Source organism: Polaromonas sp. P1_E3, from assembly GCF_056405935.1.
Genome location: NZ_JBFUBD010000008.1, coordinates 1 through 56,613, shown reverse-complemented (window position 1 = coordinate 56,613; position 56,613 = coordinate 1). Strand labels below are relative to the sequence as shown.

The 56,613-nt window shown below is 61.5% G+C and carries 47 protein-coding genes; 24 read left to right on the top strand and 23 right to left on the bottom strand.

The window, feature by feature from the left end; genetic code table 11:
* The 3 genes from AC1D0Z_RS03285 to AC1D0Z_RS03275 form a co-directional block, all read right to left on the bottom strand.
* Positions 1–1,124, bottom strand: a 1,124-nt coding sequence (locus AC1D0Z_RS03285) for a preprotein translocase subunit SecD (RefSeq protein WP_477656809.1), incomplete at its 3' end; no start/stop codon positions are given.
* Positions 1,125–1,192: 68 nt separating this feature from the next.
* On the bottom strand, positions 1,193–1,534 hold the full coding sequence (gene yajC / locus AC1D0Z_RS03280) for a preprotein translocase subunit YajC (RefSeq protein ID WP_477656808.1): 342 nt from the start codon (positions 1,532–1,534) through the stop codon (positions 1,193–1,195).
* 216 nt (positions 1,535–1,750) lie between these two features.
* The gene (locus AC1D0Z_RS03275) at positions 1,751–5,317 is read right to left on the bottom strand and encodes an indolepyruvate ferredoxin oxidoreductase family protein (RefSeq protein WP_477656807.1); all 3,567 of its coding nucleotides are present in this window, start codon (positions 5,315–5,317) and stop codon (positions 1,751–1,753) included.
* Positions 5,318–5,501: 184 nt separating this feature from the next.
* On the opposite strand from AC1D0Z_RS03275, the gene AC1D0Z_RS03270 reads away from it, so the two are divergent.
* Both AC1D0Z_RS03270 and AC1D0Z_RS03265 read left to right on the top strand, forming a co-directional pair.
* Positions 5,502–5,987 carry an Lrp/AsnC family transcriptional regulator gene (locus AC1D0Z_RS03270; protein WP_477656806.1) on the top strand — a complete coding sequence of 162 codons (486 nt, stop codon included), beginning with the start codon at positions 5,502–5,504 and terminating at the stop codon, positions 5,985–5,987.
* Positions 5,988–6,122: 135 nt separating this feature from the next.
* A complete protein-coding gene (locus tag AC1D0Z_RS03265; protein ID WP_477656805.1) occupies positions 6,123–6,779 on the top strand; it encodes a hypothetical protein in 657 nt (218 codons plus the stop codon).
* Positions 6,780–6,875: 96 nt separating this feature from the next.
* Here AC1D0Z_RS03265 and AC1D0Z_RS03260 read toward each other — a convergent pair whose 3' ends face one another.
* From AC1D0Z_RS03260 to AC1D0Z_RS03235, 6 genes are all read right to left on the bottom strand, one after another.
* Positions 6,876–7,211, bottom strand: coding sequence for a hypothetical protein (locus AC1D0Z_RS03260; protein ID WP_477656804.1), 336 nt, complete (start codon positions 7,209–7,211; stop codon positions 6,876–6,878).
* A 39-nt stretch (positions 7,212–7,250) separates the two neighbouring features.
* A complete protein-coding gene (gene mltA / locus AC1D0Z_RS03255) occupies positions 7,251–8,498 on the bottom strand; it encodes a murein transglycosylase A (RefSeq protein WP_477656803.1) in 1,248 nt (415 codons plus the stop codon).
* Positions 8,499–8,607: 109 nt separating this feature from the next.
* Complete coding sequence (locus tag AC1D0Z_RS03250; protein WP_477656802.1) at positions 8,608–9,234, bottom strand: response regulator transcription factor; 627 nt, start codon at positions 9,232–9,234, stop codon at positions 8,608–8,610.
* Positions 9,235–9,244: 10 nt separating this feature from the next.
* Complete coding sequence (locus AC1D0Z_RS03245; protein WP_477656801.1) at positions 9,245–11,341, bottom strand: two-component system sensor histidine kinase NtrB; 2,097 nt, start codon at positions 11,339–11,341, stop codon at positions 9,245–9,247.
* Between the two features lie 10 nt (positions 11,342–11,351).
* Positions 11,352–12,158, bottom strand: a complete 807-nt coding sequence (locus tag AC1D0Z_RS03240; RefSeq protein ID WP_477656800.1) for a carbon-nitrogen hydrolase family protein — start codon at positions 12,156–12,158, stop codon at positions 11,352–11,354.
* A 2-nt stretch (positions 12,159–12,160) separates the two neighbouring features.
* Positions 12,161–16,363, bottom strand: coding sequence for a YhdP family protein (locus tag AC1D0Z_RS03235; RefSeq protein WP_477656811.1), 4,203 nt, complete (start codon positions 16,361–16,363; stop codon positions 12,161–12,163).
* Between the two features lie 73 nt (positions 16,364–16,436).
* Between AC1D0Z_RS03235 and glnE the strand changes: the two genes are divergently transcribed.
* The 8 genes from glnE to AC1D0Z_RS03195 all read left to right on the top strand — a co-directional run bounded on the left by glnE (position 16,437) and on the right by AC1D0Z_RS03195 (position 28,740).
* A complete protein-coding gene (gene glnE, locus AC1D0Z_RS03230; RefSeq protein ID WP_477656799.1) occupies positions 16,437–19,241 on the top strand; it encodes a bifunctional [glutamate--ammonia ligase]-adenylyl-L-tyrosine phosphorylase/[glutamate--ammonia-ligase] adenylyltransferase in 2,805 nt (934 codons plus the stop codon).
* 45 nt (positions 19,242–19,286) lie between these two features.
* Positions 19,287–20,045, top strand: a complete 759-nt coding sequence (locus AC1D0Z_RS03225; protein WP_477656798.1) for a CerR family C-terminal domain-containing protein — start codon at positions 19,287–19,289, stop codon at positions 20,043–20,045.
* Complete coding sequence (locus AC1D0Z_RS03220) at positions 20,032–21,561, top strand: efflux transporter outer membrane subunit (RefSeq protein WP_477656797.1); 1,530 nt, start codon at positions 20,032–20,034, stop codon at positions 21,559–21,561. Before AC1D0Z_RS03225 ends, AC1D0Z_RS03220 begins: the two co-directional genes overlap by 14 nt.
* A 49-nt stretch (positions 21,562–21,610) precedes the next feature.
* Positions 21,611–22,789, top strand: a complete 1,179-nt coding sequence (locus tag AC1D0Z_RS03215; protein ID WP_477656810.1) for an efflux RND transporter periplasmic adaptor subunit — start codon at positions 21,611–21,613, stop codon at positions 22,787–22,789.
* A gap of 12 nt (positions 22,790–22,801) precedes the next feature.
* Positions 22,802–25,924, top strand: a complete 3,123-nt coding sequence (locus AC1D0Z_RS03210) for an efflux RND transporter permease subunit (RefSeq protein ID WP_477656796.1) — start codon at positions 22,802–22,804, stop codon at positions 25,922–25,924.
* Positions 25,925–26,080: 156 nt separating this feature from the next.
* Positions 26,081–27,127, top strand: a complete 1,047-nt coding sequence (locus AC1D0Z_RS03205; RefSeq protein ID WP_477656795.1) for an SDR family oxidoreductase — start codon at positions 26,081–26,083, stop codon at positions 27,125–27,127.
* A gap of 114 nt (positions 27,128–27,241) precedes the next feature.
* Positions 27,242–27,481, top strand: coding sequence for an acyl carrier protein (locus AC1D0Z_RS03200; protein ID WP_457282434.1), 240 nt, complete (start codon positions 27,242–27,244; stop codon positions 27,479–27,481).
* A 26-nt stretch (positions 27,482–27,507) separates the two neighbouring features.
* On the top strand, positions 27,508–28,740 hold the full coding sequence (locus AC1D0Z_RS03195) for a beta-ketoacyl-[acyl-carrier-protein] synthase family protein (RefSeq protein ID WP_477656794.1): 1,233 nt from the start codon (positions 27,508–27,510) through the stop codon (positions 28,738–28,740).
* 53 nt (positions 28,741–28,793) lie between these two features.
* Here the strand turns inward: AC1D0Z_RS03195 and rfaE2 are convergent, their stop codons facing one another.
* Genes rfaE2 through AC1D0Z_RS03180 form a run of 3 tightly spaced genes read right to left on the bottom strand, consistent with a single transcriptional unit; the run spans position 28,794 to position 30,529 of the window.
* A complete protein-coding gene (gene rfaE2, locus AC1D0Z_RS03190; protein WP_477656793.1) occupies positions 28,794–29,300 on the bottom strand; it encodes a D-glycero-beta-D-manno-heptose 1-phosphate adenylyltransferase in 507 nt (168 codons plus the stop codon).
* Between the two features lie 9 nt (positions 29,301–29,309).
* The gene (locus AC1D0Z_RS03185) at positions 29,310–29,612 is read right to left on the bottom strand and encodes a Rid family hydrolase (RefSeq protein WP_477656792.1); all 303 of its coding nucleotides are present in this window, start codon (positions 29,610–29,612) and stop codon (positions 29,310–29,312) included.
* A 47-nt stretch (positions 29,613–29,659) separates the two neighbouring features.
* Complete coding sequence (locus AC1D0Z_RS03180; RefSeq protein WP_477656791.1) at positions 29,660–30,529, bottom strand: ferritin family protein; 870 nt, start codon at positions 30,527–30,529, stop codon at positions 29,660–29,662.
* 353 nt (positions 30,530–30,882) lie between these two features.
* Between AC1D0Z_RS03180 and AC1D0Z_RS03175 the strand changes: the two genes are divergently transcribed.
* From AC1D0Z_RS03175 to AC1D0Z_RS03135, 9 genes are all read left to right on the top strand, one after another.
* The gene (locus tag AC1D0Z_RS03175; protein ID WP_477656790.1) at positions 30,883–31,527 is read left to right on the top strand and encodes a glutathione peroxidase; all 645 of its coding nucleotides are present in this window, start codon (positions 30,883–30,885) and stop codon (positions 31,525–31,527) included.
* Between the two features lie 510 nt (positions 31,528–32,037).
* On the top strand, positions 32,038–33,354 hold the full coding sequence (locus tag AC1D0Z_RS03170) for an NAD(P)/FAD-dependent oxidoreductase (RefSeq protein ID WP_477656789.1): 1,317 nt from the start codon (positions 32,038–32,040) through the stop codon (positions 33,352–33,354).
* Positions 33,351–34,124: a DUF1365 domain-containing protein gene (locus tag AC1D0Z_RS03165; RefSeq protein ID WP_477656788.1), complete on the top strand. Its 774-nt coding sequence runs from the start codon at positions 33,351–33,353 to the stop codon at positions 34,122–34,124. The genes AC1D0Z_RS03170 and AC1D0Z_RS03165 overlap by 4 nt, the downstream gene beginning before the upstream one ends.
* Positions 34,121–35,407, top strand: coding sequence for a class I SAM-dependent methyltransferase (locus AC1D0Z_RS03160; protein ID WP_477656787.1), 1,287 nt, complete (start codon positions 34,121–34,123; stop codon positions 35,405–35,407). Before AC1D0Z_RS03165 ends, AC1D0Z_RS03160 begins: the two co-directional genes overlap by 4 nt.
* 8 nt (positions 35,408–35,415) lie before the next feature.
* Positions 35,416–36,027, top strand: a complete 612-nt coding sequence (locus AC1D0Z_RS03155) for a chalcone isomerase family protein (protein WP_477656786.1) — start codon at positions 35,416–35,418, stop codon at positions 36,025–36,027.
* 38 nt (positions 36,028–36,065) lie between these two features.
* Positions 36,066–37,337 (top strand): MFS transporter, encoded by a 1,272-nt coding sequence (locus AC1D0Z_RS03150; protein WP_477656785.1) that lies wholly within the window; start codon positions 36,066–36,068, stop codon positions 37,335–37,337.
* The gene (locus AC1D0Z_RS03145; RefSeq protein ID WP_477656784.1) at positions 37,334–37,936 is read left to right on the top strand and encodes a DUF3833 domain-containing protein; all 603 of its coding nucleotides are present in this window, start codon (positions 37,334–37,336) and stop codon (positions 37,934–37,936) included. Before AC1D0Z_RS03150 ends, AC1D0Z_RS03145 begins: the two co-directional genes overlap by 4 nt.
* Positions 37,937–38,033: 97 nt before the next feature.
* On the top strand, positions 38,034–38,804 hold the full coding sequence (locus AC1D0Z_RS03140) for an SDR family NAD(P)-dependent oxidoreductase (protein WP_477656783.1): 771 nt from the start codon (positions 38,034–38,036) through the stop codon (positions 38,802–38,804).
* An 8-nt stretch (positions 38,805–38,812) separates the two neighbouring features.
* The gene (locus AC1D0Z_RS03135; protein WP_477656782.1) at positions 38,813–39,277 is read left to right on the top strand and encodes a nuclear transport factor 2 family protein; all 465 of its coding nucleotides are present in this window, start codon (positions 38,813–38,815) and stop codon (positions 39,275–39,277) included.
* A 263-nt stretch (positions 39,278–39,540) separates the two neighbouring features.
* Here the strand turns inward: AC1D0Z_RS03135 and AC1D0Z_RS03130 are convergent, their stop codons facing one another.
* Entirely contained in the window at positions 39,541–40,158 is a 618-nt protein-coding gene (locus AC1D0Z_RS03130; RefSeq protein WP_477656781.1) for a glutathione S-transferase family protein, read from the bottom strand.
* Between the two features lie 175 nt (positions 40,159–40,333).
* On the opposite strand from AC1D0Z_RS03130, the gene purB reads away from it, so the two are divergent.
* Positions 40,334–41,725, top strand: coding sequence for an adenylosuccinate lyase (gene purB / locus AC1D0Z_RS03125; RefSeq protein ID WP_477656780.1), 1,392 nt, complete (start codon positions 40,334–40,336; stop codon positions 41,723–41,725).
* 265 nt (positions 41,726–41,990) lie between these two features.
* On the opposite strand, the gene AC1D0Z_RS03120 is transcribed toward purB, so the two are convergent.
* Complete coding sequence (locus AC1D0Z_RS03120) at positions 41,991–42,305, bottom strand: DUF2007 domain-containing protein (protein WP_477656779.1); 315 nt, start codon at positions 42,303–42,305, stop codon at positions 41,991–41,993.
* A 76-nt stretch (positions 42,306–42,381) separates the two neighbouring features.
* The gene (locus tag AC1D0Z_RS03115) at positions 42,382–42,849 is read right to left on the bottom strand and encodes a DUF3717 domain-containing protein (protein ID WP_477656778.1); all 468 of its coding nucleotides are present in this window, start codon (positions 42,847–42,849) and stop codon (positions 42,382–42,384) included.
* Between the two features lie 492 nt (positions 42,850–43,341).
* On the opposite strand from AC1D0Z_RS03115, the gene AC1D0Z_RS03110 reads away from it, so the two are divergent.
* The 3 genes from AC1D0Z_RS03110 (at position 43,342) to AC1D0Z_RS03100 (ending at position 45,108) form a co-directional block, all read left to right on the top strand.
* Positions 43,342–44,067, top strand: coding sequence for a TerC family protein (locus AC1D0Z_RS03110; RefSeq protein WP_477656777.1), 726 nt, complete (start codon positions 43,342–43,344; stop codon positions 44,065–44,067).
* A 79-nt stretch (positions 44,068–44,146) separates the two neighbouring features.
* Positions 44,147–44,596 carry a hypothetical protein gene (locus tag AC1D0Z_RS03105; protein ID WP_477656776.1) on the top strand — a complete coding sequence of 150 codons (450 nt, stop codon included), beginning with the start codon at positions 44,147–44,149 and terminating at the stop codon, positions 44,594–44,596.
* Between the two features lie 158 nt (positions 44,597–44,754).
* Positions 44,755–45,108 carry a phage holin family protein gene (locus tag AC1D0Z_RS03100; protein ID WP_477656775.1) on the top strand — a complete coding sequence of 118 codons (354 nt, stop codon included), beginning with the start codon at positions 44,755–44,757 and terminating at the stop codon, positions 45,106–45,108.
* On the opposite strand, the gene AC1D0Z_RS03095 is transcribed toward AC1D0Z_RS03100, so the two are convergent.
* Together AC1D0Z_RS03095 and tfpZ are read right to left on the bottom strand one after the other, a co-directional pair.
* Positions 45,064–46,668: a M48 family metallopeptidase gene (locus AC1D0Z_RS03095; protein WP_477656774.1), complete on the bottom strand. Its 1,605-nt coding sequence runs from the start codon at positions 46,666–46,668 to the stop codon at positions 45,064–45,066. The genes AC1D0Z_RS03100 and AC1D0Z_RS03095 overlap by 45 nt on opposite strands.
* Before the next feature lie 13 nt (positions 46,669–46,681).
* Positions 46,682–47,458 carry a TfpX/TfpZ family type IV pilin accessory protein gene (tfpZ, locus tag AC1D0Z_RS03090; RefSeq protein WP_477656773.1) on the bottom strand — a complete coding sequence of 259 codons (777 nt, stop codon included), beginning with the start codon at positions 47,456–47,458 and terminating at the stop codon, positions 46,682–46,684.
* 41 nt (positions 47,459–47,499) lie between these two features.
* Here tfpZ and moaC point away from each other — a divergent pair, with 41 nt between their 5' ends.
* Positions 47,500–47,985: a cyclic pyranopterin monophosphate synthase MoaC gene (gene moaC, locus AC1D0Z_RS03085; RefSeq protein ID WP_477656772.1), complete on the top strand. Its 486-nt coding sequence runs from the start codon at positions 47,500–47,502 to the stop codon at positions 47,983–47,985.
* Between the two features lie 308 nt (positions 47,986–48,293).
* On the opposite strand, the gene AC1D0Z_RS03080 is transcribed toward moaC, so the two are convergent.
* From AC1D0Z_RS03080 to AC1D0Z_RS03055, 6 genes are all read right to left on the bottom strand, one after another.
* A complete protein-coding gene (locus AC1D0Z_RS03080) occupies positions 48,294–50,024 on the bottom strand; it encodes a PglL family O-oligosaccharyltransferase (protein WP_477656771.1) in 1,731 nt (576 codons plus the stop codon).
* A 70-nt stretch (positions 50,025–50,094) separates the two neighbouring features.
* Positions 50,095–51,909, bottom strand: a complete 1,815-nt coding sequence (locus AC1D0Z_RS03075) for a PglL family O-oligosaccharyltransferase (protein WP_477656770.1) — start codon at positions 51,907–51,909, stop codon at positions 50,095–50,097.
* A gap of 115 nt (positions 51,910–52,024) precedes the next feature.
* Positions 52,025–52,492, bottom strand: coding sequence for a pilin (locus AC1D0Z_RS03070; RefSeq protein WP_477656769.1), 468 nt, complete (start codon positions 52,490–52,492; stop codon positions 52,025–52,027).
* Positions 52,493–52,638: 146 nt separating this feature from the next.
* The gene (locus tag AC1D0Z_RS03065) at positions 52,639–55,044 is read right to left on the bottom strand and encodes a GspE/PulE family protein (protein WP_477656768.1); all 2,406 of its coding nucleotides are present in this window, start codon (positions 55,042–55,044) and stop codon (positions 52,639–52,641) included.
* A complete protein-coding gene (locus AC1D0Z_RS03060) occupies positions 55,041–55,832 on the bottom strand; it encodes a 3',5'-cyclic-nucleotide phosphodiesterase (RefSeq protein ID WP_477656767.1) in 792 nt (263 codons plus the stop codon). Before AC1D0Z_RS03060 ends, AC1D0Z_RS03065 begins: the two co-directional genes overlap by 4 nt.
* Before the next feature lie 35 nt (positions 55,833–55,867).
* Positions 55,868–56,613 (bottom strand): adenylate/guanylate cyclase domain-containing protein (locus AC1D0Z_RS03055; RefSeq protein ID WP_477656766.1); only part of this gene is annotated, 746 nt, incomplete at its 5' end.

Genomic DNA, 56,613 nt, shown 5'->3' with positions numbered 1-56,613 from the left:
GCCATCGGCTTGTCCATATTTTCGCGGCTGACATCGCGCATCACCCGGCCGCCCTTGGCATCCAGCGTCAGGGATACGTTGGGCTCCTGTTTTTGCGAATCAAATCCGGCCTGGGCATCCGTCAGGCTCTCACCGGTGACAAGGACCTGCTTCTTGACGATCACCGGGTTGCCGTTAATATCCGGGAATTTTTCGGAGCCAAATGGCACGATGCCCCCGGTCATGGCGGAACGGGCCTCAGCGCTGTCGTCCACCAGGCGCATTTCCAGCGTGGCGGTGCGGCCGATGATTCTCTGAACTCGCGCGGGATCCTGAATACCCGGCAGTTGCACGACGATGCGGTCTATACCCTGTTGCTGTATCACCGGCTCCGCTACACCGAGTTCGTTGATCCGGTTGTGCAGCGTCACCATGTTCTGCTTGAGAGCCTGGTCCTGGATGCGGCGCGCAGCCTCGGGCTTGATCGTAGCCGTCAGCTTATATTCAGTTCCTTCGGGCACCTCCACCGTCTGCAGGTCGGGAAACTGGTCCTGAACCAGGGCTTTGGCGGATGTCAGTGTGGCGGAATCACGCACCTTGATATCAATCGCCTGGCCGTTGCGGGCGATGCCGCCATGCCGGATGTTTTTCTCACGCAACGACGTCCGGAGGTCGCCAGCGAGTGACTCGGCACGCTTGGTCAGCGCAGCCTGCATGTCCACCTGCAGCATCAAATGCACGCCGCCTCGCAAATCCAGACCCAGGTACATCGGGAAAGCATGAAGCTGAGCTAACCAGGAAGGTGAAAGCGACAGCAAATTGAGCGCAACGACATATGGAGGATCTTCAGCATCCGGCACCAGCGCCTTCTGGATTGCATCCTTGGCCTTGAGCTGTGTGTCGGTGTTGCCAAACCGCGCCTTGACGGAATTGCCGTCCAGGGTGATGACATCCGCCGCAATACCGGCTTCCTTCAATGTTTGCTCTACTTTCGCCATCGTCGTACTGTCGATCTTGACAGTGGACTTGGCGCTGGAAACCTGGACCGCAGGCGCTTCGCCGAAAAAGTTGGGCAGCGTGTACAGGGCTGCGACGATGAGCGCGATCACAATGATGGCGTACTTCCAGGCCGGATAACGATTCATGAGAGGGCTGTTCCTGGTGGACGGATGAACAAAGTCAGGCCTGCCGGCCTCTGAGGTCGGCGCAAGCCTTACTTGGCCGGATTGATGGCGCCCTTGGGCAACACCTGGATGATCGCGCTGCGCTGCAGCTGGACCTCAACACCGGGAGCCAGTTCGAGGGTCAGGTATACGTCGCCCAGCTTGGTCACTTTACCCAGCAAGCCACCTGCGGTCGCGACTTCATCACCCTTGGCCAGCGCTTCAATCATGGCGCGGTGCTCTTTCTGCTTTTTCATCTGCGGGCGGATCATGACGAAGTAAAGCACCACGAACATCAGCACCAGAGGCAGCATGCCCGTCAGCGAGGACATCATGTCACCGCCGGCAGCGGCAGCGGGAGCGGTTTGGGCAAAGGCGGAAGAAATGAACACGGCTAACTCCACAACGATTTAAAAGACACACTGGCGCGCGCCGTCCAGCACGGACAGCGCACAGAGTTCACGATTGTATGCGGCGGGGCATCCGCAGAAAGATGTAACTGGCGCGCGCCAGGGGCTTTTCAAGCCGGGCCGCGCGCAAAGCGCCGCCGCAGGCTTCGCGGGCAGGGCGTCCCATGAAGAAAAGGCCGGACCAACGCCGGCCGGGCTTCAGGCTGCTTTCCGCCGGGCGGTAGATCCGGAGGCGTGAAAGGCCTGCATCAACGCGACCCACTGGGGGCGCGCTGCGGCCAGGTGGCGCGCCTTGACGTGGCCGTAGCCCTTGATCATTTCCGGAATACGGGCGATTTCTACCGCCGCGGCGTGGTTTTCGGCGCTCAGGCCCGCCAGAACCTCTTCGATACTGACCCGATATTCCTCAATCAGCGCCCGCTCCGTACGGCGCTCTTCGGTGCGGCCAAAAACGTCCAGCGGCGTGCCGCGCAGGCCTTTGAGGCGCGCCAGCACCTTGAACGCACCCAGCATCCAGGGGCCGAATTGCTGCTTCTGCAGCTCGCCCTTGTCGTTTTTGGACGCAATCATGGGCGGCGCCAGGTGGTAATTGAGCTTGAAGTCGCCTTCAAACATGCCGTTGACCTTTTCCAGGAAGCCGGTATCTGTGTGCAGGCGCGCCACTTCGTACTCGTCTTTGTAAGCCATCAGTTTGAACAGGTAACGGGCCACCGCTTCGGTCAGCAGCGTCTTGCCCAGCGGTGCTTCCGCCGCACGCACCTTCTCGACAAAAGCCTGGTAGGTCTGCGCATAAGCCGCGTTCTGGTAAGCCGTCAGGAAGTCAACCCGCTTGGCCAGCATGTCGGCCAGCGAGGGCCTCTTGACGAACTCGATCACCTGGGCCGCTTTGAACAAAGCCTGCACCGCAGCCAGGTCGTGCGCGCAGCGCCGGCCCCATTCGAAAGCCGCCTTGTTGTTATCGACCTGCACCCCATTGAGCTCAATCGCACGCATGAGCGCCGCATGCGACAACGGAACGCGCCCCTTTTGCCAGGCAAAGCCCAGCATCAACGGATTGGTGTAGATCGAGTCACCCACCAGCTGCACCGCCACCTGCTCGGCATCAAAGCTGCCGAGCAAGTCAGCGCCCACTGCAGAAGTCACAGCCGTCTCGCAATTGCCGCCGGGAAACTGCCAGGCAGGATTGGTCACAAAAGCCGCCGTCGGCGTACCGTGCGAGTTCATCGCCACATACGTGCGGCCGGGCTGCATGACTGTCAGCGTGTATTTGCTGGCCGCCACGATCGGGTCGCAACCAATGACCAGGTCGGCCTTGGCGGTGTCAACCTTGGTGGTGTAGATGGCTTCCGGCCGGTTCGCGATCTGGATGTGGCTCCAGGTCGCGCCGCCTTTTTGCGCCAGGCCACCCGCATCTTGCGTGACCACGCCCTTGCCTTCAATGTGGGCTGCCATGCCCAGCAGCTGCCCGATGGTGATGACGCCGGTGCCGCCGACACCGCCCACCACAATGCCCCAGGCGTTTTCAGCCACAGGCAGCACGGGCTCGGGAACCGGAAACAGGCTATTGGGGGCGCCTTTCTTGTCTTTTTTGGGCTTCTTCAGCTGCCCGCCTTCGACCGTGACAAAGCTGGGGCAAAAGCCCTTCACGCAGGAGTAATCCTTGTTGCAGGTGTTCTGGTTGATCTTGCGCTTGCGGCCGAATTCGGTTTCCAGCGGCTCCACCGACAGGCAGTTCGACTGCACCGAGCAGTCGCCGCAGCCTTCGCAGACCAGCTCGTTGATGACGACGCGCTTTTCCGGGTCGGCCAGGGTGCCGCGTTTGCGGCGCCGGCGCTTTTCCGTCGCGCAGGTCTGGTCGTAAATGATGGCGGTGGTGCCTTTGAGCTCGCGGAACTCGCGCTGGATGCGGTCCAGCTCGTCGCGGTGGTGCACCGTCACGCCGTCCAGCAAGGGCGCGCCGTCGTATTTTTTCGGCTCGTCGGTCACGATGACCAGCTTGGCCACGCCTTCGGCGCGCAGGCTTTGCATGATCTGCAGCACCGAATGGCCTTCAGGCCGCTCGCCGACCTGCTGGCCGCCCGTCATGGCGACCGCGTCGTTGTAAAGGATTTTGTAGGTGATGTTCACACCCGAAGCGATGGCCTGGCGGATCGCCAGCAAGCCGCTGTGGAAGTAAGTGCCGTCGCCCAGGTTGGCAAAGATGTGCTCGTCGGTGGTGAAGGCCGCCTGGCCCACCCAGGTCACGCCTTCGCCGCCCATCTGGGTGAAGGTGGAGGTGGAGCGGTCCATCCAGGTTGCCATGTAGTGGCAGCCGATGCCGGCCACGGCGCGCGAGCCTTCGGGCACGCGCGTGCTGGTGTTGTGCGGGCAACCGCTGCAAAACCAGGGGGCGCGCTCGCCGGTGTCGGCCTTGCCTGCGGCCAGGGCGCGCTCGCGCCCTTCAATGATGGCCAGGCGCTCGTCCATGCGGGAAATGATGTCGGCGGGCACGCCCAGCTTCTTCAGGCGTTTGGCAATTGCCTTGGCGATGATGGCCGGCGTGAGGTCGGCCTTGGCGCGCAGCAGCCAGTTGTCGCTCGGGTTGGAGCGCCCCCATTCACCGCCCGACTGGTCGCCTTCGGGTTCGTCGAACTTGCCCAGCACATTGGGACGCACGTCGGCGCGCCAGTTGTAGAGCTCTTCCTTGATCTGGTATTCGATGACCTGGCGTTTTTCTTCGACCACCAGAATCTCTTGCAGGCCTTCGGCGAAGTCGCGCGTGATGGTAGCCTCCAGCGGCCAGACCACGTTGACCTTGTGCAGGCGGATGCCCAGCTGGTGGCAGGTGTCTTCGTCCAGGCCGAGGTCGGCCAGCGCCTGGCGCGTGTCGTTGAAGGCCTTGCCGCTGGCGATCAGGCCGAAGCGGTCTTTGGGGCCGGCGATGACGTTGTAGTTGAGCTTGTTGGCACGGATGTACGCGAGCGCCGCATACCACTTGTAGTCCATCAGCCGGGCTTCCTGCTCCAGCGGGGCATCCGGCCAGCGGATGTGCAGGCCACCGGGCGGCATTTCAAAATCTTCCGGGATGATGATCTTCACGCGGTCCGGGTCGACCAGGATGGAGCTGGACGACTCGACAACTTCCTGGATGGTTTTCATGCCCGACCAGACACCGGAAAAACGGCTCATGGCAAACGCGTGCAGCCCCATGTCCAGGATGTCCTGCACGTTTGACGGAAAGAACACCGGCAGGCCGCAGGCCTTGAAGATGTGGTCGCTCTGGTGGGCGGCAGTGGAGCTCTTGGACACATGGTCGTCGCCGGCAATGGCGATCACGCCGCCGTGTTTGGCGGTGCCGGCCATGTTGGCGTGCTTGAAGACATCGGAGCAGCGGTCCACGCCCGGGCCCTTGCCGTACCAGATGCCGAACACGCCGTCGAATTTTTTGCTTTGCGGGTACAGGTCGAGTTGCTGCGTGCCCCAGACGGCGGTCGCGCCCAGCTCTTCATTGACGCCAGGCTGGAACACGATGTTTTGCGCGGCCAGATGCTTTTTGGCGGCCCACAGGGCCTGGTCATAACCGCCCAGCGGCGAACCGCGGTAGCCGCTGACAAAACCAGCGGTATTCAGGCCCTCGATGGCATCGCGCGTGCGCTGCAACATGGGCAGGCGGACCAGCGCCTGGACACCGCTCATGAAGGCGCGGCCGTGCTCAAGGCTGTATTTGTCGTCCAGCGTGACGGTTTCTAAAGCCTTGCGGATGTGTTCGGGTAGGGGCGCGTTCATGTTCGTGGGTCTCCAGGACTGTTTTTAGTACCGCCTTGTGGGCAGGCTGGCAGAAGGGTCAAACCCGGGTAGGGGCAGCCCTCTAGTTGCATGCAAAGTGTATGCCGCCGGCCCTGATATGTCTTTGCTTTGTTTGCCTGATTTAGGCCACTTCCAGAAAGAATCTTGCTGTAAAGTGGCAATTATGGAAACATTAGACAAGTTTGACATCGCAATCCTGAATGAGTTGCAACTGGACGCCCGGTTGACGAACACGGAACTCGCCTCGCGTGTGGGGCTGTCGGCCGCACCGTGCTGGCGGCGTGTGCGGGCGCTGGAAGAATCGGGCTTTATCACCGGCTACCGGGCCGAAATCAACCGCCACAAGATCGGGCTGGGCGTGCTGGCCTTTGTACGGCTGGACGCCGACCGCAACAGCGGCGACGCCACGCGCCAGCTGGAAGAGGCCATCAAAAAGCTGCCTGAGATCGTCTCCTGCCATTACATCAGCGGCACCGGCACCTTCGAGCTGCAGGTGGTGGCGCAAGACCTGGAGGCCTTCAGCAAGTTTGCGCTGCAAAACCTGATCAACCTGCCCAACGTGAAAGACCTGCACACCAGCTTTTCGCTGGGTGAGGTCAAGGCGAGCAGCGCCCTGCCGCTCGGGCACCTGAGCCGGGCCGCAGTCTAAAATTCCAATAAATAATAGCCACAGCCCTTTGCTGGCAAGCGCAACCAGCTATTGATTTGATAGCATCTTCACTCTCTCAGTGCGTACGGCCAACGGCGCATAAACACGGCAGGACAACACCTCCAGGAGTTCCGCATGAAACCTTTTTCCATTCCCGCTGCTTTGGCTTTGATGCTCTTTATGGCCCTGGCGCCCGCCCTGCAAGCGCAACCAGCTATCAATTCAGGAGCAAGCCCGGAATCATTGCCGATGCGTAACCTGCAGATAGAAGTGCGGCAGGCCGGCAGCAGCCTGCGCTCCCAAAGCGCCCTGGGCGCGCAGGGCGGTGTCGTGCTGCAACCGGGCCGCTCAGGCCTCAATGCCCAGGTCACAGGCCAGGACAGCCAGCGCAGCGATTCACGCGACCTGGTGCAGCGCGTGCTGGTGCTCAACGGGCGCAACGCCAACATCAACCTGGGCAACAGCCAGCCGCTGCGGCTGGTGCAGGCGCGCCAGGCGGGCACGGTGTTCATCGAGGCCAACAGCGGCTTTTCAGCCAGACCCACCTGGTACGGCGGCGACAGCGTGGAGCTGGAACTGGCCGCGGGGCAGGCCAGCCGCACAGGCTCGTCGCCGCAGGCCCCCCTGTCCTCATCGTCCACCAGCACCTCGCTGACCGTTCGCCTCGGTGAATGGGTCACCGTGGCCGAGTCGGACGATGCGAGCGCCAGCAACAGCAGCGGCATCGCCGACAGCCGGCAATCGACCCGTCGGGACGGTATGAGGGTGGAAGTCCGCCTTTCCGTGCGCTAGATTTCCGGTGCGCTAGAAGAAGCCGCCCACCAATCCCGGTGAAGCGTCCGGGCGCGGCAGCCCCGTGCAACCAGGCAATGAAGTTTTTTCAGGAAATCAGTCGCGCACGCAGCGTGCCGTCAGCGGCAGCAGCGGGTAACGCAGCACGGCCTCACGGCCACTGGCGCCCAGGCCAAACTCGGCACGCATCCGCGGATTGCTGTACACCGCCTGCTGCGGCCCCTGCCCTCCGGCGTCGCGAAGCAGGAGGTCAGAGCCGCCAGGGCCCTCCAGCACGGCGGTGTCATCCACAAACTTCACCTTGAATTCAATGCCGTGTTCGCAGCGGTACTGCGCGGCAGATGAAGGCCCACCCGCCGCGCAGGCTCCCAATACCAACGCCCCGGCCATCGCCAGCAGGACCGTCCCCATTCTGGCCGGCAGTTGTTTCATGGTTCTCCTTCAGCTTGCTCAAGGTTGTCGGTACTTGTTTCACTTCGGCCAGAGCACCCAGAGCCGAAGCGGCTGGTTGACACGCGCCGCCAGCAGGCCTGCTTCCGGGCCGGTCCCGGCAAAATAATCAGCCCTGACCGCCCCCACGATGGCACTGCCGGTGTCCTGCGCCAGTACCAGTTTCTGCAGGTTGGCCGCGCCGCCCCGGGACGCAAGCCACACCGGCGTGCCGTAGGGAATGCTGGCCGGGTCAACCGCGATGGAGCGGCCCGGCGTCAATGCCACACCCTGCGCGCCCTTGGGCCCGAAGGCGGTGTCCAGGTCGCTCAACGGCTGCTCCTGAAAAAAAGTGTAGCGCGGGTTGCTCCAGAGCATTTGCTGCGCGCGCTGCGGATTTTTCGCGACCCAGGCCTTGGTGGATTCCACCCAGGGCGCCGTCATGCGGCCTTCGCCTTGCTCCAGCAGCCACTGGGTCACGCTGCGAAACGGCTGCTCGTTCGAGCCGGCGTACGCGACACGCACAACACGCTGCGAGCCGTCGGCTTCCGTGATGTTCAACCGGCCCGAGCCCTGTATGTGCAGCGACATCGCCTCAACCGGGTCGGCCAGCCAGGCGATTTCACGGCCGCGCAGCGCCGCCCTGGCTTCGGCCAGCGTGTCGATTTCCTGCCGCGAGAACCACGGCCTGCGGCTRCCCAGCGATGCGGGAGGGCGGTACAGCGGCACCTCGTAACCCGCGACGGGTTGGCGGCTGGCCTTGAGCACAGGTTCGTAGTAACTGGTCAGCAGCCCCTCGGCTACGCCTTGCAGGCTTTCCACCCGGTAGGGCTGCAAGCGCTTGACCATCCAGTTGCGCTGCTCATCGGCAGAAGCAATGCTGAGGCGACGGATCTCGCCGCACAGCGGCGCAAAACCCGGGCCGGGACGCTCGCAGCTCTTGAGCCAAGCATTCCAGGCCTCAAACAGCGCGTCTTCTTCAAAGCCGGGCAGCTCGGCCCAGCGGACCGCGACCCAGCGGCTTTTCCCCTGCACCATGGGCGCGGGCAACGAACCTGTATCGCCGGCGCGCACGCCCGGGGCTGTGGGCTCACCCGCCGGGACGGTCGAAGGTGGCAAGGGCGGGCTTGCGCAGGAAGCAAGCAGCGCCACCGTGGCGATAATTGGGGCAAGCCGCATGGAGCGCATTGACCGCAGCACAGGCATCGAAGCCTTTTTTGAAATCCAAGGAAATATCATGGCCCTACTTTTGCTCGAAGCCCTGGGGGCATTGCTGCTGCTGGTGTTCATTGTGTGGTGGACGATGTTTTCGGGCCGCAAAAATGGCGAGTTGAAGGAGCCAGTCCATCCGGAGACGCCTGCAGAGCCCGGAAAAAAATAAGCAGGCGCTGCGCCGAAGCTACAGGTTGCGCAGCAGATTGGCCAGCTCCACGGCCGACTTGACACCCATTTTGTCAAAAACCCGGGCACGGTGGACCTCCACTGTGCGCACGCTGATGTCAAGCTGGTCAGCCACCAGCTTGTTGGGCAGCCCGCCCACCACCAGTTTCATCACATCGCGCTCCCGGTCCGTCAAGCCGTCAAGCCGGGCCTGCAGGCCCGTCGACTCGCTGTGCTGCGCCAGTGCCCCGGCGGAGTGGTTCAGTGCCTGTTCAATGCGGTCTACCAGCGCGTTGTCTGAAAAGGGCTTCTCGCAAAAATCAAAGGCGCCGCGCTTGACCGCATCGACCGCGGTGGGAACATCCGCGTGGCCCGTCAGAAAAATCACCGGCAGCGTCGGCAGCAAGCCGTAGGCAATCAGCTTCTCGAACATGGCCAGTCCGCTCAGGCCCGCCATGCGCACATCCAACAGCACACAGGAAGGCGACTTGACCGAGAATTGCTGCGATACCCGGGCATCAAACGCCTCGGCGCTGTCAAAGGTCTCACTCAGCAGGCGGCGCGAGCGCAGCAACCAGGCCAGCGCGTCACGCACGCTGGCGTCGTCGTCGACGATATACACCGTGGCATTTTGAATGGGTTCCATGCTGTGTCTTTCAGGCTGTGTGAGCCCCTGCATCATGCAGCAGCGCCGCCGGCAGGGTGAAACTGAAAACCGTGCCGCGCGGCTGGGCCGGCTCAAACCCCAGGAAGCCGCCGTGCTGCTCAATCACGGTGCGGCACAGGCTCAGGCCCAGTCCCATGCCCTCTTCCTTGGTGGTGAAAAACGGCGTGAAAAGCTGCTCAGCCACCTGGCTGGAAATGCCCTCACCGCAATCCGTTACCGAAAATTCCACCCAGCGGCTTTGCGCGTTTGAGGCGGCCGGGCGGATACGCAGTGTCAGGACTTTCTCCCGTGGGGCCGGTCCTGCCACCCCATCCTCATGGGCTGTGCCCTGCATGGCCTGCATGCCGTTGCGTGAGAGGTTCAAAAGCACCTGTTCGACCATGGTGCGGTCACACAGCACGGGTGCACAGGTTTCATCGACCTCGATGACTACACGAACGCCGAGCTTGCGTGCCTGGAGGGTGACCAGCGGCATGATGGCCTCCAGCAAGGCACGAGGCTGCACGGCTTCCCGCACCTGGTCCCGGCGCCTCACGAAATCATGCACGCTCTTGATGACCTTTCCTGCGCGCTCAGCCTGCTCGGCAATGCGGCGCATGGCCAGCTGCAGGTCCTCCGACAATGGTCCCGCCGCCGCCGCGCCCATCGTCGCAGCCAGCGGCTTGTCACTGCCCATGCCATCCTGCAGGAGGTTGAGCGAGCCCGTGGCATAGCTTGAAATGGYGGCCAGGGGCTGGTTGAGTTCGTGGCTGAGCAACGAGGCCATCTCGCCGACCATCGCCAGTCGCGCGGTAGCCTGCAGGCGGTCCTGGCTGGCACGGGAAAGCTCTTCCACCCGGCGCTGTTCACTGACATCCAGAATTGCGCTCATCCAGCCGGTGTGCTTGCCCACCGCATTGATCAGCGGAGCCTCCATGATCAGCACGGGGAACCGCGTACCGTCGCGCCGCATGAACACCGATTCGTGGCCCTCACGGGGCAGGCTGTTGCCCGCCAGCCGGATTTCCTGGCGCTGCTGGTAGACGCCGGCCAGTTCGGGCGGCCAATAGGGCGAAGGAAAGCTCTGGTTGAGCAAATCTTTGGCGTCCACCCCGACCATTTTGCAAAACGCCGGGTTCACATAAGTGATGCGCCCCTGCAGGTCGCGCGCACGCAGCCCGGTCAGCACGGAGTCCTCCATGGCCTTGCGAAAAGCCAGGGCTTCACCGAGGTCATGCTCGACCTTCAGCCTGCGGCGCATGTCCCTTGCAAGAAGGTAAAGCACGGCAAGCAGGGCAAGGGACATGGCCGTCACCAGTGCGGTGAGTACATTGGGAAAAAGGGCCGGCGTTCCCAGCCTGCTTTCCATCCTGACGACCAGTGTGTTGCCGGGCAGGTCCAGCAACTGTTGCGCAATATAAATCCGGCTGCCGCGCGAGGGCACGCCTTGCAGCGCCAGGCGCGTGCCGTCCGCCTCAGTGAAGGACAGGCCGATGCCCCGGGCCAGCTGCCGGCCGACCAGCTCTCCCAGCATGTCCTGAAGCGAATAGGTGACCACGCTATACCCGGTGAGGCGCCCCGACACCATGACAGGCAGGCACATGTCGAGCACTTCCAGGCCCAGGCCATCGCGCTGCGGCATGAAATAACTGGTGGAGTAGGCCGCACCGCTCAGGCGCCTGGCCGTGGTGCAGGTCAGGCCTACGTCGGCTTGCAAACTGCCTCGCCCGAGCCGCTCAAACACTGAAGTGCGATAAGGCGTCTCCACAAACCCGAGCACATCAAGCGCTTCGTTGCGCCATTCAATCCGCATGATTTCACGGCGTTCGCGAAGCAGCTCGGCGGCGGATGAATGCCAGGATTCCGTCGTGCGGTCGCTGGACTGCAATGCCTGCAAGGTCTGGATATTGCGCGTCAGTCCCGAACGGATGTCGGTCACGGCTTCCGCTGCGTCGTGTTCCAGCCGGCTTTGCACCATGCTGGACTCATACCGCCCCGCCAGCCACACCAGAATTCCCAGCAAGGCCACCAGCAGCGCCACCAGCAATGCCCACAGCGACCAGCGCTTGCTGGCACGGCTGACGCCGTTGGCAAATGGAAACCTCACGCAGCCGGCCTCATAGGAAGCGGTGATTCAATGCAGGCAAGCGCTTGCGCACGCCTTCCGTGTGGGTGCCGGAGACTTCACCCAGGACGACACCCGGGCCTTCCGCTTGCTGGGCCACCACCTCACCCCAGGGGTCCACCAGCATGCTGTGGCCCCAGGTGCGGCGGCCGTTCTCATGGGTACCTCCCTGCGCTGCCGCGATGACATAAGCCTGGTTTTCAATGGCGCGTGCACGCAGCAGCACTTCCCAATGCGCCTGCCCCGTGGTGTACGTAAACGCGCTGGGCACCAGCAACACATCGGCTTTCAGGGCACGGTAAAGCTCCGGGAAACGCAGGTCATAACAAACGCTCATGCCGACAGCGTAGACATGGCCATCACGGGAAGCCAGGTCAAACCGGACGGGCTCTGCGCCGGGCTCCAGAACGCGCCTTTCGTCGTAGTCTTCCTGTCCCTGCGCAAAGCGGAAAAGATGGATCTTGTCGTAGCGTGCGACGCATTCACCCGTCGGCGCATAGGCCAGCGAGCAATTGCGCGCGCGCGCCGGATCAGCTGTGGCCACGGGCAACGTGCCGCCGACAATCCACAAGCCGAGTTCACGCGCAGACTGGCTCAGGAAGTCCTGGATCAAGCCCGTCCCGATGCGCTCCTGGGCGTTGAGCTTGTCGGTGTCCTTGAAGCCCATGATGCAGAAATATTCCGGCAGCACGGCCAGTTCAGCGCCCTGGGCCGCGGCCTGTTCAAGCAGGCTGCGCGCCGCAGCCAGGTTGTCCTGCACGCGCGCACCTGAGACCATCTGGATGGCGGCTATCTTCATGGTTAACGGGCCTCCTGAACAGGCGCTGCTGCAGCCTGAGCCTTGCGATCGACCTTGATGATTCTCGGGTCGGACCAGGTCCCGTCAATATGGAATTCCTGGGTAGCCGCCTGCATCAAGGGCCGCCGCAAAAACATCTGGGCCAGAAAACTGCCCAGGCCGATGGCCGGGTTGATGACCGTTGCAATCAGCGAAGCCGTGCCGGCATTGATTTCCGGCACCACGACCGCCTTGATGCTTTGAGTCTCCTTGGCGATATCAGCGCTGCCTTCCATCAGAACGGCCGCATTCACACCCTTCATCTGCAGATTGTTGGTGTGGGCAACGCCCTGGTTGATATTGATATCGCCGCGCACAAAGTCAAAGGCAAAACCTTCGGAAAACACATCGCGGAAATCCAGCGTCAGCCGCCTGGGCAGGGATTGCAAACTGAGCACGCCAAGCAGTTTTGCGATGCCTGGATCAGCCTTGACGAACTGTCCGGACTCGACATTGACATTGAACTGCCCGCTCATGGTGGGGTAGTCCAGACTAAGGGGTGATCCTATCCAGGCGACCTGTCCCTCGAGTTTTCCCTTGCCGCGGCGAATGACCTCACCCATGCCAAAGCGCTTGAGCAGTTCGCCCGAATCGGCGATGTCCAGCTTGAAGTTCATCACGGTGCGGCGACGCTCGGCAACCGGGCGACCGGTACGCGGCACGCTGGCCGCCAGGCTCTGGGCATTGATCGCCACCCAGTTGCCGGTAGCCGTCAGCACCGCTTCCGGAAGGATGACATTGAACTTGTTCAGGCGCCATTCACGCACGCCTTCACGCGCCGCAGCAGATGCGCCGCGGTTGACGGCGTCGATCTCGACTCGCCCGAGCTTTTTCCCGCGCAGCTCCAGGTCTTCCACGACGATATCCAGGGCGGGGATGCTGGCGGGTTGCTCGTTCAGGATGGCTTCAACATCGGTGGCCGTTCCTGGCGCCAGGCTGAGGCGGGAAAGCCGCGCATAAACACGCCCGGCGCCAATGCCGCCGGGCTGCCGGAATTCGACATACCCGTTGAGCTCCGACGCATCGATGTTCGCCCGCCATGTCAGGCCTTCGCGAGAGCCGCCCACCACCACGTTGTTCAGTTTGCGTCCTTCGACCACCAGCTCCCTTGCGCGGATGGCCATGGAGGTTGGCAGGTAGGTCAGGGAGGCGTTTGCGGCGGCGCGGTTGGTTGCCGCGGTGGCTGCCACCGGTGGCGGGGGCTGCAGCGCACTGCCGGAGGGGGAATCAGCGAGTATTTTTTGCCAGGCATCAAGGTCCACATGGGCCAGATTGATGTTGGCTGCCACGCCGGTTTCCTGCAAGGGAACCGTCTCCCCAGGCTCAAGCCCGACGCCAATTCCGCCCCGTATCACCCGGGGCTCACCGCCACTGACGTCGCGTACATACACAATGGAAGCCATGCGGCCCAAGGTCACCGACAGCTGGTCTTCCAGTTTTTGCCCGGGGCCCATGGATGCCGGCACCAGGGCGTTCTCGAATCGCAGCGGCAACGCGGCCTCCGCTGTCTTGCCCAGGGGCGCGGGAAGGTTGAGCGCCATGCCTTGCAGGTTGCTGGCGACAATCAGCTCAGGCAGGCCACGCCGAAACCCCAGCGAAGCGGTGTAAGCCGTGGCACCCGTGGCGTTTTGGGCCATGCGTGACAGCGTGCCGAGTTCCCTGGCCTGGCGCAGCCCCTCAGCGGTGGCAACCCCCTGGGCCTTGAACGCCACCATGCTTTCCGGTTCGGTATTGCCGGCCGATCGCGCCTGCACCCGGGTGCCGCCTTCAAAACGAACGTCGCCGCCGAGCAGCCGCGCCTGGGCTCCTGCCACGGTGAAACCGCGCTCGTTCACGGTGACCACGCCCTTGAGTTTGGTCAGCGCCGGGGTATCCGTGCCGAACTGCACGTCATTACCGGGCAGCGTGACGGTTCCATCCACCCGGGATTTATCAATGGTGTGGATGGGCAGGTTCAGCCGGAACCTGTAGTCACCTGCTCCGGCAGCCACCGCCTTGGCCAGCACATGGTTGGTCATGCCTGCCACCGGGGACTGGTTAACGAATCCCAGTGCATCTGCGAGAGGCCCCTTGAGGTGTGTGTCCACCTCGACGGTCGCATCGTGGGTAAGGTCCGGTATGCGTGCATTGCCTTTGACCAGTTGTAAACCCTGCAGGCCACCGACCTTGCCAGTCACGTCGTTGACCTCAAGCGTCGCACGGCTGAACACGAGTTCGCCATTGAGTTCAGTCAGTGCGGGCCAACCCGTCGCTCCGGGCGGCTGTATGGATTTGGGGACATAGGCCAGGTGCCCGTTCCGGACCCTGGCAGTCACCTTGAAATCACCTTGCGCCGGGTTGGCGAAAGGCAACTGCGCCAGCGGCCCCTTGACCTTGAACTTCACATCGCTGACCTGCCCCTGCACGACCGCATCGCGCACATAGTGGCGCACCCGATCCGGCAGTACCAGCGGCAAATAGCGGTGTACCCGCTCCCCATCACCGCGGCTCAAAACGCCCTGCAAGTCCAGCACGCCCGGGAATCTGGGGTCCACTGAACCGCTGGCGGAACTGCCGGGTGCCGCGTCGTCAGTGCGCCATGCAGCTTGCGCTTCTCCCTGCGCGTCAGCATTGGAAAATCGCAGGTTGTTCAGCTGGGCTTCGATCTTTCGGCCCGCAAATTTCCATTGCGCATCGACGGCAAGCTGCTCAAACGGCACAAGAGAATCCTCAAACACGCCCGGCAGGTCGAGCGAACCGTTGAGTATTTTGACCCCGGCCCGTCCGCCCGCTTGCGTCAGGTCAAACTCAATGGTGGCCCCGTTCACCCCCGGCCTGCCGGGCCTGGGATGCACAGATGCGGGAACTGCCGGCGCGGGCAGTGCAGCAATACTCAGCCCGGCGACGCGCCCTTTTGCCGCATAGCCGGTGGGGGCATCGAGCGGCCCTTGCCAGCGGGCCTCAACGGTCTCGACCAGCCCCTTTGGGGCGAAAGAAGTAATGAGCCCATGAACGGAAGCATCGAGCGGCAAGCGGTTGGCAATTTGCGCCAGCGCAGCCAAATCCAGCTTGTCGGCTTTAAGTTCAGTGTGCTGCGCAACACCTGCTTCGTCCCCTGTGTGCACCAGTGCCACATTGCCGCCCGGCCACTGCAGGCCATCCCGGGTTCGAAAGCGCAGGCCTTCGGTATTGAAATCAAAACCGTTGGCACGCTGGGCCCCACCCACGCGTCCCGCGACCGAATCAAAAGCCAAAGGCTGAAGTTTGGCGCCCAGGCGGGCGTCTACGTCCTGCAATGCCACATCGGCAGTGCCGCCGGTCAACCGGCCCTGGGAAACATCAGCCCAGGCACGAAGCGCGCCATTCCCGCGAGACAGCTCTACACCCAATGCGTCAAGATGAAGATATGGCCTGATGCGGGAGGCGTCCACCCGGCCAAACTCCGCAAACAGCTGGCCTGTCCAGGCATCAAAATCACCGGCATTGCTGGAAAGCAGGGATTGGCGGAACACGCCCCTCAAGGTGAAACGGTCGCCCCATTCAGCCGGCGGGGTGGCATCAAGGCGCATCATGTGGCGCCGCCGCGTATTGCGCATGACCCAGTCAACTTGCGTCAACGCCAGAGGCGGCGCCGGATGCATCTCGTCCGTCCAGCGCAAGGTGCCTCCCCTCATGACAAATTCAGTCTGGGAGAAAAACCAGTCGGCAGCGGCGCTCTCTCCAGCGGCCCTGTTCTGCGAAATATCGAGGCCTCCGACATAAATTTTTCCGTCAGCAGCCCGCCGGATATCCAGCTCGGGCTTGTCGATATAAAGCTGCTCGAAGCCCAGGCCCCAGATCGATGAAGCGGACAGGGCGCCAAGAATGACCGGCAGCCGCAGGGCCTCCCGACCCGCTGCGTCGAGCAGGGTCACGTCGCGCAACTCAAAAGAGGGAATCATCCCCTGGGAATGCGCGGTGATTCGGCCAATGCGGACGGGCACCCCCAGTGCCTTGCTGGCCTCTATTTCCAGGCGCGGACGGAACTCCCCGATTCGCGGCACAATCCAGCCATGCAACACGATCCAGGTCAGGCCAAAGAGCACCCAGGCCGTGGCAACAAGCCACAGCAACACGCGCATGGTGAGAGCAAGCCATCGCAGTTGTCGCGGCGGCAGGGTAGGCAGGCTGGGGATCATTGGCTCCATTGACATGAGAATTATGACCGCCGGGGCCAGCGTTCGCCCGGCGGCGAACCATGAAGTTTTGTGAAGTAGTGTGATGACCGTCGCCTCAACTGCCCGACCTGATACCCCATTTGCCGCCGGGCCGGCCGCATCGGGTTATTCACGGTTCGTCCAGCGCATCCGCCGCCGTTACGCCGACCAGCTCTTTCTGCTGCCTCCCGGCGCCCCCGTGCGAGCCGGCATGCGGGCCGCACTGGATGCGCTGCTGGCGCAAGGCATGGCAACAGGTGCGGCGCTTCGTGTGCTTCGCCAGCTGGTGATCGAAAGACTTGTGGTGCTCGACTGTGACGGCGCCCTCGAAAGCCAGGCCCCGCTTGCCGTGGTGACCTGCGCCATGACCGAGCTGGCCGAGCTGGCCCTGGATGTCGCCATGCGTGAATCCGGCGCCGAACTGGACGGATTACACGGCGCACCGCAAGGCCCCGACGGGGAACGCGCCCGCATGTGGGTTGTAGGCATGGGCAAACTGGGCGCGCGCGAACTGAACGTTTCCAGCGACATTGACCTGATCTATGTCTACGACCATGACGGCGAAACCCGGGGACGCAGCGATGGCCGCGGGCAAATCTCAAACCACGAGTACTTCGGGCACCAGGTCAAGGCCGTCTTCAGCCTGATTGGCGACACCACGGAGCACGGCTTTGTGTTTCGGGTGGACCTGGCGCTGCGGCCCAATGGAAATTCCGGGCCTGCCGCCATTTCCCTCAGTGCACTTGAAGAGTATTTTCAGGCGCAGGGACGTGAATGGGAGCGCTTTGCCTGGCTCAAGAGCCGGGTGGTGGCACCGATCGAATGCGTGCAGGACGGCTCGGCGCAAGCCCTGCGCGGCTCCGTGCTGCCCTTCGTGTTCAGGCGCTACCTTGACTACAACGTCTTTGATGCGTTGCGTACCTTGCACCGGCAGATTCGGGAGCATGCCGCCAAGCGCTGCGCCGGCCACCCGGAGCGGGCCAACGATGTCAAGATGTCGCGCGGCGGCATTCGGGAGATTGAATTTACCGTGCAATTGCTTCAGGTCGTGCGGGGTGGGCAATTCCCCGAGCTGCGCACCCGTCCCACGGTCGATGCGCTGCAGCGTGTGGCACGCGCAGGCCTGATGCCGCAGGAAACCGCTGATGCGCTGGTGCGAGCTTATGATTTTCTTCGCCGGGTGGAGCACCGCATCCAGTACCTTGATGACCAGCAGACCCACGTCCTGCCGACGCGTGATGACGACCTGGGATGGATTGCACAGACGCTGGGCTACAGCAACTGCTGCCCCTTCCTTGGCGAGCTGGATACGCACCGGGAGCTGGTCGCCGGGGAGTTCGACAAACTGCTGGGAGGCAAGCCCGACTGCAAGGGCTGCGGCAAGACGGTCAAGGCGCCGCCGCAGCAGCTTGAAGACCTGCTGGAGCAATTGTCGGAACAATGGCCGGAGCAGTTTCGCGCCCGGCTGGCACTGTGGCGCCAGCATCCCCGGGTCCTGGCCTTGCGCGAAGACTCCCGGACGAGGTTGACGCGGCTGGTGCAGCGCACCGCCGCCTGGCTGGCAGAAGGCACGGTCACCGAAGAAGCCGCTGTGCGCATCATCGACTGGATAGAGCCACTCCTGAGGCGGGAGAGTTATCTGGCGCTGCTGCTGGAGCGCCCCGCGGTACACGAGCGCCTGCTGCGCCTGCTGGGGGCGGCAAAATGGCCCGCCCGCTACCTGCTGCAGCACCCCGGCGTGATCGATGAACTGGCCAGTGACGAACTGCTCAAGGAGCGTTTTGACGGCAGGGCTTTCGCACGGGATTTGCAGCAGCGGCTGGCCGCGCTCAGGAGCACAGGTGAAGACGACGAGGAAACCTGCCTGAATCTGCTGCGCCGCGCCCACCATGCTGAAGTGTTTCGCACCCTCGCACGCGACCTGGAGGGCGTGCTCACGGTTGAGCAGGTGGCCGATGATTTGAGCGCTCTCGCCGAAGCCGTCCTGAGCATTACCACCGACTGGTGCTGGCAGCGCCTCAGGAACCGGCACCGCGAAACGCCGCAGTTTGCCATCATTGCCTACGGCAAACTGGGCGGCAAGGAGCTGGGTTATGGCAGCGATCTGGACATCGTGTTTGTCTACGAGGACGAGGATGAGCGGGCACCTGAGGTTTACGCAGCGTTTGTGCGAAAGCTGATCAACTGGCTGACCATCAAGACCGGCGAAGGCGACCTGTTTGAAATCGATACCGCCTTGCGCCCCAACGGCAATTCGGGTTTGCTGGTCACCAGTTTTGAAGCCTATACCCGCTACCAGCAGCAACGCGGCAGCAACACCGCCTGGACCTGGGAGCACCAGGCCATGACACGTGCGCGCTTTGTGCTGGGTGATGAGTCGCTGCGCCTGCGGTTCGACCAGGTCCGGCAAACCGTCATCACCGCGCCGCGCGACATCGTTGCGCTGCGCAATGAAATTGTGGCCATGCGCGAGAAAGTGCGCGATGCCCATCCGGTCAAGAGCGTTCACACACCGTCTTCCGGCAGTCAGCCGCCGCTCAAGGCAGAAAAATTTGACGTCAAACACAGTGCGGGCGGCATGGTGGACGCCGAGTTCGCCGTACAGTTTCTGGTGCTTTCCCAGTCTGACCGACACCCGGAGTTGAGGGACAACGTCGGCAACATTTCCTTGCTGCAACGCGCGGAAACAGCGGGCCTGCTGCCGGCCGGCGTGGGCCAAAGGGCGGCAAGCGCGTACCGCGAACTGCGGCGGGTACAGCATCACGCACGCCTTAACGAGGAGCCCACGCAGGTCAATCCGCCAGCGCTGGAAGCAGAGCGCAGCGCGATCCAGCAATTGTGGGTTGCCACCTTCAAATCAAACGATTGATTTAATTCAATCAATTGTTTGATTAATGTGCTTTAATGCGGGCACATGACTTCCGACCTGCCTTCCCAGCCACCTTTGCGTTTTGGCAAACCTGAAGGCGAAAGCCGAAAACAGCGCTCCGATGGCGCCCACGCCAGGGCGCACCTGCTACTTGTGGCGCTCAGGCTGTTTTCCGAAAAAGGGTTTGCCAAAACCTCCATTCGCGATATCGCCCATGCAGCAGGCGCCAACGTGGCGGCGATCAGCTATTACTTTGGCGACAAGGCCGGCTTGTACCGGGCCGTTTTCACAGAGCCGCTAGGTAGCGCGCGCGATGACATCGCGCTGTACAACCAGCCCCACTTCACTTTGCGTCAATCACTTGACGGTTTTTTCTCAAGTTTCCTCGAACCTTTGCATCAGGGCGAGCTGGTGCAGCTGTCCACCAGGCTGCACTTTCGTGAAATGCTGGAACCCACGGGCTTGTGGGCGGAAGAAATCGACAAGGGCATCAGGCCGGCACACACCGCGCTGGTGACCGTACTTTGCCGTCACCTGGGCATCACCAAAGCCGATGACGAAGTGCACAGGCTGGCTTTTTCCATCACCGGGCTGGCACTTCAGATGTTTGTCAGCCGCGAGGTCGTGGAGGTCATCCGGCCTCAACTGTTCGGCACATCAGAGGCACTGGAGCAGTGGGCTGTCAGTCTCGTGGCGTATGCCGAAGCCATGGTGGGCGTCGAAATGGGACGCAGAAGCCATCTTTCCAGTCATTCAGGGGCTGACAAGCCACGATTGAAAACAGCACATCATGAAAAAAACTGATTCCGCAGGCGCCCAATTCCACTGGCGGGCAGCGGTGCCTTTGTTCGGGGCATGCGTATTGCTGCTGGGCGGCTGCGCTTCCGACAATCCCCACATACCGCCCACCGCCTCAATCCCCGCGCAGTGGCAAACACCCCTGCCTGCGGCGCCGCGCACTACCGCAGCATTGCCCCACGGCGGCAGTCTGAGCGGACTGTCCCAATGGTGGCAGCAGCAAAATGATCCGTTACTGGTGGAGCTGATCATGGCGGCGGAGTCCGTCAGCCCGACCATTTCCACCGCGCGTTCCAACATCGAACAGGCGCGAGCCTCGCGTGTGGCCTCCGGCGCAGCCATGCTGCCCACGCTCGATGGCACGGCCAGTGTCAGCCGTGGGCGCTCGGCCCCCGTGAACCGGACAGCGCCGCCCATTTCCACAACGGCCCAGGCAGGGTTGCAGACCTCGTGGGAAATTGATCTCTTCGGCCAGTACGCCGCCAGCCGGGATGCCGACCAGCAGCGTCTGGAGGGTTCCCAGGCAATGTGGCATTCAGCACGCGTGTCGGTGGCCGCCGAGGTCGCCACCCAGTACTACAGTCTGCGTGCCTGCGAAAAACTGCTTGAGGTGGCGCGCTCCGACGCTGCGTCCCGCGCCGAAACGGCGCGGCTGTCGGAGCTCAGCGCCAAGGCGGGATTCCAGGCACCCGCCACTGCGGCACTGGCCAGAGCCAGTGCCGCGGAAGGCAACAGCAACGCCATTCAACAACGCGCCCTGTGCGATCTGGACGTCAAGGCGCTGGTGGCCCTGACCGCCATTGATGAGCCCGGACTGCGGCAAAAACTCGCCAGCACCCCGGTCGACCTGGCGCAGGAATCGGCAGCGCCTGTCATCAGCGTACCGGCGCAAGTGCTGGCCCAGCGGCCCGATATCTTCAACGCGGCACGCGAGGTGGACGCCGCCCACCTCGAGGTCGGCAGCGCACGCGCGCAACGCTTTCCAAGGCTCAGCCTGAGCGGCTCGATTGCGGCCAACAGGTCCTACACGGCCAGCACCACGCAGCGTTTTGACACCTGGACCGTCGGGCCACTGCAGCTGACCATCCCGATCTTTGACGGCGGCGCCAGCGAAGCTAATGTAGAAGCCGCCAAGGCACGCTACGAGGACGCCGCCGCCCAATACCGCGGCAGCGTGCGCAAAGCCGTACGGGAAGTCGAGGAAGCGCTGGTCAACCTGCAAAGCACCGCCGAACGGAGCCAGGATGCCCTGGTCGCCACACAGGGCTACCGCGCGTCATTCGTCGGCACTGAAGCCCGCTACAAAAGCGGGCTGGCGAGCCTGGTTGAACTTGAAGACGCCCGCCGCACCCTGCTGGCCGCCCAAAGTGCACTGGTCACGTTGCAGCGTGACCGGCGCAGCGCCTGGGTCGCGCTGTACCGGGCGCTCGGCGGCGGCTGGACCACCGCCGAACCCCCTGTGCCGCCGCTGGTCTCTGATGTGCCGGCACCTTTTACCCCCGCTGCGCTCACCGCCCCCTGAGGCCCGGTTTGCCGACCTTGCCACACCTACGACAGATCCATTGAACACCATGCCAAACTTCAAACTCAAACCCGTCGCGCTCGCTGTGATCGCTGGTGCCGTGCTCGTTGCCGGGGCTGCGGCCTTTTTTCTTCTGAAGGCCGATGCAAAGGAAGACAAGGCAGTCACCGCAAAGCCGGCACTGACAGTTGCCACCGCGTTGCCGTCCCAAATGACCTTGCCGGTGAAACTCAGCGCCAACGGCAATATCACCGCGTGGCAGGAGGCCGTGATCGGCTCTGAATCAAACGGCTTGCGGCTGGTGCAGGTGCACGCCAATGTGGGCGACCAGGTCAAGGCCGGGCAGGTGCTGGCGGTGTTCTCCGGCGACAGCGTACAGGCCGACACCGCCCAGGCCAAAGCCAGCCTGGTCGAGGCCCAGGCCAATGCGGCGGATGCGGCAGACAACGCGGCGCGTGCGCGCACGTTGGCCAGCTCGGGCGCTTTAAGCGAGCAGCAGATCAACCAGTACAACACCGCCGAGCAAACCGCCAAGGCGCGTGTCGAGGCGGCCAGGGCGCTCCTTGAGGTTCAGCAGGTGCGCGGTAAAAACACCCAGGTGCTGGCGCCTGACAACGGCGTTATCTCCGCCCGCACGGCAACGGTAGGGTCGGTGGTGCCGGCAGGCACTGAACTGTTCCGCCTGATCCGCGGCGGCCGCCTCGAGTGGCGGGCTGAAGTCACGTCAGCCGAGCTGGGCCGGATCAAGGCCGGCACAATCGCCAGTGTGGTGGCGGCCAGCGGTGCAGAACTCAAGGGCCGGGTGCGCATGATCGCCCCGAGCGTTGATCCCCAGACGCGTGCGGCACTGGTCTATGTGGATCTTCCGGTTTCGGCCGGCATGGCCTCCCCGGCCAAGGCCGGCATGTTTGCCCGCGGCGAATTCGATCTGGGCAGCACGCCTGCGCTGACCGTCCCCCAACCGGCGCTGGTCGTACGCGACGGGTTTAACTATGTCTTTCGCCTCAACCCGGACAACCGTATCAGCCAGCTCAAGGTGCAGACCGGCCGGCTGGCGGGCGACCGCATAGAGATCGTCTCGGGTCTTGCCCCCGACATGCGCGTTATCGTCAGCGGGGCAGGATTCCTCAATGACGGCGACCTGGTCCGGGTCAGCGACGGCGCCCCCGGCGCCGCAGCAAATCCGGCTGCAGCGCCCGCCAGCCGTGCGCAAGCAGCTATCAAATAAGGAGCGCTCACAATGAACGTCTCCTCCTGGTCGATCAAAAACCCCATCCCCGCCGTCATGCTGTTCGTGCTGCTGACGTTTGCCGGCATGCTGTCGTTCAAGGCCATGAAGGTGCAAAACTTCCCCGATATCGACCTGCCGACCGTAACGGTTGCGGCGTCGCTGCCGGGCGCCGCGCCCGCCCAGCTCGAGACCGAAGTGGCCCGCAAGCTTGAAAACTCCATCGCCACCGTGCAGGGGCTCAAGCACATCTACACCAAGGTGCAGGACGGCGGCGTGACCGTGACCGCCGAATTCCGGCTTGAGAAGCCGGTGCAGGAAGCCGTTGACGACGTGCGGGCTGCCGTTTCCAAGGTGCGCAGCGAATTGCCCGGCGACGTACGCGATCCGGTCGTCAGCAAGATGGACCTGGCCAGCCAGCCGGTGCTGGCCTTCACCATCCGCTCGCCGCGCATGGACGAAGAGGCACTGTCCTGGTTTGTTGACAACGACATCTCGCGCAAGCTGCTCGCGGTGCGTGGCGTCGGTGCGGTCAACCGCGTGGGGGGTGTCTCGCGCGAAGTGCGCATTGCGCTGGATCCCTCGAAGCTGCAAGCCCTGGGCGCGACGGCATCGGATATTTCCCGCCAGTTGCGGCAGGTGCAGACTGAAAGTGCGGGTGGGCGAGCCGACCTCGGCGGCAGTGAACAACCCATGCGGACGCTGGCGACGGTGAAGTCCGCGCAGGAGCTGGCGCAGCTTGAGCTGGCACTCAGCGACGGGCGGCGCATCCGCCTCAGCGAGGTCGCCACCGTGAGCGACACCACCGCAGAACCGCGCGCCGCCGCGCTGCTCGACGGAAAACCTGTGGTGGGTTTTGAAGTGTCCCGCAGCCGGGGCGAAAGCGAAGTGGCCGTCGGCGCCGCGGTGCAGGCCGCGCTGGCCGAGCTGAAGAAGCAATACCCTGAAGTGGAAGTCCACGAAGCCTTCAACTTTGTCACACCGGTGCAGGAGGAATATGACGGCTCCATGCACCTGCTGTACGAAGGCGGCATCCTGGCGGTGCTGGTGGTGTGGCTGTTCCTGCGCGACTGGCGTGCCACGTTTGTATCGGCCGTTGCGCTGCCGTTGTCGGTGATCCCGGCTTTCATCGGCATGCACCTGCTCGGCTTTTCGATCAATGTCATCACGCTGCTCGCGCTGTCGCTGGTGATCGGTATCCTGGTCGACGATGCAATCGTCGAGGTCGAAAACATCGTGCGCCACCTGCGCATGGGCAAGTCGCCGTATGAAGCCGCCATGGAGGCGGCCGACGAAATCGGCCTGGCCGTGGTGGCCACCACGTTCACGCTGATCGCGGTGTTCCTGCCCACCGCCTTCATGAGCGGCGTGGCCGGAAAATTCTTCAAGCAATTCGGCTGGACGGCCTCGCTGGCGGTGTTTGCCTCGCTGGTGGTGGCCCGGGTGCTGACCCCCATGATGGCGGCCTACATCCTCAAGCCGGTGGTGGGAGCCCATTCCGACCCGAAGTGGATGAACACCTATATGCGCGCAGCGGCCTGGTGCATGAAACACCGCGTGGCCACCATGGCAGCCGCCACGGTGTTTTTTTTCGGTTCGGTGATGCTGATTCCGCTGCTGCCGACCGGTTTCATTCCGCCCGATGACAATTCGCAAACCCAGGTTTACCTTGAGCTCCCTCCGGGCGCGTCACTGGCGCAGACCAAGGCCTCTGCCGAACACGCGCGCCTGCTGATCAGCAAAGTTGAGCACGTCAGGAGCGTCTACACCACCATCGGCGGCGGGTCAGCCGGAACCGACCCGTTTGCCATGCAGGGCGCGGCAGAGACCCGCAAGGCCACGCTGACAGTATTGCTGGACGAGCGCAGCGAACGGCCGCGCAAGCAGGGCATCGAAAGCAAGATGCGCACGGCCCTGGAAACCCTTCCGGGCGTGCGCAGCAAGGTGGGGCTGGGCGGCTCGGGAGAGGCCTACATCCTCATGCTGACCGCCGAAGACTCCAATGCGCTGCAAACCGCGGCGCTGGCGATTGAAAAAGACCTGCGGACCATTCCCGGCCTGGGCAATATTTCGTCCAGTGCCAGCCTGGTACGCCCCGAGATTGCCATCAAGCCGGATTTCGCCCGGGCAGCAGACCTTGGCGTGACCAGCTCGGCCATGGGCGAAACCCTGCGCATTGCCACGGTCGGAGACTACGAAGAGTCTTTGCCCAAGCTCAATCTTTCGCAGCGGCAGGTGCCCATCGTCGTCAAACTCGATGAGGCAGCGCGCAAGGACCTCAGCGTGCTGGAGCGCCTTGCGGTTCCCAGCGTCAAGCCGGGCGTCGGGCCCGTCATGCTGGGGCAGGTGGCGAGCCTGGAAATCACGGCCGGCCCGGCCGTGATTGACCGCTATGACCGCTCCCGCAATGTCAAGTTCGAGATAGAGCTTTCGGGTCGGGCGCTGGGTGACATCACCGAAGCCGTGAAATTGCTGCCGTCGGTCAAGAGCCTGCCCGCCGGCGTCAAGGTGGTGGAGGTGGGCGACGCAGAGGTCATGGGCGAGCTGTTCGCCAGTTTTGGCCTGGCCATGCTGACCGGTGTGCTTTGCATCTACATTGTGCTGGTGCTGCTGTTCAAGGATTTCCTCCATCCGGTCACCATTCTTGCGGCGCTGCCGCTGTCACTGGGCGGCGCTTTTGTCGGCCTGCTGATCGCGCAGAAGAGCTTTTCCATGCCTTCCCTGATCGGGCTGATCATGCTGATGGGAATCGCCACCAAAAACTCCATCCTGCTGGTGGAATACGCCATCGTCGCCCGGCGTGACCACAACCTGTCGCGCTGGGACGCGTTGCTGGACGCCTGCCACAAGCGGGCACGGCCCATCATCATGACCACGCTGGCCATGGGCGCCGGCATGATGCCGATTGCGCTGGGCCTGGGCGCTGCCGACTCCAGCTTTCGCTCGCCGATGTCGATTGCGGTGATCGGCGGCCTGATCACCTCTACCGTGCTCAGCCTGCTGGTCGTGCCTGCCGTGTTTACCTATATCGATGACCTGGAACGGATGATCAAGCGCACGGCGGCAAGGTTGCGCGGCCGCGGCAAAGAAAAACCTGGAAACGGTCAACCCGCAGCTGAATCAGGCGCCCCATAAGCTGCGAAATAATGCACACGCCGCTGCGTACCGCTTTGTAAAAGGCGGATCAGACGTGTAATTTTGCTGGTTTGGACAGGCCAGCTCCCCTGAATTAGGGCTGGCCGTCCAATACCCCTCGCTTATACTTGCGGGTTCAGCTTTACATTTCTTAACATGTCAAAACGCGTACTGCTTTCGGGCGCAACAGGCCTGATTGGCGGCGAATTAATGCTTCTTTTGGCTGCGCGCGGCGTCTACAGCACTGCTGTGGTGCGCGCTGCCGATACGAACCAGGCCCGTGACCGTCTGCTGGATCGCCTGAAAAAAAGCGTCCTCTGGAAACCCGAATTTGCCGACATGGTGTCTGCCGAAGCCGGCGATGTGGTCGAGCCCGGTTTTGGCCTCAGCGCGGCAGTTCTCCAATCGGCCGATGTCATCCTGCATTCGGCGGCCAGTACCTCGTTCAAGCCCGGTGCCGGGGTTTATCCCATCAATCTCAAGGCCGCCGAGCATTTCTCCGGCATCCTGAAAGACCTGCGGCCCTCACAACGCGGTTTTTTTGTCGGAACGGCGGCCGTCACCACCGAGCCGCGCGGCGTGATCACCGAAGACATGCCGTTTGCCGGCTATGCCAACGATTACATCCGCTCCAAACGCGACGCCGAAACCCTGCTGCGCGGCAAAGGTCATCCCTTCGTGAGCTTGCGCCCGGGCATTGTGCTGTCGCGCGGCATTGACGACGCCAAGCTGGCCCGCAACATGTTGTGGTCCATCCCGGTCATGGCCGAACTCGGTGATGTGCCGCTGGATCCTTTGGGCAAACTCGATTTCGCACCGGTGGACTTCATCGCGGGCGCCTTTGCCGAAATGCTGCTCAAGGACGAGCTCCGGCACGATTGCTACCACGTGTCTACGGGCGAAGACTCCATGACGTTCGCGGCGCTGGCCGAAGAACTGAAAGCCAGCATGCCCGGCATCGGCAAGATGGTCATGCGCGGCAGGGACTTCGTGCCCACGCCGAAGTTTGCCCGCCAACGCTGGATGTTTGAAGCATTGCAGCCGTATTTACCTTTCCTGACCGCCGACGCGGTGTTCAGCAATGCGCGCCTGCGCACAGAAATTGGTGCGGCCGCTGTCGCGCCGGCGCCCATTAGCTATCTGGGTGAATTATTGGGGACTTTCAGCCTGTCGGACGCCGTCAGGCAGATGTACACGCCCTGAGGTACGAAAACAACGCGGCCGCTTTTGTAAAATGCCCCTACAGGCCCGAAGAGGCCGGCCGTCATATCGATGGTGGGACAATGGCGGTTCGCATTACATATTTACTGGTTCGTGATGAATTCTGACTTGATTAATCTTTTTGCCGAGACATTTGGCATCAGCGAAGAAAAACTGCTGCCGGATGCCACGCTGGAGAGCCTGGGCCTTGACTCCCTCGCGGTCATTGAATTCCTGTTCCAGATTGAAGACCAGTTTGGCATCCAGATTCCCGACCAGGCCAGCCCACCGCGCACCCTGGCCGAAATGGTCCAGCTGATCGAGCCATTGCTGCCATCGGGCAAGCCAGCCGCCTGAGCCCTGCGGGGGTCCGTCAGACTGCCATGCGTCGCGTAGCCATCACGGGTCTTGGCGTTGTTTCCGCCATTGGAACCGGTACTCCCGCATTCTTTGAGTCCCTGCTTGGCGCCCGCTCAGGCATCCGGGGCGTTGACATCGGCTTTCCCACCGGCACTGAAAGTGTGCTGRCGGGCGCCATCCAGTTCGACCCCGACCAGCATTTCCCCCGCGCCCGCCTCCTGACCATGGACCGTGTCAGCCAGTTCGCGGTAGTGGCCGGCCGCGAAGCCATGGCCCAGGCGGGATGGGGCGCAGCGGGTGATTTCGCACCCGAGCGTTTTGGCGTCTCGCTGGGCACGGGCAGCGGCGGCGCAGGATCCACGGATGTGGCCTACACGGCATTGCTCGAGCAAAAGGTGGCGCGCCTGCGCCCCATGACCGTTGTGCTGGCCATGAACAACGCCATTGCCGCTCACGTGTCGATGGAGTTCGGGCTGAAAGGCCCCAGCAGCACCGTTTCCAACGCCTGCGCATCTTCGGCCACCTCCATTGGCGAAGCCTTCCGGCAGATCCGCCACGGTTATGCCGACGCCATGCTGGCCGGAGGTTCCGAGGCGTTGCTGAACCGCGGCACCATCAAGGCCTGGCAAGCCATGCATACCCTGGCCAAGCCGCATGCCGACGGCGCCGAAACCTCGTGCCGTCCATTTTCGGCTGACCGCTCCGGCCTTGTGCTGGCCGAAGGCGCCGCCATGCTGGTCCTCGAGGAATGGGAAAGCGCCAAACGGCGCGGTGCCAATATCCTGGCCGAACTTTGCGGCTACGCGTCCACCACCGACGCGCATCACCTGACGCAGCCCGACGCTCAGGGGCAATCACTCGCCATGACACTGGCGCTGAAAGACGCGGGACTGCAGGCCGCCGATATCGGCTACCTCAACGCCCACGGAACCGCCACCGATGTCGGCGATGTCGTCGAAACCAGTGCGATCAAGCTGGCCTTCAGGGAACTGGCCCCCCGTCTCCCCGTCAGCTCCAGCAAAGGAGTTCATGGGCACGCCATGGGCGCAGCCGGTGCGATGGAATTTATTGCGAGCGTGATGGCCCTGCGCGCGGGACAACTGCCGCCAACGGCTTTTCTGGTAACCCCCGACCCGCGCTGTGACCTGGACTACATACCGCTGACCGCACGCGATGCCAAAGGCCTTCGCGCGGTGATGTCCAACTCGTTTGCTTTTGGCGGCTCCAACGCCGTGCTGGTCGCGAAATCAGCCTGAGGACGTGTAGCTTCTTCTGGAACCGGCCCCGCCCTCCGGACGATCCCATCGGATCAGCGCGTAGTGCGGATCTTTTTCACCAGGGCCGTCGTTGAATAGCCATCTACAAACGGAATCGCCCGCGCACTGCCGCCGTAGGCTTTGACCGCCGCCGTTTCCGCCAGCTTGTCCATGTCGTAGTCGCCCCCCTTCACCAACAGGTCGGGCTGGAGCTCCCGGATCAGTTCAAGCGGCGTGTCTTCCTCAAACCAGGTGACCAGACTTACTGATTCCAGCGCAGCCATCATGGCCGCGCGGTCGTGTTCGTTGTTAAGCGGCCTCTCCGGGCCTTTACCCAGCCGCCGTGCGGACGCGTCGGTGTTGAGCGCCACGACCAGGCTGGCGCCCAGAGCGCGCGCTTCGGCCAGGTAAGTAACGTGCCCGCGGTGCAGCACGTCAAACACCCCGTTGGTAAAAACAACTGGACGCGGCATGGACGCCAGCCGCTTGCGGGCGTCTTCGCGTGGGACGATTTTTTGCAGAAACGCGGCGGGGGACGGAGTGGGAGTCTCGGTGGGCATCACGGCACTTTAACGGAAGGCCTGGGCGACGACTTCAACCAGCAAGCCGCCATCGAGCTGCGCACCGATGACTGCGCGTTGCGGCCAGGCGCTGCTGTCTTCGCCAATCCAGTCGAGCCAGGCAGAGTCCAGCTGCTTTTTGTGCTGCATGTCCGAAAGGTATATCTGCACGCTGAGCAGCGAGGCACGTGAGGCGCCTGCATGCAAAAGGTGGACATCCAGCATGTCCAGGGTCTGCAAGAGCTGCCCGGCAAAGTCCAGGGAGGGGTCGCCGGCGTTGGCCACTGCAAACACCTGCGCGCCGCGCGCCACAACCCGGCTCCGCCCGCCTGACGCACTCGGCCAGCGGAGGTCCTGCATCAGGTGCCGGCGGGTGCCGGCTTGGCGGCAATCGAATCCGCCAGTTCCTTGGCGACTTCCTTGCGGTAACGATTGAGTTCCTGCACGGTCTTGAAGCTCTGGTTCAGCAGCAGGCTCAGGTTGTGCAGGATGCGCTCGACCACCTTGCCCTCCCACACTGCGTCAAACTTGATCTGCGTGTCGAGCCAGTGTTCCAGCCATTCGGGATTGGGCAGGCGGCTCTGAATGGTGTCGCGCGGAAACAGGCTCTTGTTCACATGCAGGTTGGTGGGGTGCAGCGCCTGGGCAGTGCGGCGTGCGCTGGCCATCAACACGCCTACCTTGGTGAAAGCGGACTTGGCTTCATTGCCGAAGTTGTTGATGGCACGCTTCATGTAGCGCAGGTAAGCCCCGCCGTGGCGGGCCTCGTCCTGGCTCAGCTGGGTATAAATCTGCTTGATGACGGGCTCGGTATGCCATTCGCTGGCGCGGCGGTACCAGTGGTTCAGCCGGATCTCGCCGCAGAAATGCAGCATCAGTGTTTCCAGCGCAGGCGCCGGCTCAAACTCGAAACGCACTTCGTGCAGCTCTTTTTCCGTGGGGGCCAGGTCCGGGCGAAAGCGCTTGAGGTATTCCATCAGCACCAGCGAGTGTTTTTGCTCTTCAAAAAACCAGATCGACATGAAAGCGGAGAAATCGCTGTCATCCTTGTTGTCGCGCAAAAACATTTCCGTCGCGGGCAGCGCAGACCACTCCGTGATGGCATTCATCTTGATGGTCTGGGCCTGCTCATCGGTCAGCTTGGAGGCGTCAAAGCTCGCCCATGGAATGTCCTTGTCCATGTCCCAGCGGACGGATTCAAGTTGTTTGAACAGTTCGGGATAAAGCATGAGAACTCCTTCGCAAGGGATACGCAGATAGATCTGCCTTGGATGCCCTCACAGGAGCACCCTGGGTTACTTGTAACGATTTTAGGCGGCTAATGTGACAACGGGCGACTTACAGGCCATTGACCGTCAAATCAGGTTAATTCGCCCCTCATTCCGGCGCGTTGGCCCACAAGAAGGCGCTTTTTTCACGCTATTGCCCCGTCAGAAGCCCCGCAAATTGGGCGAGAGGGTCAGAATTCGTGTTGAATCCACCACCGCGGAAGGGGCGTACCCTCAACACTGTTATGCCGCATTCACGGCAGCGCCAGAATGAATCCTTGAACGGCCCGATCACCAGCCAGCGAGTTTAGCCAATGACTGCCTCTGTCCTTTTCGCTCCTCTTCCCCGTCCGGCAGCACAACTCCTGGTGCTGGCCACGCTAACGGCCCATGCGTTGCTGGGCTCGCCGGGCGCGCTCTCTGCAACGCCACACGGCCCGCCATCTGCCGTAGCGCCTGCCAGCCCCACACCGGCTGCATGCCCCGCGCTGCTGCAGCAGACGTTTTTACGTCTGCAGGATGAAAAGCCCCAGCCACTCTGCCAATACAGCGGAAAAGTGGTGGTTGTGGTCAACACCGCCAGCTTTTGCGGCTTTACCCCGCAGTACCAGGGGCTTGAAGCGCTCTACGCCAAATACAAGGACCGGGGCCTGGTGGTGCTGGGTTTCCCGTCCAACGATTTTTCGCAGGAAACAGGCAGCAACAAGGAAATCGCGGACTTCTGCGAAAACACCTTCGGCGTGAAATTTCCCATGTTCACCAAGACCAGCGTGACCGGAAAGGACGCCAACCCCCTGTTCCAGAAACTGGCAGCCCAGACAGGCACCACCCCACGCTGGAATTTTTACAAATACGTCATCGCGCGCGATGGCCTCACCGTCACCAGCTTCAACTCCATGGCCGATCCGGCTGGTGGACCGTTTCTCAAGGAAATCGAGAAGCAGCTGGCCGCGAAATAACGGCCAACCAGCTGCGAAAGTGTGCATTTATGCAAAATTACCAATCAGTCACTATTTGACTAACAAGTAATTTTCCTTTTATGATGAGGGCATGCGCACTTCGCGGCCCTCGGGTCCACTTTTACCTTCCAGCCCCGGGCCACAGGCGCGGCCTGAAAATTTCAGGCAACAGCCCCTGCACTTTTTACGGTGCCTGCCCGCTGCGACGGGTCGCGCCAGGGGCGACAGCGCCAACAACATCCTTAACAAAAATTTACCTGCCAGCGGCTACCCATCCCGGGAACTCCATGGGAGCATGCAGACTCACACCCTGGCTGGCGCAATTTGCATTTGTTTGAGCAAGCTGCGCCGGCAAAAGAACAGTTTCATTGTTGCGAAGCCTTCTGAGCCGTCCAGGTTCAGCTGCAATCCCGGGGCGCTCCTCCTCCTCCCTCCCTCCCTCGTTCGCGCCGGGGCGCTTCGCAGCATTTTTATATTTCCGCCCCCTGCCGGGCTGGCCAGGACCGCGGCATGAGCCGCCCCGTCCGCGTTGCCATCGTCGGCTCGGGTATTTCGGGGCTCGCTACCGCGCACGCGCTTCAGGGACTCGCAGACGTCACCCTGTTTGAAGCCGGCGCCTATTTCGGCGGCCATACCCACACGGTCGACATCACGCTGCCCACGCCGGATGGGCCCGTGACACATGGTGTGGACACCGGGTTCCTGGTGTTCAACGAACGCACCTATCCCCACCTGATCAATCTGTTTGCAGAGCTCGGTGTGGAGACGGCACGTTCGGACATGTCGTTCTCGGTAAAAGTACCCGGCGCCCTGAAAGGGCGGGGCCTTGAATGGAGCGGCACCAGCCTGGGCAGCGTTTTTGCCCAGCGCGGCAACCTCGTGAACTGGAAATTCTGGCGGATGCTGGGCGACATCGTCCGCTTCAACCGCCTTACGACCCGCCTCGCGATGTCCGGCGCGGACGCCGAGATGCTGCAGCCGCTCGGCGACTTCCTGCGGAGCCAGAAGTTTTCCGGCGAATTCCGCGACTGGTATTTCCTGCCAATGATGGGTTGCATCTGGTCTTGCCCGACCGACCAGATGCTTCAATTCCCCGTGGCCACCATGATCCGGTTTTGCCACAACCACGGCCTGCTCCAGATCACAGACCGGCCCCAGTGGTGGACCGTTTCCGGGGGAGCACGCCGCTACGTCGACAAAATCATTGAAAAGATCGGCGACAAGCGGCTGAACACCCCGGTTCGCCTGATCGAGCGCGACACCCAGGGCGTGCGCATCGTCACCGATGGCCGCACCGAACAGTTTGACAAGGTCGTATTGGCCGCGCACTCCGACGAATCACTGGCGCTGCTGCGGGACCCTAGCAACGCCGAGCAGGAAGCACTTGGCGCCATCCGCTACCAGCCCAACCGCGCGGTGCTGCACACCGACGCCTCGGTGCTGCCGAAAAAAAAATCGGCATGGGCCGCCTGGAATTACGAGCGCGCACAGGAAGGCATTGCGGGAAGCGGTGGCGAATCCGCCCGCGTGTGTCTGCATTACCTGCTCAACATGCTGCAGCCCCTGCCGTTTGCCCAGCCTGTGCTGGTGTCGCTGAATCCGGTTCACGACATTGCGCGTAAACACATCATGGGCGAATTTGACTATGCACATCCGGTGTTCGACCTCGCAGCCATCCGCGCACAGAAAAGCGTGGCCGGGCTGCAAGGCCGGCAGCACACCTATTTCTGCGGCGCGTGGACAGGTTACGGATTTCACGAAGACGGGCTGAAGTCGGGCCTGCAGGCGGCCCGCCTGCTGCTGCAGGACACCTGGGCGGCTGCATGAAGGCCGGTATTTCACCAGCGCAGCCGCTGATCGGTTTTGGCGAGGTGCGCCATACGCGTCTTCGCCCGGCGCGCAATGCCTTCAACTATCCCACCTATTTCCTCATGCTGCCGATGCGCAGCCTGCAGCTGTACGGCAGCGGCGCCTTGCCGCGCAACCGCTGGGGCGCGCTGAGTTTCTTTGACAGGGACCACGGCGACGGCGGCGGCGACGCCCTGGCATGGCTCGACGCGTTGCTGCTGCGCGAAGGCGTGGAAGACGCCACCGGTGAAGTCTGGCTGCACGCCTACCCGCGCGTGCTGGGCCATACCTTTAAGCCGGTGAGCTTTTGGTATTGCCACCGTCCCGACGGAACACTGCGCGCCATCCTGGTCGAGGTGAACAACACCTTCGGCGAGCGCCACTGCTACCTGCTGGACGCGCCGCAGTACGGGCAAGAACTCAGGGCCGGCAAGGTGTTCCATGTCTCGCCGTTTTGCACGCTCGAGGGCGGCTACCGTTTTCGTTTCCTGCACATCGACAACGACGGCCTGAAAAAAACCACCGCGCGCATCGACTATGACGACAACGACGGGCCGCTTCTGGAAACCAGCGTCAGCGGAACGCTGGAGCCCGTCACCCGCGCCAGCCTGCGCAAGGCCCTGTGGCGCCATCCCGCCATGACGCTGGGCGTGGTCGCACGCATCCATTGGCAGGCCGCCAGGCTCTGGCTCAAGCGCGTGCCTTTTGTCCGAAAACCCAAGCCTCCCGAAACCTTTGTGACGCGATGAACATACTCCACACTTCCCCTGCCTCACAGGCATTCGGTATTCCGGGTGACGCCCCTGCGGCCGCGCGTACTGCACTCAACCTGTTGCGCCGCCTGAAGCACGGTTCACTGACGGTGTGCCTGCCCGACGGCTCGCTGCAGCGTTTTGGCTCCGGCGGCGCACCCACGGCCAGCCTGCACCTGCACAACTGGAACCCCTGCAGCGCCGCCTTGCGCTCAGGGGATATTGGTTTTGCCGAAAGCTACATCGCCGGCGACTGGACGACGCCGCACCTGACTGAGCTGATGCAGGTGTTCATCGCCAACCGCAAGGAAGTGGAAGATGTGATTTACGGCAGCTGGCTGGGCCGCCTGGTTTACCGCATCCGGCATTTGCTCAACCGGAACACCAAGGCCAACAGCCAGAAAAACATCCACGCCCACTACGACCTGGGCAATGCTTTTTATGCGCTCTGGCTGGACAGCACGATGAACTACTCGTCGGCCATTTTCGAGTCGCCTGAAACGCCCATGAAGGAAGCCCAGCACGCCAAGGTCCGCCGCGCGCTGAACATGGCCCAGGTCAAGCCCGGTGACCGTGTACTCGAAATCGGCTGCGGCTGGGGTGCGCTGGCAGAAATGGCCGCCACGGAATTCAACGCGGCTATCGTCGGCGTGACCCTCAGCACAGAACAACTCGCCTGGGCGCAAAAACGCCTGGATGGCCTGAAGGTACGCCGCGCAGAGCCGCCTTCAAGACGCGCGGCATACGCACAGGACAACGGGGCCAGCCATGACCTGCGCCTGCAGGACTACCGCGACATCGGCAAGACCACTCCTGATGCGCCCTTCGACGCCATCTGCTCGATCGAGATGGTCGAGGCGGTGGGCCGCGAATACTGGCCCGAGTATTTCCGGACCATTCACCGGCTGCTCAAACCCGGCGGCCACGCCTGCATCCAGAGCATCGTGATGGCCGACGGATTGTGGGAGCGTTACATCGCCTCCACCGACTTCATCCAGCAGTACATCTTTCCCGGCGGTTGCCTGCCCTGCCCGCGCGAGTTTCGTGCGCAGGCTGAAGCGGCCGGCTTCGACGTGGTCGACGAATTCGCGTTCGGCCAGGATTACGCGCGCACGCTCAGGCTCTGGCGCGACGACTTCATGGCCCAGGAGTCACGGGTGCTCCAGCTCGGTTTCGACAAAAAATTCATCCGCATCTGGGAGTTCTACCTGAGCTATTGCGAAGCTGCTTTTGCCGAAGCCAACACCAGCGTGGTGCAGTTCACGCTGCGCAGGCGCTGAGGCCGGCAGTGGCTAAAAACACCCTGGCTGCGGCAGCCGTACTGGTCACCCTGTGCACGGGCGCCCTGGCACAGCCGGCGGGCGATGCCAACCGCGCTGCGGCGTCGCCGGACAGCGCCGTCACCGGCCCGGCCGTTCCCACAGGCTCCCGGCCAGAGCTGGCAGAAGCGCTGCCCCAGGGCCGCCTGATCGGCAAAGGCCGCCTCACCGTGTGGGGCTTTGAGGTGTATGACGCGCGCCTTTGGGCACCGCCCGGTTTTGGCCCCGGCAGCTACGCGGGCCAGCCCCTGGCCCTGGAGCTTGCCTACCTGCGCGCTTTTGACGCGGCCGACATCGCGAGCCGTTCCCTGAAGGAAATGCGCCGCAGCGGGACTTTCAGTGATGCCCAGGCCGACCAGTGGAAACGCGACCTGCTGCGCGTGATTCCCGATGTCAAAAAAGGCGACCGCATCCTCGGGGTGCACCGGCCCGGCACGGGCGCGGCTTTCTGGATCAATGGCAAAGCCGGCGGGGAAATTCGCGACCCGGAATTTGCCAGGCTTTTTTTCGGCATCTGGCTGTCGCCCCGGACGTCTGAACCGTCTCTGCGCGACGCCCTGCTGGCCGGAGCGGCGAAGTGACTGGGCAGCGGCCTGGCGCAGCCGCAGGCGCCTTCAGCATGCGCAATGGCCTGGCGTATGGCCTGCTGGGCCTGCCGCTGGCGTTTGTGGCGCTGCCGCTGTATGTGATTTTGCCCAACCACTACGCGCGTGCGTTCGGCGTGCCGCTGGCCACCCTGGGCGCGATTTTGCTGGGCGCGCGCTTGTTTGACGCCCTGATCGACCCGCTTCTGGGCCGCCTCAGTGACCGGCTGTTTGCCCGCTCGGCGCGGGCGGTGCTGGCGCTCGGTGCCATTGCCGCCGTGGTGCTGGCACTGGGTTTTTCACTGCTGTTTTTCCCGCCCGTGCGTGCACCGGCCGCGCTCATTGCCTGGGCCACCGTGATGCTGGTGCTGACCTATGCGGCCTACAGCGCCCTGAGTGTGTCGCACCAGTCATGGGGTGCCATGCTGGGCGGCAATGAAGCGCAGCGAAGCCGCATCGTGGCGTGGCGCGAGGGCCTGGGCCTGGTCGGCGTCGTGACAGCTTCGATCACACCTGTCACGCTGGGGCTGCCTGCAACCACCGTAATCTTTTTTGTGGCGCTGGCAGCAGGCTGGCTGGCCTGGGCGCGTTCGCTCAGGCCCAGCACACGCCCCGCAGCAGCCAGACCTCACGGCCATCCTGCGCAATCGGCGGCTTTCGGGCTCTGGCTGCCGTTTGGGTCGGCGGCATTTCGCCGCCTGCTGGCCGTGTTCATGCTCAACGGTATTGCCAGCGCGGTGCCCGCCACGCTGGTGCTGTTTTTCATCCAGGACCGCCTGCAGGCGCCGCCGCACCTGGAGCCGCTCTTCCTGGGCAGCTATTTCCTGTGCGCAGCGCTGTCCATCCCGCTCTGGCTGGCCGTCGTCAGGCGGGTGGGCCTGGCACGCACTTGGCTGCTGGGCATGCTGCTGGCCATTGCCGTGTTTGCCTGGGCCGCGCAGCTGGGTGCCGGCCAGACGCTGGCTTTTGCCCTGGTCTGCGCGCTCTCTGGCGCAGCGCTGGGCACTGACCTGACGCTGCCCGGTGCGATGCTGGCCGGCGTGATCCAGGCCAGCGGCCAGTCGGGCCGGGCCGAAGGCGCCTATTTTGGTTGGTGGAACTTTGCCACCAAGCTCAACCTGGCATTGGCCGCCGGGCTGGCGTTGCCGCTGCTGGGCCTGTTCGGCTATGCGCCCGGTGTCCGTGACGCGGGCGCACTCAACGCGCTGGTCATGGCCTATTGCGTGCTGCCCTGCGCGCTCAAGCTGCTGGCCGCGGGCAGTCTCTACCTCTTCATCATCCGGCACCCTGAAAGCACCCCACCATGAATCACCCTGTTCCCCGAAACGGCTTTCGCCTTGCCCGGCTGGCGCCGGCTGTCGCACTGGCTGCCGCCATGCTGGCCGGCTGTGCCGGCCCCGAGATCACCGACTACGCCGCTGAAAAGCCCGTGCTCGACCTACGCCAGTATTTCAGCGGCACGCTGGACGCTTACGGCGTCTTCACCGACCGCTCGGGCAAGGTTGTCAAGCGCTTCACCGTGGTGATGAAGTGCAGCTGGCAGGGGCCGCCCGGCGCCGAAACCGGTGTGCTCGATGAAGACTTCACCTATTCAGACGGCACCAAAGACCGCCGCATCTGGACGCTCAGGCGCGGCGCCGACGGGCGCTACACCGGCACCGCAGCGGACGTTGTGGGGCAAGCCGCCGGCGAAGAAAAAGGCAATGCTTTCCGCTGGGGCTACACGCTCAAGCTGCCGCTGGACGGGCCAGGTGAAGCGGCAGGCGCGGGAGCCCAAAAGACGGTTGAGGTGCAGTTCGACGACTGGATGTACCTGATGAACGACAAGGTGATGCTGAACAAGGCCGAAATGCGCAAGTACGGCATTCGCCTGGGCGAGGTCACGCTCTCATTCGTCAAGCGCTGAACTGGTGACCTAAGTTAAGAAACAGGCTGTAACCCAATACTGACGCGCGCAAGCAGCTATTGATTTTATAGCAAAACAACCACAAATTATCCCCGCCATGCCCCTCAATCTTCCCATCACCGACTGGCGAGGCCGCTCCGTCTGGCTGGTCGGTGCCTCCAGTGGCATCGGCGAGGCCACAGCCCACGCGCTGCACGCCGAGGGCGCCAGGGTGTTTGTATCGGCGCGCAATGCCGAAGCGCTGGCGGCATTTGTGCGACGCCACCCGGGCGCAGTAGCCTTGCCGCTGGACGTCGGCAAGCGCGCAGCGGTACATGCGGCCGCGCTGACCGTCAAAAGCGCGGGCCCGCTGGACCTGGTGCTTTACTGCGCCGGCTACTACAAGGAACAGCGCGCCACCGGCTACAGCCTGGACGAGATGCTGCGGCATGACGACATCAACTACCGCGGCGCCCTGCATGTGCTGGACGCGGTGCTGCCCGGCTTTCTGGCGCGCAAGGCGGGCCACATCAGCCTCGTCGGCAGCGTGGCCGGCTACCGCGGCCTGCCCAAAAGCCTGGCCTATGGCCCGACCAAGGCTGCGCTCATCAATCTGGCTGAAACGCTGTACCTGGACCTCAAGGACAGCGGCGTCGGCGTGAGCCTGGTTTGCCCGGGTTTTGTGGAGACACCGCTGACCGCGCAGAACCAGTTCGCCATGCCCGGCCTCATCAAGCCGCCCGAAGCGGCCCAGGCCATGCTCAGCGGCTGGGCCGCCGGCCGCTTTGAGATCCACTTTCCGAAACGTTTCACCCTCTGGATGAAGCTGCTGGGCCTGCTGCCGCGCACGCTGTATTTCCCCTTGATCCGCAAATTCACCGGGCTTTAAGATTGGCCATGACCGAACCTGCCTATCCTGCACCACCCAGCCGGCTCGACGCCCAGGTCGCGCGCGTGGTGGCGTATTTTGAACACCTGTCGCCGGCCGCGCTGGAGCTGCTCGACCAGATTTACACCCCGGGTGTTTACTTCAAGGACCCGTTCAACGAGGTGCGCGGGCTGGCCGAAATGCGCGGCATTTTCAGCCACATGTACGAAGCGCTCGACCAGCCGCGTTTTGTGGTCACCGACACCGTCGCGCAGGGCGACCAGTGCTTCCTGGTATGGAACTTCGAGTTCCACTTCAAGAACTTCGACCGCGCGACCCTGCAGACCGTGCGCGGCAGCTCCCACCTGAAGTTCACCGGCAACGGCCTGGTGGACTTTCACCGCGACTACTGGGATGCGGCGGAGGAGTTGTACGAAAAGCTGCCGGTGGTGGGCGGGTTGATGCGCTGGCTGAAAAAGCGCGCCGGCCAGTGAGCGCCTGCGCCGTTGCTGCTATGGTTTTAATAGCTGCTTGCGCGCACCCTGATTGGGCTTAAGGCCATTTTTATGGCTGAAATGGATCTGTTTCGGGCCTCAAACGGCCCGTGATGCCCCTTGGCACCGCCAACAGAGCCCCAAGATCGCTGGAGGGCCTTTTTTTAGGCGCCAATTGTGCCTTTTAGCCAATAACAGCGCGCGCTGCCAGCTATTAAATACATAGCAAAATCGCAGCGGATGCGGAGAAAATGCCCGCGACCTCAGCCCGGCGGAATGCTTTCCGCGAAGCTCGCCCGCTGCATCAGCTTGTCCTGCAGCTTGGCCAGGTTGGGGTACATCTCGCGCCAGTTGATCTGCGTGAAACGCAGGTCGAGGTACCCCAGCGCGCAGCCGACTGCGACGTCGGACAGGCTGAAGTGAATGCCGCTGCAGAAGGCTTTGTCGCCCAGACCGGTGCTCATGGCCTTGAGGGTGGCTTCGATCTTGCCCATCTGGCGGTCTATCCAGGCGTCGCTACGCTGTTTGGTGCTGCGGCCGCCCCAGGTGGCTTCGAGGCGGGCCAGGATGGCGGCGTCGATCAGGCCGTCGGCCAGCGCTTCCCAGGTTTTGACTTCGGCACGCTCGCGGCCCTGGCCGGGGATGAGCTTGCCGACGGGTGAGAGGGTGTCGAGGTATTCGACGATCACGCGGGAATCAAAGACGGCTTCGCCGCCTTCCATGACCAGGCAGGGCACCTTGCCGAGCGGGTTGGAGGCCTGGATGGTGGTGTTGGCTGCCCAGACATCTTCCAGGACAAACTGGTAGTCGAGCTTTTTTTCGGCCATCACTATGCGCACCTTGCGCACATAGGGGCTGGTAGCGGATCCGATGAGTTTCATGATGATGTGAGATCGTGGTCCGGGGGAAGAGCATTCTATCGAGTAAGCCTATGGCCGGGCTGACGCGGGTGTAACGGGCAGGGCAAGAAGATTCTCAAATATGCACAACTTTTGAGCCCGCCGCACCTGCCTGCGCCCCGGCGGGCGCGGCAGGCGCCAAGCCTACAATTGGGGGATGAGCTCTTCCCCCCCTTTCTCCACGATCAATGCCCTGTCCCCGCTGGACGGCCGCTACGCCAGCAAACTGAACCAGTTACGCCCCCTGATGTCCGAACAGGGCTATATGCACCGCCGGGTCCAGGTGGAAGTGGCGTGGTTCATCGCGCTTTCCGATGCCAAATTTGCCGAATTCAAGCCGCTGAGCCCCGGTGCCCGCACGTATCTGCTGGGCCTGGTGAAAAACTTCTCGGAAGCTGATGCATCGGCCATCAAAGAGATCGAAAAGACCACCAACCACGACGTGAAAGCCGTCGAATACTGGATCAAATCGAAATTCGAAGCCCGGCCGGAGCTGCAGGGCGCCAGCGAATTTGTGCACTTTGCCTGCACCAGCGAGGACATCAACAACACCAGCCACGCGCTGCAGCTTAAAAGCAGCCGCGACCTGGTGGTACTGCCGGCGCTGGACAAGGTCATCGCGCAGCTGCGCGAAATGGCCCACGTGTATGCCGAAGAACCCATGCTGAGCCGCACGCACGGCCAGACGGCCAGCCCGACCACGGTGGGCAAGGAAATCGCCAACGTGGTGGTGCGCCTGGCCAATGCGCGTGACAAGATCGCAGGCGTCAAGCTGATGGCCAAGATGAACGGCGCAGTGGGCAATTACAACGCCCACCTCTCGGCCTGGCCCGACTTCGACTGGGAAGCCTTCAGCCGCAATGTGATCGAAACGCCTGAGCCGCTGGGCCTGGGCCTGACTTTCCAGCCCTACAGCATCCAGATCGAGCCGCACGACTACATGGCCGAGCTGTTTGACGCGGTGGCCCGTACCAACACCATCCTGATCGACCTGGCCCGTGACATCTGGGGCTATGTGAGCGTGGGTTACTTCAAGCAACGCCTGAAGGACGGCGAAATCGGTTCCTCGACCATGCCGCACAAGGTCAACCCGATTGACTTTGAAAACGCCGAGGGCAACCTGGGCCTGGCCAACGCGCTGCTGCGCCACCTGAGCGAAAAGCTGCCGATTTCCCGCTGGCAGCGCGACCTGACCGACTCGACCGTGCTGCGCAACATGGGCGTGGCGCTCGGCTACGCCGTGCTGGCCTATAACTCGATGGGCGTGGGCCTGAACAAGCTCGAACTCAACCGCGAAGCGCTGGGTGATGACCTGAACGCCTCATGGGAAGTGCTGGCCGAACCGATCCAGACGGTGATGCGCCGTTACGGCGTGCAGGGCGCTTACGAAAAGCTGAAGGAAGTCACGCGCGGCAAAACCGTCAAGGCCGAAGACCTGCACGCCCTGATCCGTTCGCTGGAAATTCCTGCAGCAGAAAAAGAGCGCCTGCTGAAAATGACGCCCGGCAGCTATGTCGGCATGGCGGCCGAACTGGCTAAAAGGGTCTAACCCCCGTCCAGGCTCACTGCGTGTAGCCTGTTCCCCCCTGCAAGGGGGCGGCGCCTGGGGCCGGCAAAGCCGGACCCGCGGCCCCCACTGGTGGAATACCCCGTTAGTTACGCCCATCGGACTCTTCAATGGGTGCCGCGGAACCGGCTTTGCCGGGCCGCAGGCACCGTCCCCTGCAAGGGGAAAAGGGCTACACGCAGTGAGCCCGATAGGGGTGTGTCAGTTTTCAGGCCGCAGGCGGGCGGCCCCCTCGGGACGCAGGAAACTACACGAAGTGAGCGACCGTGGGGGCTAGTCCACAATTCCAGCACTGCTCAAACCCGCCCTCGACGACTTCACCACAGGCGCACAGCCAGCGCCGCTGCGGCATGTTCTGCAGGTTGTGGAGCAGCTCGCGGGCGCGGGATTCCTGTTCGTGATGGGTGAGCCAGACTTCGGGCTGGCACTGGTCCGGCGGCAGCTCTCCGGCGACGCTGCCCAGAAAATAACGCTGCACGCTGGCAGCAATACCTGCTTGTTGCAGCACATCGACCCACAGCGCGGCAATGGCGATATTCGGGGCGCGTGTCAGTCTGAGCATGGAGTCAGTGTAGCGGCATCACTATCAAATTCATAGCTGCTTGCGCCCGTCGTGCATGGGCTGCGAGCCTAAATTGCTACATTTTTGGCGTGGCTTCGGGGGCGACAGGCGACGCGTCTTTCTGCGCATCCTTGTCCCTGTTCTCAAGCGCGCGGTCCGCGTAGCGGCCAAACCGCCAGGCCGTGGCCTCCTGCGTAATGCGCCGCCAGGTGCCGCGCTTCTCGGCAGGTGTCATCTCGGGCCAGTGCTGCACTTCGTCAAATGTGCGGCCGCAACCCTTGCACAGGGCGTCCCCCTGGCTGGTCGAGCAAATGGCGATGCAGGGCGTGTCGGCGGTTGTGTCGTACCAGACCCGCCACGCCGCCAGCGCCTTGGGCGGAAAACTTTTTTCGTCGGCCTCGTCCTCATGGTAGAAAACCATGAGCGCATAGACCTCGGCCAGCGCACGCAACTCGGGCGCCAGCGTCACGCCATCGGGTGAAGGTTTTTTGTCACGCCAGTAGTTGATGGCGGCTTCTATGTCGGTAATGTGGATGCCGGGCATGGAACGATGGGTCTAAGTGGGGCTGCCGCTGAGCGGATGAAGCGAGCGTGAGGTGCAGCGCCGGGCCGTTCATTATCGGGCAGACGGGTTGGTCCGCCCGCCATTGGGGAAATTGGCCACATTTCCGCATCAGGCCGGCATGCGGCAAAACCGGGTTGCAAAAAATCTTTTTTTATTGTCAAATAGCCAGACGAAGGGGAGTAACTCCCTCGTTTTGCTGCAATATACGAAAACAGACACCACAGCAAAATCGCTAACAACAAGTCGTCATTACGAAGTTGAATGAAACTTCCGGCTTGTTGGGCATGCAGCGACACTGCATGTCGAGCCAGACCTTCGATTGAAACCTGAACGGGTTTGATCGAGGCATTCCCGGCGTCCATCTACGCCGCTCCAAGGCCACTATCACACCCGCTCCGGTTTCACGAAGCCGGAAATCCGTCGTGCGCCGTCGCGCGGGTTTCCAAGTCGAAACTTGACATGGAGTGTGACGTGGAACTATTTACTGCCCCCTGGTGGTCCGCCCTGCTGGCGATCATCCTCATTGACCTGGTGCTCGCCGGCGACAACGCCATCGTGATTGCCCTGGCTGCCCGCAACCTCCCACCCCAACTGCAGAAAAAAGCCATCGTCTGGGGCACGGTCGGCGCCATTGTGGTCCGCTCGGCCATGACGGTTGGCGTGGTGTGGCTGCTGAAAATCCCCGGCTTGATGCTGSTGGGCGGCCTGGGCCTGCTGTGGATTGCCTACAAGCTGCTGGCAGACCAAGGCAACAAGGAACACGACGGCCCAATTGCCCACACTTTCTGGGGCGCGATGAAAACCATCGTGGTGGCCGACGCACTGATGGGTATCGACAACGTGCTGGGCGTGGCTGGTGCTGCGCACGGCTCGTTTGACCTGGTGGTCATCGGCCTGCTGGTCAGCATCCCTATCGTGGTGTTCGGCAGCACCATGGTGCTCAAGCTGGTGGAACGTTTTCCCGTCATCATCAATATCGGCGCCGCCGTTCTGGCCTTTACCGCCGCCAAGATGATTGTGAGCGAGCAGTTGCTCGACCCTATTTACGGCGGCCCGGGCACCATGCCTTCCGCTGAAACCCTGCACCTTGCCGCGCAGTGGGCGACCTACGCCCTTGCGGTGGCCGGCGTCCTGGGCGCCGGATGGTGGGCCACACGGCGCTCACGGTCACAGGATGCCGACCTGATTCCCCATTGAACCCAGCAACCCGTGGGGGGCGTATGCCCCTCTTTCAGCCAGCAAGCTTCTAAAACGACGACAACTCAAGGAGAACTTTATGGACAACATCATTGTGTACATTGACGATGCCGCATATGCACTGCAGATGCTGCAACCCATGCTGCCGGCCGGCGAGGCCCACAGCCCCACCCGCTGGATCGTGGTCGGCTGCGCGCCCCGCGTGACGCACCGCGTCAGCAAATGGGTGACACACAGTGCGCGCGAAAGCTGGCGCGGCAAGTGGGCCGAGAAGGTATTCGCGCAACTGACACCCCTTCTTCAGAAAGAGGGCAATACCGTGTTGACCCAGCTGGCCCAGACCACCCTGATCACCCAGACCGAGGGTCTGATCAAACAGTATGGCGTCGCACGCGTGCTGGATGCCCGGCGGCCGAAATTCGGCCAGGACATGCAGCCTGTTACGGCAACGCAGGCCCAGGAGAGCCACGGCATTCTGGGTTATGCCACCGCGCTGGCAGGTGCCGGGCTGCTGGTCGCCAGCGACTGACGGCATTACATGAAGTGCTGAGTCCGGGAAAGGGTTTCCCGGGCTTGAACGCTGCCCGGATTGCGCGGCCCTGAGGAAGCCAAAGTCGCAGCGTAGTCCGCGTGTGTTCGTCAAAACACTGGAGGCCGGGCTGGGCAAGGCGGTGGTATTCTTTGCCCATGAAACTCATCCTCAAATGGTTGTTAAGCGCAGCGGCCTTGTTGGCCGTTGCCTATCTCTACCCCGGAGTCATGGTGACCAGCTTCACCGGGGCATTGATTGCAGCAGCGGTACTCGGTGCTCTGAACACTGTGGTGCGGCCTATCCTGGTTTTGCTGACATTGCCCGTGACGCTGGTGACGTTGGGTTTGTTCCTGTTCGTCATCAACGCACTGATGTTCTGGGCTGCGGCTGGTCTGATCGACAGCCTGAAGGTCACGGGCTTTACCGCCGCGCTGATCGGCTCACTGATTTATTCCGTGCTGCAGCTAGCGATCGACTTTGTCCTGGAGCGCCTGCTCTTTAACAAGTAGTTCCGTTTGGCGGGTCCGCGTGTCGATGATCGACCCCTCGACATAGTCGGCACTGCCGGGATTGCTACGCATCATTCCCTGCGCCGCCTTGAAACGGTCCAGTGCTGCTGGATAGTCCATCTGGGCGGCGCGGCTTTCAGCGTCGGCGCGAATTGCCTGAACCTGCTTGTTTTGCTTGCCATACGCGACCGCAAGCAGTTGCCAGGCCATCGCATCCTTGGGGTGCACCGTCACCCAGCCTTGCAGGCGGCTTGAAACTTCCGGCGCACGGTTCGCGGCCATCAGGGACTGGGACTGTAACAACACCTCCGCGCGAGATGTCGCCCTGGAAATATCGGCAGCTGCCGCCGTCGGTGGCACCACGCCGGCCATCAAATCAAGTTCAACAGCCAGCAAATCCGCCGCATTGGCGGCTTGCGGTGCCCCCCCTGCAAGCGGCCTCAATCGCTCCAGCAGGCTTTTGGCCGTAGCGAAATCACGCAATCGGGCCGCTGCAAAAGCGCCACCATAGAGGACACCGGCATCTCGCACGTTATCGGCAGTGGGAAGCGGCTGCAATACGGCAACAGGACCGGCGTGGCGTTGGGCTTCCGCCACCATGGAGCGCAGCACATCAACGCCGGGGGCGGCCAGGATGCGTGCCCTCGATGCCATCATGGCGTGCAGCAAACGGGCCTTGCCGGCCTCGACTTCTTTTTCGCGCGTGGGCTTTGCCGCTTCCGTGGAAGACAGTTGTACGCGCGCGCGCGCTTCGGCGATCCGCTCGGTCGTCAACGGATGCGACCTCAGGTAAGGAAAGGCGCCATTGTCATTGAGGCGCGAGGCCTGCTGCAGCTTCTCGAACATGGCCGACACACCGCGGCTTTCAAAACCTGCGTCGGTCATGACCCCGAAACCCACACGATCAGCTTCACGCTCCATGTCCCTGGAGAAATTGAGCTGGTTCTGCATCGCCACCGCTTGCCCGCCCACCACGGCGGCGCTTCCTGCGTTGCTGCTCTTCCCGGCGGCCAGCACGCCAAGGATCATGGCAGCGATCATCCAGGGGGTCTGGCGTGATTGCTGGGTCAGCATGCGCGCAATATGCCGCTGGGTGACATGGCTCAGCTCGTGGCCCATCACCGCGGCCATCTCATCGGCGCTTCCTACTGCAGCCAACAGGCCCAGGTGCACGCCGAAATAACCTCCGGGCAAGGCAAAGGCATTGATGCTGCGGTCACGGATCAGGAAAACTTGCCAGGCAAAGCGCTCTTCAAGCTCGGCATTGAGCTCGCCCCTGGCCCTTGCCGCGGCTACGAGCGGCAGCCAGATGCCCTGGAGGTAATCACCGAGCACCGGGTCATCAATGTAGTCCGGGTCACGGTAGATGCTGACGGCAATGCGGTCACCAATGCGGCGCTCCGCCGCTGCCGCGAGGTCGGAGGTCTCTCCCAGCGACGGCAATGAACCCGTGGTTCCTCCCGCCACACCAATGGGCGCTTGGGCTAGCGAAGCATTGCCGGAAGCCACGAATACAAGACCGGCCAGCGCAAGCCGGGTCAGGATCAGTCGCGGCCTCATCGACATAGCTCGCCTAGAAGGAGTCAATGGGTGCAAATGCGAGTACCTCTGCAGTTTTGGCGTCGACGAAGACTGTCCAGAAAGTCTGCCGGCCCACCATGGGAACGTAGCCGACGGTTTCGGACGAACGCGACGGCAATTGCGATTTCAACGCAGCGTCGATTTCGGCCACGCGTTCTGGGAACCTGGTTTTCAATTCGGCCAGGGGGCGGCTCGCGCGGACGACCTGGGTTTGTGCCTTTTGGTAGCCTTGCCACAATGCCGGCTGCGCACTCAGTGCCGAACCCTGTACTGCGGCCATGGTAGCGTCAAAGCTTTCTTTGGAGTCTTTGAACTCACGTATTGACAGTAACGTGGGCCCAGTGAGCGGCAGCTGCTGGAACTCGGCAGGCGCCTGGGGCAACGCCTCGGGCGGGATATCCACGGCATGCACTACGCGGAATCGGTCCAGCTCAAAGACCAAGTGCACGGGGCGCGCCAGCAGCATGGTCCACAAGCCATAGGCAAGAGCCGCCACTTGCAGCAGGCCGATGACGGTGAGGTCCCGGCGCAGTACCTTATTGGATTTTCTCCGGTCGAAAATTGCCAGCGTCAATAAAGGCCCCATGACCACATCCACAGCAACCAGCAGCAAAAACAGCTCACGGCCGCCCGATATTTCCCGATAGGGATAGGGGTACCAGACTTCAAAGACGAGGGCTGCCGCCAATAGCGCAACAGCCAGGCTTGCAGCCAGATGAATGCCGGCAGCCAGAAACCGGCTCTTTAAAAGGCTTTGCGTGCTAGACATGCTCTTATGATGGGGGTTGGTTGTAAAGGTTTTGTAACGGTATGACAACGACTTCACCGCTGACCCATTTTGACGTGAACGGCCAGGCCCACATGGTTGACGTGGGCGCCAAAGCTGCGACCCATCGCATCGCAATTGCGCAAGGGAAAATTGCCATGAAACCGTCCACGTTGGCGCTGATTTTAGAGGGCACGGCAAAAAAAGGCGATGTACTGGGTGTCGCGAGGATCGCCGGCATTATGGCGGCAAAACGCACCAGCGATTTGATTCCTCTGTGTCATCCACTGGCATTGAGCCGGGTGTCCATCGATTTCGAGCCCGATGTGGCGAACGCCCGCGTTGCCTGTGTAGCAAGCGTGGAAACTGTGGGCCCGACCGGGGTGGAAATGGAGGCGCTGACGGCAGTACAGATAGCCTTGCTCACGATCTACGACATGTGCAAGGCGGCGGATCGGGGAATGACCATTACCGACGTGCGCCTTCTTGAAAAGCATGGCGGGAAATCGGGGCACTTTGTCAACACTTGAGCGAAGGTACAGCGGAAAAGGCGGCTGCGCGAGGAGCCTCACAACCTTACCCTACACCGTTGCCGGTTAGGAAATGAGGAAGATCCGGGATGCCGCTTGTCAACGCATCCTTCATGTTGCGCAAGGACAGAAGCTTCGCTCCCAACACTGACTCAGAGTATTGAGCGGCGTCCCCGAGAGCAGCCCATGCAACTGCGCCAACCCGTCGTTCTCATACAGCAGCTCGCCGCGTTATCGTGCCGGGCAACGCTGCAGAGGCTCGTCAAAGTGGTGCCGCAAACCAGCCGGCCAATAGAGGTGCGATCACCTCAGCCCGGAAGAAGGCCGGATTGAAGCGTATTCATTTGCTTCCATCGGGAGTATTCCTCCGGAAATGCCGCTCGATAACGCGCGAGATGCATCAGGGCCTCATCGTCACGGCCCAGCATGACCGCGCTCTCAATGACTTTTTCAATCACCCGGGGTTCTGGTGAATAGTGGAGCAACTCTGACGCAAGGGAATTGATCGCCTCCGCATTCCCGACCGTCAAAGCTGTAACACTCAACTCCGCAAAAAACACCTGATTCTGAAAAAACCCGGCTCCCCGGATTTTTTCCAGGGTATTTTCGCGGTAAGCCGGACTCCGCTCAGAAGGCGGTAGATAGATCTGGCTGACCCGGTGATAGCTATTGACGGCGTACACCAGCGCCGCGATTGAAAGCGCCGCCAGCAGGGTTTGAGTAAGCAATACGCGTCGGCGTCCGTTGCTTTTTACCGCCCATCCGGGGAGGCTTGTGGCCTTTGCGGTTGCCGTGCCACCCGGCGAAGAGGTTATCCACAACAAGCCCAGGCACAGCCCGAAGCTTATTTGGAACGGGCCATACCAAAGGGGATACTCCAGCATACTGTGAAGCAGGATGACCAAGATGACCCCCCACGCCAGCTGACGGGTGGGGTCGGTGTCGCGCCACGGCTTGGCCCGGTAGACCAGCCATGCACAACCTGCACAGATCACAACGGCTGCCGGAACGCCCAGTTCGACAGCAAGATGCAGCGGAAGGTTGTGTGCGTTGTCCAGGATTTCACAGAAACGGGGCCCCTGATACAAATGAATGTAATGCGCGTAGTCCAGCTCATTGAGCCCCCAGCCCAGCCACGGCCTGTTCGCAATCAGCTCCAGCACGTTTGACCACAGCACCATCCGGCTGCTGCAGCCACCCTCGCCCGCAATGCGGCCGAAGACATTATTTCCTACCGCACCACTGACAAGCTGCAGCAACCAGGGCAAGGACAGTGCCGAGATAAAGTAGGCCACAACCGCCCACAGACACAACTCCAGCAGCCGTGAGCGCCCGGGAGGTTTCCAAAACCATATGAGTGCAGTGATGAGAAGTAGCTGCAGAAGCCCTGTTCTCGATGCTGAGGCAGCATTGCCCGCAGCGAGCAACACCGCCATCGGCACGGCCGAGACACGCATCCGGCCATGAGCCGCGAACCACAGCAACGCAAGCAATCCAATATTGGTCAGGGATGCGAACTGATTGCGTTGCCGTAAGTTGGCAAACGCCTCGCCGACAGGTGACACATTCACCCAAGGCGCCAACGGCGAAGCCAGGTTGAAATACTGGCACAGCCCGATTGCGCAGCTTGACAATGCCGCAATAAGCCAAACCCAGCAAATCGCTCGCCGGCATCCGAAGCCGTAGCCACTTGCCCACAATGCAGCAGCACCAATGCAGCACATGGCGCCTGCGAGCAGCATCATGTCTTGCCACGGACGTGTTCCCCCGCCTGATAAAGAAACCCAGAAGAGGAAGAGCATTCCCGCAAGCCCTGCCTTGAGCAACAGGCCACGCTCCGCATTCCCTCCAGCCAGGAGAAGAGCGCCGCAAATCCACGATATTGCCAGCGGCACAACAGCCGGGCTAGGCCCGCCGGCAAAGGGGTTTAACCAGGTCACCAGCATGAGCATGACGGCAAGGCCGGACATGCCGCACAGCACCTTTTTTTCCATTCCCGTCTCAAGCATGAATGGGCCGTCGCCGGAAGCGCAGTTCAAACTGGCTGCTTTGATTGGCTCGACGGGCCTGCGCCACACACGAGCTACGCACTGATCGCTTGTACCCCATCTAGCTGGCCGCGCGTCCGTAGCAGGCTTGCTCAAAAGTCGCTGTCGCTTTAGGCACCGGTACGGGGTTTTGAAGGTATTCCACCAATTGACGCGCCACAGGTAGTTTGCTGCCCATCAACGCGTTCTTGAAAGAGTCCACTTGCCCGTTGCTCATTCTCCAGACGATATAGAGAATCCATTTCGCCTCGTCGATCCTTCCGGATTGAGCCAGCGCCAATATGGTGGAGTTTTGAAACCAGATCTCCGTCATTACGCAGCCGATTGCAGCCGCGCGCTTGAGATGGGATTCGTAATTTGTTTCGCTCACTGTTTCGAGCTGAAGGCCCGGAAAATCTGCGTAGCGGCGGAACCAGAAGACGCGTTCGGCATCTTTCAATCTTTCGGCCTGGGTACTAACCAGGCCGGGAGCGTAAACCGGCGTCAAAAGATAGTAGTCGCGGTTCATCGATAAGGTAACGCCCAGCACTGAGATTCCGGCAAGTACGGCCGCCATGCGTACAGCCTTCGGCGCGGGCGTTCTTTCCCCGCAATTGCCGGGGTCCGACAGATCGGCGTCAGACCGAGCCGCGCCTGGGCGCCGGCTGCATGTCAGGGTACCGAGTAACCAGCATGCCGGCAGCAGGAAATACGCGTACCACAAAGGAAACTCGACCAGTGAATGAATCAATAGGCACCCAAGGCAAACAAACGCTAAAAATCCGTAACTGGTCGCGAAAAGGCCTCGGGCTCGCCACAGTACCCACGCGATCAAGCTGAAGAACAGAATCGCAACGGGCAAACCAAAATCGAACGCCAGCTGCAGGAGGAGATTGTGGGAATGAGACATGCCGACTCCCACCTCGATACCGGCGCCACCCAGGAAAAATGTAGCGGAATATCGCAGTATTCCGTTGCCCGCCCAAAGATGTTCCATCACCATAAGTGCAGTCTGGCGCCACGCGGCAGAGCGCATACCAAGCCCTTCCGAAGAAGTCTGTGCCAGCTTCTGAACACCGAAAAACTCGGCCCCGCCGGACCTGCTCACAAGAAAAAGCACTAGCCAGATCGCACCCACAAGCGCAATCGGAAAAACCGCTTTGACAAGACCTCGACGGTCGCGAAAGGACGATGCCGCCATGCACATGGATATGAAGAAGACCTGCAATAGCGCTGTCCGGGAACCGGTGGTGGTGATGCCAAAGATCACGACTAGGCTCAACAAGGACCAAAGCCACGTACGGATGCTGCCGGTGCGTTGAAGAAAAACCAGAGCGACCAGGCCCAGATTCAGGAAAGTGCCCTGGTGATTGGGCTGCCGGATAAATCCAAAAGTTCGACCGGCATCACTGACCGGGGAGATGAGCAGCCAGCGGGCGTCAAGCTCGAAATATTGCGCGGCAGATGCAAATGCAGCAAGGGTCGCAGCGATGGCGAGACCTTTGGCACTCGCCTGAAACCAGTTCATGGCGTGCTCTCCGGCGCATGCCGCATGTCCTGCCCCCACGGACAAGCCAGCACAAACAAGGTATCCAAACACCACAAGGTAAGCGTCCATTTGCTGCCGCCCGAATGCAGCATACTGAAGCAGCGCCACCGCGAAAAGCAGCACGAAAGCCCCCACAGCCGCCAGAAATTCCACCCGTCTCTCGATGAGAAAGACGGCATCGGCGCCCAGGAGAATCAACATCAACGCCAGACCGGTCACGCATAGCGCCTCGGCTGTGAAGTTCGTCAACGGGATGGTGCCGTAGCCAACCAGTGCCGGCAGTCCAAAAACAATGAACCCCACGAGGTAGATCAACCACACCCGTTGTTCTTGCGCCCGCACCGTCATTTTTCTGTCCACTTCATGCAAAAGCCTACATTTGAGCTGGCCACATTCTGACCGCTTTTCTTGCGCCCACAAAAAAAGGCACCCGGAGGTGCCTTTTTACAGACAGGAAGACCTATCAGTTGCCGCGGCATGAACCTGGCAAATACTTGACTGGCGTACCGGAAGCCGTGCTCGGGCCGCAGATCCACTGCTTGACCAGGGAACCGGCTGCCAGCGTACCACCTGCTGGATCGGAAGGAACCAAGGCAATCCAGGTGCTGCCGATCGTGGAGTCATTGATGGTATCCGACACTTGAACGCTGACGGTGCCAGTTGCGTTGGTCTGGATACGGTTGACATACTTGCTCGTCGACACTGTCGACTCGCAGCCCCATGAACCAGCCGTTGGCAGGCTCGAAGCGGACTGGAAGGTTTCAGTAATGGACGTGCGGCAAGCAGAAGCAGCAAGAATCACTTCAGACAGCTTGGCGCGCTTGGTGTAATCCTGATAAGCAGGCAGAGCCACCGCAGCCAGAATACCGATAATCGCCACGACGATCATCAATTCGATCAGGGTAAAACCCTTTTGCATAGAACGCTTCATAAAAACTCCTTGGTTGAAAAAACTAGCTCGTCTTAACTGCAGTTTTTGTGCCACGTTAAAGAGCCTTCTTTTTCGTGATTTTTGGACCGTAAAAGGCGACCAGCTTACCTTTTTGACTCATGACACTGAATCCAATGACATTTTTGTCATTTGATGCAGACCGATCGGACCATCTTCAGGTCCGTCAGGCCCATAAGTACTTTTTCCATTCCGTCCATCTTGAGTGTGCGCATGCCGCTGTTGACAGCACTTGCAAAAAGCTCCGCTACGCGGGCGCGTTCCTGGATCAGTTTTTTGGCGGCATCGTCAGCAATCATGAGTTCATGCAAACCAACGCGGCCCTTGTAACCGGTTTTGTTGCACTTGTCGCAGCCAACCGCACGGTACAAAGTCAGTTTGTCATCCTTGCCGTAACGCTCCATCCAGTCCTCGAAAAGCTTTTGTGACTCCCCACCAGGATCGGCTTTCCAGGCTTCGGTATGGCGCAATTCTTCGGAATATTCCTTGATGAAATCCTTGATCTCCTGCGAACTCGGTTGATAGGCCTYTTTGCAGTCGCAGAGTTTTTTGGCCAGGCGTTGGGCCAGGATACCCAGCAACGCATCTGCAAAATTAAAGGGGTCCATGCCCATGTCCAGCAAGCGCGTGATGGATTCAGGGGCCGAATTGGTATGCAGTGTCGAGAAAACCATGTGGCCCGTCAGCGATGCCTCAACCCCCATGGCCACAGTTTCCTTGTCTCGCGATTCTCCGACCATGATGATGTCCGGATCAGCTCGCAGGAAAGCACGCATGACCAGTGCGAAGTCGATACCCGCCTTCCTGTTAATCTGGACTTGGCGCAAACCCTTCTGTGTAATTTCCACAGGATCTTCGGCAGTCCAGATTTTGGTATCAGGAGTGTTGAGGAATTTGAGGATGGAGTGCAGCGTTGTAGTCTTGCCTGAGCCAGTAGGCCCGCATACATAAAAAAGACCATAGGGCTTTGAGACGGTCTTCTCCAGTCGCTCCTTGTTGTGCGCGGTCAGCCCGAGTTTTTCAAGTGGGATCGGCTCACCTGCGGCAAGAATCCGCATGACCACGTCCTCCACACCACCGGCGGATGGAATCGTGGCGACCCGAAGCTCGATGTCCAGTGGGCCGTATTTCTTGAACTTGATCTTCCCATCTTGCGGTTTGCGCTTTTCAGAGATATCCAGGTCGCACATGATCTTGAGGCGTGTGACCATGGCTTGGCGAAACTGCGCCGGCACTTCAATATAGGGCTGCAAGGTACCGTCAATGCGAAACCGGATACCGGTTTTGGCTTTTCCGGGCATCGGCTCGATGTGGATGTCCGAAACCTTCTGGTTGTATGCGTCAATGATGACCTTGTTGACAAACTTGACCAGCTCGTTGTCTGCTGCGGCGGACTCCAGCGAAGAGTCGTCATTCGACTCACCCTCTAGTGGGGAGTCCATGTCTGCAAGCAGTTGGTCAATGGTGCTACTGTCTGCAACCATCCCGAAAAGCTGCCCCAGGGTTTCCTCAAATTCCGTCTGGGTTGTAACGCGGTAGGAAAATTTTGAGACGCGGGAAAACACCTGCGGAACCACGCGAGCTCCCCGCACTGCCTCCGGATCCACACACATGATCACAAGGCCCTCGGTAGTTTCCTCCAGCGGAATCCAACCCTGCTGCTCAATAAAATCCCGTTTTAACGCACCATGCAACATCTCCGAGCGAATTCGCCCGGCATTGAATGCTTCGTAGGGAACACCGAAAAACTTGGCAAGCGAGGCACCAATCTGAGTCGGCCGAATGTGGAAGTTGGCCATGAGCATATGCTCGACAGATTGACCTTCTTCCCGGGCCTGAAGGATGCATTGCTGCAATTCTTCCTGGGAGAGCACACCTTCCGTGACCAGACCGTCGTACTTTGTAGCTTTGCGCCTTTGGCTGTCCCCAGCTTTCTGCATTCGCTGGCGGATGGCAATACCCAGGGTCTTGCAAAGCTGCAGCGCACCGTCTTCCTCAAGCTTTCCGAAGGGCTGATCGCTGCGGTTGTTGATAACCTGCAGGACGCCATACAAAGTGTCCCCATCCATGACGGGRGCCACCAGCATCTGTTTTGTTCTGTATCCCGAGCGTTTGTCGACTTCCTGGAGAAAGCTCAAGGCAGGATGGATTTTCTTCAGTGTCTCCTCATCGTAGACGTCCGCAATATTCACCATTTGGCGAGCCATCGCGACATAACCCGCAATGCTTTGTGCACTGACCGGGAGTTTCAGGTCACGGCTGGTATTGAGCCCAGTCTTGACCTTGGAAACAATGGAGCTGCGATCTTCGTTCACGGCATAAAGCGTCAGCCGGTCCGCATTAAAAAGCTTGCAGATGTCCTGGCTGGCCTCGAGCATGATCTGCTCAACATTTTCCGTCTCATGAATTCGATTGGTAACCAGCTGAAGTTGCCGGAAATACAGCGCCTCAAAAGTAACGCCGCGCTCCTGGGGAGGCAGCATCTGGGAGTCAAAAAATTCGTCCTCAGGATCACGTTGCAACACGGCGCTCATAGTTCAAACTCCTGGCCCGCCCTCAACCACCGAATGTCATGCGACACATTCGGACCAAACGGGCGGGTTTGGTCAAAACGCTGTATCTCGGCCATGATCAGGTCAGTTTCAGCTGGCTTCGTGTGGGTTATATAGATGGGATAACTGTTTCCTCGCTCAATGCAATCGAGTTCATCGGCAAGAGCATGGGGAGAAAGGTGGAGGCTTCGCTTGGCCAGGTCGCGCTCGCGATTGCTGAACGCAGTCTCGATAACCAGCATGGCAACCCTTACTTGATTGATACGGGCCCATAAAGCCGGGTTTTGCTCGGTGTCACCCGTGAACACCCAATAGCCCTTTCCTGTGGCTACCGCGTAGCCTGCTGCAGGAACGGTGTGCACGGCTGGCAGCACCTCTATTTGCTTGCCGGCCAATAACAGGGTTTGCCCGACCTCCAGTGGATGAAAACTGATGAATGGCGCCTCGGCGCTGGGAATTCGGGAAAAATCAGGCCAGATAGTGTTATTGAAAATATGCGCCTTCAGCGCATCGATCGTTCCCTGCAAGGCGTGAATCTGTATGGGTGTTGTACGACGGGCAGCAATGGCATCTACCATCAATGGCAGAGCGGCTACGTGATCGAGGTGCGAGTGCGTCAACAACACATGGTCCACGCCAGCCATCTCATCCAGCGTGAGGTCCCCCACTCCTGTTCCGGCATCGACCAGCAAGTCATGGTCGAGCAAAAAAGACGTGGTTCGGCAGTCTTTAGCAATGGCTCCCGAGCAGCCGAGTACACGTACTTTCATGTGGTTTTCCGGTTGGCCTTGACTTGGAGGGTTTGCTATTTGGTTTCGAAATTGGTTGCGCCATCCCATTCCGGATCAAAAGGCAACAGTCTCATGGAGGCTACACGCTCTGCGTACAGCTGGTAAAGGAACTTTTTGCCATTTATCCGATGTAAATTGAGTAATTGCACGTCGCATTGATCCCAATCCTGAGCACGATAGGCTTTAAGTGCCATGCCCCAGGCTTTCAGTTCCGCGGCGGTGTCCTTGTCGATTCGATCCACTGGCGCCAACGGCCAGAAAATGGACACCGCCTGATCCTTGCCTTTTACACGAACTTTGTCCAATTCTTGCCACGCAAAATCGTTCGCCTGTTTTCGCGTGGACTCGCTGACCACAATGTCGACCCCGTAGGTTTTGGACAGCCCTTCCAGCCGCGACCCCAGGTTCACAGAGTCGCCTATCACGGTGTAACTGCGGCGGATATCGGAACCCATGTCGCCAACGCACATCGTGCCGGTGTTGATCCCGATGCCTATCCCAATCTCGGGTAAACCCTTGATTTTGTGCTCCTCGTTGATCTTTCTGACTGCATTCGACATCTCAAGCGCCGTTTTAACTGCTAGTCCAGCATGATCCTGCGTATCGACGGGGGCACCCCAAAACGCCATCACACAGTCACCCATGTATTTGTCAATCGTGCCCCGATTGCTACGAATCAGATCTGTCAACCGGCTGAAAACACTGTTCAGCAATGCCTGCAACTGGGTTGGCTCCATCGACTCTGACATTTTGGTAAAAC

Bases quoted from the DNA above. Each gene is read 5' to 3' on its own strand.
- moaC (WP_477656772.1), top strand. From the start codon at position 47,500: ATGACAACGACTTCACCGCTGACCCATTTTGACGTGAACGGCCAGGCC.
- AC1D0Z_RS03120 (WP_477656779.1), bottom strand. From the start codon at position 42,305: ATGCTCAGACTGACACGCGCCCCGAATATCGCCATTGCCGCGCTGTGG.
- AC1D0Z_RS03240 (WP_477656800.1), bottom strand. From the start codon at position 12,158: ATGAAGATAGCCGCCATCCAGATGGTCTCAGGTGCGCGCGTGCAGGAC.
- AC1D0Z_RS03205 (WP_477656795.1), top strand. From the start codon at position 26,081: ATGTCAAAACGCGTACTGCTTTCGGGCGCAACAGGCCTGATTGGCGGC.
- glnE (WP_477656799.1), top strand. From the start codon at position 16,437: ATGACCGTCGCCTCAACTGCCCGACCTGATACCCCATTTGCCGCCGGG.
- AC1D0Z_RS03175 (WP_477656790.1), top strand. From the start codon at position 30,883: ATGACTGCCTCTGTCCTTTTCGCTCCTCTTCCCCGTCCGGCAGCACAA.
- AC1D0Z_RS03095 (WP_477656774.1), bottom strand. From the start codon at position 46,668: ATGAGGCCGCGACTGATCCTGACCCGGCTTGCGCTGGCCGGTCTTGTA.
- AC1D0Z_RS03210 (WP_477656796.1), top strand. From the start codon at position 22,802: ATGAACGTCTCCTCCTGGTCGATCAAAAACCCCATCCCCGCCGTCATG.
- AC1D0Z_RS03075 (WP_477656770.1), bottom strand. From the start codon at position 51,909: ATGACGGTGCGGGCGCAAGAACAACGGGTGTGGTTGATCTACCTCGTG.
- AC1D0Z_RS03260 (WP_477656804.1), bottom strand. From the start codon at position 7,211: ATGAAACAACTGCCGGCCAGAATGGGGACGGTCCTGCTGGCGATGGCC.
- AC1D0Z_RS03250 (WP_477656802.1), bottom strand. From the start codon at position 9,234: ATGGAACCCATTCAAAATGCCACGGTGTATATCGTCGACGACGACGCC.
- AC1D0Z_RS03070 (WP_477656769.1), bottom strand. From the start codon at position 52,492: ATGAAGCGTTCTATGCAAAAGGGTTTTACCCTGATCGAATTGATGATC.
- AC1D0Z_RS03270 (WP_477656806.1), top strand. From the start codon at position 5,502: ATGGAAACATTAGACAAGTTTGACATCGCAATCCTGAATGAGTTGCAA.
- AC1D0Z_RS03225 (WP_477656798.1), top strand. From the start codon at position 19,287: ATGACTTCCGACCTGCCTTCCCAGCCACCTTTGCGTTTTGGCAAACCT.
- AC1D0Z_RS03215 (WP_477656810.1), top strand. From the start codon at position 21,611: ATGCCAAACTTCAAACTCAAACCCGTCGCGCTCGCTGTGATCGCTGGT.
- AC1D0Z_RS03100 (WP_477656775.1), top strand. From the start codon at position 44,755: ATGAAACTCATCCTCAAATGGTTGTTAAGCGCAGCGGCCTTGTTGGCC.
- purB (WP_477656780.1), top strand. From the start codon at position 40,334: ATGAGCTCTTCCCCCCCTTTCTCCACGATCAATGCCCTGTCCCCGCTG.
- AC1D0Z_RS03235 (WP_477656811.1), bottom strand. From the start codon at position 16,363: ATGGAGCCAATGATCCCCAGCCTGCCTACCCTGCCGCCGCGACAACTG.
- AC1D0Z_RS03130 (WP_477656781.1), bottom strand. From the start codon at position 40,158: ATGAAACTCATCGGATCCGCTACCAGCCCCTATGTGCGCAAGGTGCGC.
- AC1D0Z_RS03150 (WP_477656785.1), top strand. From the start codon at position 36,066: ATGCGCAATGGCCTGGCGTATGGCCTGCTGGGCCTGCCGCTGGCGTTT.
- AC1D0Z_RS03220 (WP_477656797.1), top strand. From the start codon at position 20,032: ATGAAAAAAACTGATTCCGCAGGCGCCCAATTCCACTGGCGGGCAGCG.
- AC1D0Z_RS03160 (WP_477656787.1), top strand. From the start codon at position 34,121: ATGAACATACTCCACACTTCCCCTGCCTCACAGGCATTCGGTATTCCG.
- tfpZ (WP_477656773.1), bottom strand. From the start codon at position 47,458: ATGTCTAGCACGCAAAGCCTTTTAAAGAGCCGGTTTCTGGCTGCCGGC.
- AC1D0Z_RS03200 (WP_457282434.1), top strand. From the start codon at position 27,242: ATGAATTCTGACTTGATTAATCTTTTTGCCGAGACATTTGGCATCAGC.
- rfaE2 (WP_477656793.1), bottom strand. From the start codon at position 29,300: ATGCCCACCGAGACTCCCACTCCGTCCCCCGCCGCGTTTCTGCAAAAA.
- AC1D0Z_RS03165 (WP_477656788.1), top strand. From the start codon at position 33,351: ATGAAGGCCGGTATTTCACCAGCGCAGCCGCTGATCGGTTTTGGCGAG.
- AC1D0Z_RS03135 (WP_477656782.1), top strand. From the start codon at position 38,813: ATGACCGAACCTGCCTATCCTGCACCACCCAGCCGGCTCGACGCCCAG.
- AC1D0Z_RS03170 (WP_477656789.1), top strand. From the start codon at position 32,038: ATGAGCCGCCCCGTCCGCGTTGCCATCGTCGGCTCGGGTATTTCGGGG.
- AC1D0Z_RS03275 (WP_477656807.1), bottom strand. From the start codon at position 5,317: ATGAACGCGCCCCTACCCGAACACATCCGCAAGGCTTTAGAAACCGTC.
- AC1D0Z_RS03140 (WP_477656783.1), top strand. From the start codon at position 38,034: ATGCCCCTCAATCTTCCCATCACCGACTGGCGAGGCCGCTCCGTCTGG.
- AC1D0Z_RS03060 (WP_477656767.1), bottom strand. From the start codon at position 55,832: ATGAAAGTACGTGTACTCGGCTGCTCGGGAGCCATTGCTAAAGACTGC.
- AC1D0Z_RS03180 (WP_477656791.1), bottom strand. From the start codon at position 30,529: ATGCTTTATCCCGAACTGTTCAAACAACTTGAATCCGTCCGCTGGGAC.
- AC1D0Z_RS03115 (WP_477656778.1), bottom strand. From the start codon at position 42,849: ATGCCCGGCATCCACATTACCGACATAGAAGCCGCCATCAACTACTGG.
- AC1D0Z_RS03145 (WP_477656784.1), top strand. From the start codon at position 37,334: ATGAATCACCCTGTTCCCCGAAACGGCTTTCGCCTTGCCCGGCTGGCG.
- AC1D0Z_RS03265 (WP_477656805.1), top strand. From the start codon at position 6,123: ATGAAACCTTTTTCCATTCCCGCTGCTTTGGCTTTGATGCTCTTTATG.
- AC1D0Z_RS03105 (WP_477656776.1), top strand. From the start codon at position 44,147: ATGGACAACATCATTGTGTACATTGACGATGCCGCATATGCACTGCAG.